Origin of the sequence: Streptomyces sp. HP-A2021 (assembly GCF_022807935.1) — a bacterium.
In the GTDB taxonomy this organism is placed as follows: Bacteria; Actinomycetota; Actinomycetes; order Streptomycetales; family Streptomycetaceae; genus Streptomyces; species Streptomyces afghaniensis.
In genome coordinates, this window is the sequence record NZ_CP094344.1 from 4668462 (window position 1) to 4723418 (window position 54957).

59 protein-coding genes and 3 pseudogenes (1 of these 62 cut by a window edge) are annotated in these 54957 nt (G+C 70.5%); 34 read left to right on the forward strand and 28 right to left on the reverse strand.

From position 1 onward, the window contains the following. Positions 1-314: 314 nt before the first annotated feature. Positions 315-668 carry a cupin domain-containing protein gene (locus MQE23_RS20980; protein WP_243379866.1) on the reverse strand — a complete coding sequence of 118 codons (354 nt, stop codon included), beginning with the start codon at positions 666-668 and terminating at the stop codon, positions 315-317. A gap of 415 nt (positions 669-1083) precedes the next feature. On the opposite strand from MQE23_RS20980, the gene MQE23_RS20985 reads away from it, so the two are divergent. The 7 genes and pseudogenes from MQE23_RS20985 to MQE23_RS21015 all read left to right on the forward strand — a co-directional run. Beyond that, a complete protein-coding gene (locus tag MQE23_RS20985) occupies positions 1084-3030 on the forward strand; it encodes an amino acid transporter (protein ID WP_243379867.1) in 1947 nt (648 codons plus the stop codon). A gap of 347 nt (positions 3031-3377) precedes the next feature. Then, on the forward strand, positions 3378-3467 hold the full coding sequence (gene kdpF, locus MQE23_RS20990; RefSeq protein ID WP_037672136.1) for a K(+)-transporting ATPase subunit F: 90 nt from the start codon (positions 3378-3380) through the stop codon (positions 3465-3467). A 5-nt stretch (positions 3468-3472) separates the two neighbouring features. Further along, entirely contained in the window at positions 3473-5137 is a 1665-nt protein-coding gene (gene kdpA / locus MQE23_RS20995; protein ID WP_020275746.1) for a potassium-transporting ATPase subunit KdpA, read from the forward strand. Further along, complete coding sequence (gene kdpB / locus MQE23_RS21000) at positions 5134-7263, forward strand: potassium-transporting ATPase subunit KdpB (RefSeq protein WP_243379868.1); 2130 nt, start codon at positions 5134-5136, stop codon at positions 7261-7263. The genes kdpA and kdpB overlap by 4 nt, the downstream gene beginning before the upstream one ends. A gap of 5 nt (positions 7264-7268) precedes the next feature. Beyond that, a complete protein-coding gene (locus MQE23_RS21005; RefSeq protein WP_243379869.1) occupies positions 7269-7907 on the forward strand; it encodes a potassium-transporting ATPase subunit C in 639 nt (212 codons plus the stop codon). Then, a complete protein-coding gene (locus MQE23_RS21010) occupies positions 7904-8587 on the forward strand; it encodes a response regulator (protein WP_020275749.1) in 684 nt (227 codons plus the stop codon). Before MQE23_RS21005 ends, MQE23_RS21010 begins: the two co-directional genes overlap by 4 nt. Before the next feature lies 1 nt (position 8588). After that, positions 8589-8758, forward strand: a pseudogene (locus MQE23_RS21015) (hypothetical protein); the annotation flags it as partial. Positions 8759-8762: 4 nt separating this feature from the next. On the opposite strand, the gene MQE23_RS21020 reads toward MQE23_RS21015, so the two are convergent. Beyond that, positions 8763-9437, reverse strand: a complete 675-nt coding sequence (locus tag MQE23_RS21020) for a helix-turn-helix domain-containing protein (RefSeq protein ID WP_037672141.1) — start codon at positions 9435-9437, stop codon at positions 8763-8765. Between the two features lie 183 nt (positions 9438-9620). Between MQE23_RS21020 and MQE23_RS21025 the strand changes: the two genes are divergently transcribed. After that, complete coding sequence (locus MQE23_RS21025) at positions 9621-10811, forward strand: cytochrome P450 (protein WP_243379870.1); 1191 nt, start codon at positions 9621-9623, stop codon at positions 10809-10811. Positions 10812-10889: 78 nt separating this feature from the next. On the opposite strand, the gene MQE23_RS21030 is transcribed toward MQE23_RS21025, so the two are convergent. Further along, the gene (locus tag MQE23_RS21030) at positions 10890-12545 is read right to left on the reverse strand and encodes an NAD-dependent malic enzyme (protein ID WP_020275752.1); all 1656 of its coding nucleotides are present in this window, start codon (positions 12543-12545) and stop codon (positions 10890-10892) included. A gap of 210 nt (positions 12546-12755) precedes the next feature. On the opposite strand from MQE23_RS21030, the gene MQE23_RS21035 reads away from it, so the two are divergent. Together MQE23_RS21035 and MQE23_RS21040 are read left to right on the forward strand one after the other, a co-directional pair. After that, a complete protein-coding gene (locus tag MQE23_RS21035) occupies positions 12756-13592 on the forward strand; it encodes an alpha/beta hydrolase (protein WP_243379871.1) in 837 nt (278 codons plus the stop codon). Then, complete coding sequence (locus MQE23_RS21040) at positions 13589-14461, forward strand: sugar phosphate isomerase/epimerase family protein (protein WP_243379872.1); 873 nt, start codon at positions 13589-13591, stop codon at positions 14459-14461. The genes MQE23_RS21035 and MQE23_RS21040 overlap by 4 nt, the downstream gene beginning before the upstream one ends. A gap of 6 nt (positions 14462-14467) precedes the next feature. On the opposite strand, the gene MQE23_RS21045 is transcribed toward MQE23_RS21040, so the two are convergent. From MQE23_RS21045 to MQE23_RS21070, 6 genes are all read right to left on the reverse strand, one after another. Next, positions 14468-15763: a phosphatase PAP2 family protein gene (locus MQE23_RS21045; protein WP_020275755.1), complete on the reverse strand. Its 1296-nt coding sequence runs from the start codon at positions 15761-15763 to the stop codon at positions 14468-14470. A 205-nt stretch (positions 15764-15968) separates the two neighbouring features. After that, positions 15969-16391: a nuclear transport factor 2 family protein gene (locus tag MQE23_RS21050; RefSeq protein ID WP_020275756.1), complete on the reverse strand. Its 423-nt coding sequence runs from the start codon at positions 16389-16391 to the stop codon at positions 15969-15971. A gap of 5 nt (positions 16392-16396) precedes the next feature. Further along, entirely contained in the window at positions 16397-17203 is an 807-nt protein-coding gene (locus MQE23_RS21055; protein ID WP_243379873.1) for an MBL fold metallo-hydrolase, read from the reverse strand. Between the two features lie 23 nt (positions 17204-17226). Then, positions 17227-17853, reverse strand: a complete 627-nt coding sequence (locus tag MQE23_RS21060; protein WP_243379874.1) for a DsbA family protein — start codon at positions 17851-17853, stop codon at positions 17227-17229. Positions 17854-17992: 139 nt separating this feature from the next. Beyond that, on the reverse strand, positions 17993-18487 hold the full coding sequence (locus MQE23_RS21065; RefSeq protein WP_020275759.1) for a MarR family transcriptional regulator: 495 nt from the start codon (positions 18485-18487) through the stop codon (positions 17993-17995). A gap of 96 nt (positions 18488-18583) precedes the next feature. Then, the gene (locus MQE23_RS21070) at positions 18584-18958 is read right to left on the reverse strand and encodes a hypothetical protein (protein WP_020275760.1); all 375 of its coding nucleotides are present in this window, start codon (positions 18956-18958) and stop codon (positions 18584-18586) included. 272 nt (positions 18959-19230) lie between these two features. Between MQE23_RS21070 and MQE23_RS21075 the strand changes: the two genes are divergently transcribed. The 9 genes from MQE23_RS21075 (at position 19231) to MQE23_RS21115 (ending at position 26197) form a co-directional block, all read left to right on the forward strand. Further along, positions 19231-20055: a hypothetical protein gene (locus MQE23_RS21075; protein ID WP_243379876.1), complete on the forward strand. Its 825-nt coding sequence runs from the start codon at positions 19231-19233 to the stop codon at positions 20053-20055. A gap of 64 nt (positions 20056-20119) precedes the next feature. After that, positions 20120-20569: a DUF5990 family protein gene (locus MQE23_RS21080; RefSeq protein ID WP_243379877.1), complete on the forward strand. Its 450-nt coding sequence runs from the start codon at positions 20120-20122 to the stop codon at positions 20567-20569. Between the two features lie 174 nt (positions 20570-20743). Beyond that, on the forward strand, positions 20744-21046 hold the full coding sequence (locus MQE23_RS21085; protein WP_020275763.1) for a hypothetical protein: 303 nt from the start codon (positions 20744-20746) through the stop codon (positions 21044-21046). 30 nt (positions 21047-21076) lie between these two features. Then, on the forward strand, positions 21077-22321 hold the full coding sequence (locus MQE23_RS21090; protein ID WP_020275764.1) for a PP2C family protein-serine/threonine phosphatase: 1245 nt from the start codon (positions 21077-21079) through the stop codon (positions 22319-22321). A gap of 416 nt (positions 22322-22737) precedes the next feature. Continuing rightward, positions 22738-22941: a cold-shock protein gene (locus MQE23_RS21095; protein WP_004986771.1), complete on the forward strand. Its 204-nt coding sequence runs from the start codon at positions 22738-22740 to the stop codon at positions 22939-22941. Between the two features lie 198 nt (positions 22942-23139). After that, positions 23140-24627 (forward strand): DEAD/DEAH box helicase, encoded by a 1488-nt coding sequence (locus MQE23_RS21100; protein ID WP_243379879.1) that lies wholly within the window; start codon positions 23140-23142, stop codon positions 24625-24627. A gap of 116 nt (positions 24628-24743) precedes the next feature. Then, positions 24744-25028 (forward strand): CBS domain-containing protein, encoded by a 285-nt coding sequence (locus MQE23_RS21105; RefSeq protein ID WP_051185718.1) that lies wholly within the window; start codon positions 24744-24746, stop codon positions 25026-25028. 46 nt (positions 25029-25074) lie between these two features. Beyond that, the gene (locus tag MQE23_RS21110) at positions 25075-25386 is read left to right on the forward strand and encodes an SCO5918 family protein (protein WP_020276465.1); all 312 of its coding nucleotides are present in this window, start codon (positions 25075-25077) and stop codon (positions 25384-25386) included. Positions 25387-25843: 457 nt separating this feature from the next. Continuing rightward, positions 25844-26197, forward strand: a complete 354-nt coding sequence (locus MQE23_RS21115) for a MerR family transcriptional regulator (protein ID WP_020276466.1) — start codon at positions 25844-25846, stop codon at positions 26195-26197. Between the two features lie 241 nt (positions 26198-26438). On the opposite strand, the gene MQE23_RS21120 is transcribed toward MQE23_RS21115, so the two are convergent. Next, the gene (locus tag MQE23_RS21120) at positions 26439-27278 is read right to left on the reverse strand and encodes an NAD(P)H-binding protein (protein ID WP_243379880.1); all 840 of its coding nucleotides are present in this window, start codon (positions 27276-27278) and stop codon (positions 26439-26441) included. 82 nt (positions 27279-27360) lie between these two features. On the opposite strand from MQE23_RS21120, the gene MQE23_RS21125 reads away from it, so the two are divergent. Beyond that, positions 27361-28344 carry an AraC family transcriptional regulator gene (locus MQE23_RS21125; protein WP_243379882.1) on the forward strand — a complete coding sequence of 328 codons (984 nt, stop codon included), beginning with the start codon at positions 27361-27363 and terminating at the stop codon, positions 28342-28344. A 6-nt stretch (positions 28345-28350) separates the two neighbouring features. Here MQE23_RS21125 and MQE23_RS21130 read toward each other — a convergent pair whose 3' ends face one another. The 3 genes from MQE23_RS21130 to MQE23_RS21140 form a co-directional block, all read right to left on the reverse strand. Further along, positions 28351-28557 (reverse strand): hypothetical protein, encoded by a 207-nt coding sequence (locus MQE23_RS21130; protein WP_020276469.1) that lies wholly within the window; start codon positions 28555-28557, stop codon positions 28351-28353. Between the two features lie 40 nt (positions 28558-28597). Beyond that, entirely contained in the window at positions 28598-29176 is a 579-nt protein-coding gene (locus MQE23_RS21135; RefSeq protein ID WP_243379883.1) for a DUF5994 family protein, read from the reverse strand. A gap of 114 nt (positions 29177-29290) precedes the next feature. Beyond that, entirely contained in the window at positions 29291-29767 is a 477-nt protein-coding gene (locus tag MQE23_RS21140) for a DUF5994 family protein (RefSeq protein ID WP_037672963.1), read from the reverse strand. A gap of 191 nt (positions 29768-29958) precedes the next feature. On the opposite strand from MQE23_RS21140, the gene MQE23_RS21145 reads away from it, so the two are divergent. Then, on the forward strand, positions 29959-30210 hold the full coding sequence (locus MQE23_RS21145) for a hypothetical protein (protein WP_243379885.1): 252 nt from the start codon (positions 29959-29961) through the stop codon (positions 30208-30210). Positions 30211-30247: 37 nt separating this feature from the next. On the opposite strand, the gene MQE23_RS21150 is transcribed toward MQE23_RS21145, so the two are convergent. Together MQE23_RS21150 and MQE23_RS21155 are read right to left on the reverse strand one after the other, a co-directional pair. Beyond that, positions 30248-30646, reverse strand: a complete 399-nt coding sequence (locus MQE23_RS21150; protein ID WP_037672966.1) for a DUF5994 family protein — start codon at positions 30644-30646, stop codon at positions 30248-30250. A gap of 42 nt (positions 30647-30688) precedes the next feature. Continuing rightward, a complete protein-coding gene (locus MQE23_RS21155) occupies positions 30689-31696 on the reverse strand; it encodes an acyl-CoA desaturase (RefSeq protein WP_020276474.1) in 1008 nt (335 codons plus the stop codon). 184 nt (positions 31697-31880) lie between these two features. On the opposite strand from MQE23_RS21155, the gene MQE23_RS21160 reads away from it, so the two are divergent. From MQE23_RS21160 to MQE23_RS21175, 4 genes are all read left to right on the forward strand, one after another. After that, complete coding sequence (locus MQE23_RS21160; protein WP_020276475.1) at positions 31881-32237, forward strand: PRC-barrel domain-containing protein; 357 nt, start codon at positions 31881-31883, stop codon at positions 32235-32237. A 38-nt stretch (positions 32238-32275) separates the two neighbouring features. Continuing rightward, positions 32276-32446 carry a hypothetical protein gene (locus tag MQE23_RS21165; protein WP_167338048.1) on the forward strand — a complete coding sequence of 57 codons (171 nt, stop codon included), beginning with the start codon at positions 32276-32278 and terminating at the stop codon, positions 32444-32446. Positions 32447-32527: 81 nt separating this feature from the next. After that, the gene (locus MQE23_RS21170) at positions 32528-33154 is read left to right on the forward strand and encodes a VOC family protein (protein WP_243379886.1); all 627 of its coding nucleotides are present in this window, start codon (positions 32528-32530) and stop codon (positions 33152-33154) included. A gap of 90 nt (positions 33155-33244) precedes the next feature. Beyond that, positions 33245-34246, forward strand: coding sequence for an NAD-dependent epimerase/dehydratase family protein (locus MQE23_RS21175; RefSeq protein ID WP_243379888.1), 1002 nt, complete (start codon positions 33245-33247; stop codon positions 34244-34246). 58 nt (positions 34247-34304) lie between these two features. Here MQE23_RS21175 and MQE23_RS21180 read toward each other — a convergent pair whose 3' ends face one another. Together MQE23_RS21180 and MQE23_RS21185 are read right to left on the reverse strand one after the other, a co-directional pair. Continuing rightward, positions 34305-35417: a HAMP domain-containing sensor histidine kinase gene (locus MQE23_RS21180; protein ID WP_243379889.1), complete on the reverse strand. Its 1113-nt coding sequence runs from the start codon at positions 35415-35417 to the stop codon at positions 34305-34307. Next, the gene (locus MQE23_RS21185) at positions 35414-36154 is read right to left on the reverse strand and encodes a response regulator transcription factor (protein WP_020276480.1); all 741 of its coding nucleotides are present in this window, start codon (positions 36152-36154) and stop codon (positions 35414-35416) included. Before MQE23_RS21185 ends, MQE23_RS21180 begins: the two co-directional genes overlap by 4 nt. A gap of 123 nt (positions 36155-36277) precedes the next feature. Here MQE23_RS21185 and MQE23_RS21190 point away from each other — a divergent pair, with 123 nt between their 5' ends. Genes MQE23_RS21190 through MQE23_RS21200 form a run of 3 tightly spaced genes read left to right on the forward strand, consistent with a single transcriptional unit; the run spans position 36278 to position 38558 of the window. Beyond that, a complete protein-coding gene (locus MQE23_RS21190; protein ID WP_020276481.1) occupies positions 36278-36982 on the forward strand; it encodes a glycosyltransferase family 2 protein in 705 nt (234 codons plus the stop codon). Continuing rightward, a complete protein-coding gene (locus MQE23_RS21195) occupies positions 36979-37797 on the forward strand; it encodes a TIGR04282 family arsenosugar biosynthesis glycosyltransferase (RefSeq protein WP_243379891.1) in 819 nt (272 codons plus the stop codon). The genes MQE23_RS21190 and MQE23_RS21195 overlap by 4 nt, the downstream gene beginning before the upstream one ends. Beyond that, positions 37794-38558 (forward strand): methyltransferase domain-containing protein, encoded by a 765-nt coding sequence (locus tag MQE23_RS21200; protein WP_243379892.1) that lies wholly within the window; start codon positions 37794-37796, stop codon positions 38556-38558. The genes MQE23_RS21195 and MQE23_RS21200 overlap by 4 nt, the downstream gene beginning before the upstream one ends. A gap of 391 nt (positions 38559-38949) precedes the next feature. On the opposite strand, the gene MQE23_RS21205 is transcribed toward MQE23_RS21200, so the two are convergent. Beyond that, on the reverse strand, positions 38950-40200 hold the full coding sequence (locus tag MQE23_RS21205) for a molybdopterin-dependent oxidoreductase (RefSeq protein WP_243379894.1): 1251 nt from the start codon (positions 40198-40200) through the stop codon (positions 38950-38952). Between the two features lie 113 nt (positions 40201-40313). Between MQE23_RS21205 and MQE23_RS21210 the strand changes: the two genes are divergently transcribed. Together MQE23_RS21210 and MQE23_RS21215 are read left to right on the forward strand one after the other, a co-directional pair. Continuing rightward, positions 40314-41669: a hypothetical protein gene (locus tag MQE23_RS21210; RefSeq protein ID WP_243379895.1), complete on the forward strand. Its 1356-nt coding sequence runs from the start codon at positions 40314-40316 to the stop codon at positions 41667-41669. A 397-nt stretch (positions 41670-42066) separates the two neighbouring features. Further along, a pseudogene (locus tag MQE23_RS21215) lies at positions 42067-42556 on the forward strand (HD domain-containing protein). A 121-nt stretch (positions 42557-42677) separates the two neighbouring features. Here MQE23_RS21215 and MQE23_RS21220 read toward each other — a convergent pair. After that, positions 42678-43769: an amidohydrolase family protein gene (locus tag MQE23_RS21220; protein ID WP_243379897.1), complete on the reverse strand. Its 1092-nt coding sequence runs from the start codon at positions 43767-43769 to the stop codon at positions 42678-42680. A gap of 206 nt (positions 43770-43975) precedes the next feature. On the opposite strand from MQE23_RS21220, the gene MQE23_RS21225 reads away from it, so the two are divergent. The 3 genes from MQE23_RS21225 (at position 43976) to MQE23_RS21235 (ending at position 45859) form a co-directional block, all read left to right on the forward strand. Beyond that, on the forward strand, positions 43976-44452 hold the full coding sequence (locus MQE23_RS21225; protein WP_020273258.1) for a MarR family winged helix-turn-helix transcriptional regulator: 477 nt from the start codon (positions 43976-43978) through the stop codon (positions 44450-44452). 651 nt (positions 44453-45103) lie between these two features. Further along, positions 45104-45442, forward strand: a complete 339-nt coding sequence (locus MQE23_RS21230; RefSeq protein ID WP_243379898.1) for a hypothetical protein — start codon at positions 45104-45106, stop codon at positions 45440-45442. A gap of 87 nt (positions 45443-45529) precedes the next feature. After that, the gene (locus MQE23_RS21235) at positions 45530-45859 is read left to right on the forward strand and encodes a hypothetical protein (protein ID WP_128092579.1); all 330 of its coding nucleotides are present in this window, start codon (positions 45530-45532) and stop codon (positions 45857-45859) included. Between the two features lie 46 nt (positions 45860-45905). Here the strand turns inward: MQE23_RS21235 and MQE23_RS21240 are convergent. Beyond that, positions 45906-46028: pseudogene (locus MQE23_RS21240) on the reverse strand (phosphatase); the annotation flags it as partial. Positions 46029-46243: 215 nt separating this feature from the next. Between MQE23_RS21240 and MQE23_RS21245 the strand changes: the two are divergent. After that, positions 46244-48214, forward strand: coding sequence for a protein-arginine deiminase domain-containing protein (locus MQE23_RS21245; protein WP_243379900.1), 1971 nt, complete (start codon positions 46244-46246; stop codon positions 48212-48214). 68 nt (positions 48215-48282) lie between these two features. Here the strand turns inward: MQE23_RS21245 and MQE23_RS21250 are convergent, their stop codons facing one another. The 8 genes from MQE23_RS21250 to MQE23_RS21285 form a co-directional block, all read right to left on the reverse strand. After that, positions 48283-48726: a hypothetical protein gene (locus MQE23_RS21250; protein WP_020273254.1), complete on the reverse strand. Its 444-nt coding sequence runs from the start codon at positions 48724-48726 to the stop codon at positions 48283-48285. A 154-nt stretch (positions 48727-48880) separates the two neighbouring features. Continuing rightward, positions 48881-50083, reverse strand: coding sequence for an acyl-CoA dehydrogenase family protein (locus tag MQE23_RS21255; protein WP_243379902.1), 1203 nt, complete (start codon positions 50081-50083; stop codon positions 48881-48883). A 1-nt stretch (position 50084) separates the two neighbouring features. Continuing rightward, positions 50085-51035: a 3-hydroxyacyl-CoA dehydrogenase NAD-binding domain-containing protein gene (locus MQE23_RS21260; protein WP_020273252.1), complete on the reverse strand. Its 951-nt coding sequence runs from the start codon at positions 51033-51035 to the stop codon at positions 50085-50087. Continuing rightward, positions 51032-51778, reverse strand: a complete 747-nt coding sequence (locus MQE23_RS21265) for an acetoacetate decarboxylase (protein WP_243379903.1) — start codon at positions 51776-51778, stop codon at positions 51032-51034. Before MQE23_RS21265 ends, MQE23_RS21260 begins: the two co-directional genes overlap by 4 nt. A 6-nt stretch (positions 51779-51784) precedes the next feature. After that, positions 51785-52561, reverse strand: coding sequence for a crotonase/enoyl-CoA hydratase family protein (locus tag MQE23_RS21270; protein WP_020273250.1), 777 nt, complete (start codon positions 52559-52561; stop codon positions 51785-51787). A 19-nt stretch (positions 52562-52580) separates the two neighbouring features. After that, positions 52581-53750 (reverse strand): CoA transferase, encoded by a 1170-nt coding sequence (locus tag MQE23_RS21275; protein ID WP_243379904.1) that lies wholly within the window; start codon positions 53748-53750, stop codon positions 52581-52583. A 167-nt stretch (positions 53751-53917) separates the two neighbouring features. After that, a complete protein-coding gene (locus tag MQE23_RS21280) occupies positions 53918-54829 on the reverse strand; it encodes a LysR family transcriptional regulator (protein ID WP_037669803.1) in 912 nt (303 codons plus the stop codon). A gap of 10 nt (positions 54830-54839) precedes the next feature. Then, on the reverse strand, positions 54840-54957 hold the 3' portion of the coding sequence (locus MQE23_RS21285; RefSeq protein ID WP_243379906.1) for a GNAT family N-acetyltransferase. Its footprint extends 446 nt past the window's final position; 118 of the gene's 564 nt are visible here — the last part of the coding sequence; its start codon lies beyond the right edge, outside the window; the stop codon is at positions 54840-54842.

A 54957-nucleotide genomic window follows, 5' to 3' on the forward strand; every position in this document is an offset into this window, starting at 1 on the left:
AGCGCATTGGCGAGCGCACTTCCTATCTCGGCCCTTGGGCACGGATTCCACTCTCAAGCCGGGGTAGCGGCTTCGGCCGTGCCAGGCGCGTACCAGATCAGGTGGGGAACCACGGGGTACAGCAGCGAACGAGCCGGCCGCGGAGCGAGCCCAGGCGCCGCCGTCGCCGCAGGTCAGGCGGATCGACAATCGCGGGGCACCCGAGCTTCCCAAGCGCCCGCTGCTTTCTGCGCGGTGACGTCGAGCAGTACGGATGGGACCGGACGGCAGCCGCCGGTCCCATCCCCGCATGCCCCATCCCGGGGGCATCGGCGTCACAACACGGTCAGGTAAATCTTGCGCACGGTTTCGATGGTCTTCCAGACACCGACGAAGCCCGGCTTCATGACAAAGCTGTCGCCTGCCTTGTAGACCACCGGTTCGCCACCCTCCGGCGTGATTTCGACGATGCCGGAGAGGATGTGGCAGAACTCGAAGATCTCGCCCTTGATCGAGCGCGTCTCGCCGGGCGTGGCTTCCCAGACGCCCGTCTTGATCGTTTCCCCGCGGGCGGCGTCCTGGGCCCAGGTCTTGTACGTCGGGTCGCCGGAAATCAGGCGTTCCGGTAGCGGGCCGGACTCGCGGGGTGCGAAGGACGGGTCGGCATCGATGGTCTTCAGGAGCGACATGCTTTTCCTCTGCTGGTTTCGGGAACGACACAGATCGGAAGCGGACATACCAGGGAATACCAGGCTGTTGCGGTCCATCGAGTCTCTCCGACGTCCCGCACGGAGCCCACGCGTGATCTGTCCGTCGCGGGCACGATGTTCGGACGTTGTGTCAAGCGTGGGACTGGGAGGCGGCACTCACGCCTCCGTGCGCTTCGAGCGGTGGAGACTTGGCCGGCGCGCCACTGGCAGCACGCAAGTCGCACCGCCGGCTGGGCATACGTGCCTCGGTGCCGGGTGGCGGAGCCGTGAGGCGCATACTCGGTGATCGTTGTGGTGCCGTCAGGGCGGTGGCTGCTGCGATCGATTCGGTGGTCAGACGAGGAAGGGCATGGGGGACATGCGTGGTGGCAACCGGCCGATAATGCCGGAGTCGGTGGACAGTCCGGCTCTGCGGACGCCGCCGACGGGCAAGGCGGCGCGGTGGCTGCTGCGTCACCAGGTGCAGCCGGTGGGGCCGGCGGCCGGTGAGAGTCGTGCCGAGCAGCATGCCTGGTGGAAGGTGATGTGCCTGACCGGGGTCGACTACTTCTCCAGCCTGGCCTACGTGCCGGCGATCGCAGCGTTGGCTGCGGGGGCCGTTTCGCCTCTGGCGACGCTGCTGATCGTGGCGTTGACGTTGCTGGGGATGCTGCCGATGTACCGGAAGGTGGCCAGGGAGAGCCCGAACGGCGCGGGGTCGGTGGCCATGCTGGAGGATCTGCTGCCGTTCTGGTGGGGCAAGCTCTTCGTGCTGGTCCTGCTCGGGTTCGTGGCCACCTCGTGGATCATCACCATCACGCTGTCCACGGCGGACGCCTCCGTACACGTGATGGAGAATCCCTTCTTCCCCTCTGTACTTCATGGCCACGAGGTCGCCCTGACCGTGGCGCTGCTGCTGGTGCTGGGAGGTGTTTTCCTGCTCGGGTTCAGTGAGGCGGTCAGTGTCGCCATCCCGCTGGTCGCCGTCTTCCTGGCGCTCAACGCGGTGGTCATCGGTGTGGGACTGGTCCATGTGTTCACGACGGACGGCGCGCTGTCGGCCTGGACCGACGCGCTCGTCGAAGGTGGAGGCGGCTTCGGTGACCTCGCCGGTCCGGCACTGCTGGCCTTCCCGCTGCTGGTGCTGGGCCTGTCGGGCTTCGAGACCGGTGTGAGCATGATGCCGCTCGTGGCGGCCGAGGGTGCCGACGCCGAGCAGCGGCTGCGCGCCAGGATCCGCAACGCCCGCAGGCTCCTGACCACGGCCGCTGTGATCATGAGCGTCTACCTGCTGGCCGCCAGCTTCGTGACCACCGTCCTCATTCCGGAGAAGGAGTTCGAGCCCGGCGGTGCGGCCAACGGCCGGGCGCTGGCCTGGCTGGCGCACGAGCATGTCAGTGAGGCGTTCGGCACCGCCTACGACATCAGCACCATCCTCATCCTGTGGTTCGCCGGCGCGTCCGCCATGGCAGGGTTGATCAACATCGTTCCCCGCTACCTGCCCGACTACGGCATGGCACCCGAGTGGGGGCGCGCGGTGCGTCCGGTCGTCATCGTCTACACGGCTCTGTGCATCCTGATCACCATTGCCTTCGACGCCGACGTCGATGCCCAGGCCGGTGCCTACGCCACCGGGATCCTGGCGATGATGGTCTCCGGTGCCTTCGCCGTGACCGTCTTCGTCGCACGCAATCGTCGGCGCGTGGCCACCGCCGGCTTCGCCCTGCTCACAGCGGTCCTGTTCTACGCGCTGGTGGCCAACATCGTCGACAAGCCCGACGGCATCGCCATCTCCGGCTTCTTCATCCTGGGCATCATCGTCGTGTCGCTGATCTCCCGCGTCTCGCGCACCACCGAACTGCGCGCCGACCGCATCGTCTTCGACGAGGCCGCCCGCCGGTTCATCGACGACACCCTCGCCCACGACGAGTCCATCAACATCATCGCCAACCGCCGCCAGGCCGGCGACTTCGCCGAGTACAGCGCCAAGGAACGCGAACAACGCGGCACCAACCCGGTGCCGGGCCCCGCTGACGTGCTCTTCCTGGAGATCGACGTGGTCGACCCGTCCGACTTCAGTGAAACCCTCACCGTCCACGGCGTCGAAGTCGACGGCTACCGCATCCTGCGCGCCGAGGCACCGGCCGCCCCCAACGCCATCGCCGCCATCCTTCTCGCCCTGCGCGACGCCACGGGCGCGCGGCCGCACTGCTACTTCGCCTGGGCCGAAGGCAGCCCCCTGGTGCACATGGTCCGTTACTTCCTCCTCGGCCGCGGTGACACCGCCCCGGTCACCCGCGAGATCATCCGCAGCAACGAACCCGAGCCCGACCGCCGCCCCGGTATCCACGTCGGCGGCTGAGACGGGCACCTCCGCCTGGGTGACGCGGCGGACCGCCGACCGCAAAGGAACAGGTGCGATGACGCACTCTGACGACTCCGACCGCGGTACTCGGCGCACCCGGTACGGCCTTCTGCTGCTGCGGCTCCCCTGAGCCGGGTGGCGTCAGAGTCCCGTTAAAGCAGTGGGTCTCGCCGTCAGAGAGCCGTCAAGGACCGGGTCGGTCCGGACGAAGAGGCGCTTTCCTCGAATCGTCCGTTTCACCGAACCTCACTCCAGGAGTTCGCGATGGCCGATCCGGCCTTCGTCGTCACCGTGCTCGCGGCGTTCGCGCTGGTGGCTCTCGTCGCCAAGGGGGTGACGAAGCTGTGACCGCCGAGAACGTCGTCGGCCTGGTCGTGGCCGTGTCCCTGCTGGGCTATCTCGTCCTCGCCCTGATCTTCCCGGAGAGGTTCTGAGCCCGATGGGTCCCGTCCTCGCCGGCGTGCTCCAGCTGCTCGCACTCATAGCCGCGCTGGCTCTCGCCTGTATCCCGCTCGGCAACTACATGGCCAAGGTCTACTCCTCCGACAAGCACTGGCGCGTCGAGAAGTGGGTCTACAAGGGCATCGGTGCCAACCCCGACACCGAAATGACCTGGTCCGCGTACCTGCGCGGCGTGCTCGCCTTCTCGGCCGTCGGCGTCCTCTTCCTCTACCTGCTGATGCGGCTCCAGGGCGTTCTGCCCGGCTCGCTGGGGTTCTCCTCGGTCGATCCGGCGCAGTCGTTCAACACGGCCGTGTCGTTCGTGACCAACACCAACTGGCAGTCGTACTACGGCGAGCAGACCATGGGGCACGTCGTGCAGACCGCCGGTCTCGCCGTGCAGAACTTCGTCTCCGCGGCCGTCGGCATGGCCGTCGCCGTGGCGCTGGTGCGCGGCTTCGCACGCTCGCGCACCGGTGCGCTCGGCAACTTCTGGTCCGACCTGGTGCGCGGCACCCTGCGGATCCTGGTGCCGGCGGCGGCGATCGCCGCGATCGTGCTGGTGGCGTGCGGCGTGATCCAGAACTTCTCCGGCATCCACGAGGTCGGACAGTTCATGGGCGGCTCGCAGCAGTGGAACGGCGGCGCGGTCGCCTCGCAGGAGGCCATCAAGGAGGTGGGCACGAACGGCGGCGGGTACTTCAACGCCAACTCCGCCCACCCCTTCGAGAACCCGACGCCCTTCACCAACCTCTTCGAGATCTTCCTGATCCTGGTGATCCCGTTCTCGCTGACCCGCACCTTCGGTGTCATGGTCGGCTCGGTCAGGCAGGGCTACGCCATCCTCGCCACCATGTTCACCATCTGGCTGAGCTTCGTGGCCCTGATGATGTGGACCGAGTTCGCCCACCACGGCCCGGCGTTCCAGGCCGCGGGCGGGGCGTACGAGGGCAAGGAGGTCCGCTTCGGCGTCGGCGCGTCCTCGATCTTCGCGGTGTCGACCACGCTCACCTCGACCGGCGCGGTGGACTCCTTCCACTCCTCCTTCACCGGCCTCGGCGGCGGCATCACGATGCTCGGCATGATGCTCGGCGAGATCGCGCCCGGCGGTGTCGGCTCCGGCCTCTACGGCATGTTGATCATGGCGGTCATCGCGGTGTTCATCGCCGGCCTGATGGTCGGCCGTACGCCCGAGTACCTGGGCAAGAAGATCGGCACCCGCGAGATCAAGCTGGCCGCCTGCTACCTCCTCATCACGCCGGCGCTGGTGCTCGTCTTCACCGCCGTGTCCATGGCCCTGCCGACCCCGCCGCACTCGATGCTGAACTCCGGCGCGCACGGCTTCTCCGAGGTGCTCTACGCCTTCACTTCCGCGTCGAACAACAACGGCTCGGCCTTCGCCGGGCTGAACGCGAACACCGACTGGTTCAACACCATGACCGGCCTCGCGATGCTGCTGGGCCGCTTCCTGCCGATGGTGTTCGTCCTGGCGCTGGCCGGCTCGCTCGCCGAGCAGAAGCCGGTGCCCGTGACCGCGGGCACCCTGCGCACCGAAAAGCCGTTGTTCACCGGCCTGCTGGTGGGCGCGATCGTGGTCATCACCGGTCTCACGTACTTCCCCGCCCTCGCGCTGGGCCCGCTCGCCGAGGGGCTGGCGTCATGACCACCCGTACAGAGAAGCAAGAGGACTCCATGTCCACCGCCACCACTCCCACCCGGGCGCCGCACAGCGATGTACCCACCGGGCACAAGGAGGACCGGGTCGGCGCCGGCCTGTTCGACCCCAGGCAGCTGGTGAAGTCGCTGCCGGACGCCTTCCGCAAGCTCGACCCGCGGGTGATGATCAAGTCGCCCGTGATGTTCGTCGTGCTGGTCGGCTCTGTGCTGACCACGGTGTTCTCCTTCAAGGACCCGGGCGACTGGTTCGGCTGGACCATCAGCGCCTGGCTCTGGCTGACCGTGGTCTTCGCCAACCTGGCCGAGGCGGTCGCCGAGGGCCGCGGCAAGGCGCAGGCCGACACCCTGCGCAAAGCCAAGACCGACACCGTCGCCCGCCGTCTCGTGGGGGACACCGAAGAGCGGGTGCCGGGTACGGAGCTGCGCGTCGGCGACCTGGTGGTGTGCGAGGCCGGGGATGTCATCCCCGGTGACGGGGACGTCGTCGAGGGTGTCGCGTCGGTCGACGAGTCGGCGATCACCGGTGAGTCGGCCCCGGTCATCCGCGAGTCGGGCGGCGACCGCAGCGCCGTCACCGGCGGCACGAAGGTGCTGTCCGACCGCATCGTCATCAAGATCACGACGAAGCCGGGCGAGACCTTCATCGACCGGATGATCAATCTCGTGGAGGGCGCCGCGCGGCAGAAGACGCCCAACGAGATCGCGCTGAACATCCTGCTCGCCTCGCTGACCATCGTCTTCCTCCTCGCCTGCGCCACCCTCCCGCCGTTCGCGGACTACGCCGGTACGCAGCTGACGATGGTCGTGCTGATCGCCCTGCTGGTCTGCCTGATACCGACCACCATCGGCGCACTGCTGTCCGCGATCGGCATCGCCGGCATGGACCGGCTGGTGCAGCGCAACGTGCTGGCCATGTCGGGCCGGGCGGTCGAGGCCGCCGGCGACGTCTCCACCCTGCTCCTCGACAAGACCGGCACCATCACCCTCGGCAACCGGCAGGCAGCCGAGTTCGTCCCGGTGGGCGACACGACGGAGGCGGATGTCGCGGATGCGGCCCAGCTGTCGTCACTGGCCGACGAGACGCCCGAGGGCCGTTCCATCGTCGTCCTGGCCAAGGAGAAGTACGGGCTGCGCGAGCGCCACCAGGACGAACTCTTCGGCGCCGAGTGGATCGAGTTCACCGCTCAGACCCGGATGTCGGGCGTCGACGTGGACGGTCGCAAAATCCGCAAGGGCGCCACGGCCTCGGTCATCTCCTGGGTCGAGGAGCAGGGCGGCACGGTCGCGGAGGACGCGGACGAGATCGCCGACCGCATCTCCGAGGCGGGCGGGACCCCGCTGCTGGTCGCGGTGGACGACGAGCAGGGCGCGCGCGTCCTGGGCGTCATCCACCTCAAGGACGTCGTCAAGGACGGCATGCGCGAGCGGTTCGAGGAACTGCGCCGCATGGGCATCAGGACCGTCATGATCACGGGCGACAACCCGCTGACCGCGAAGGCGATCGCCGAGGAGGCCGGTGTCGACGACTTCCTCGCCGAGGCCACTCCCGAGGACAAGATGGCCCTCATCAAGCGCGAGCAGGCGGGCGGCAAGCTGGTCGCGATGACCGGCGACGGCACCAACGACGCCCCGGCCCTCGCCCAGGCCGACGTCGGCGTGGCGATGAACACGGGCACGTCGGCCGCGAAGGAGGCCGGCAACATGGTCGACCTCGACTCGAACCCGACCAAGCTCATCGAGATCGTCGAGATCGGCAAGCAACTCCTCATCACCAGGGGCGCGTTGACGACGTTCTCGATCGCCAACGACGTCGCCAAGTACTTCGCGATCATCCCCGCGCTGTTCGCGGCGGTCTACCCGGGCCTGAACAAGCTCAACATCATGGGTCTGGCATCGCCGGACTCCGCCATCCTGTCGGCCGTGATCTTCAACGCGCTGATCATCATCGCGTTGGTGCCGCTGTCCCTGAAGGGCGTGCGGTACCGGCCGGTCAGCGCGGACCGCATGCTGCGACGGAACCTCACGATCTACGGGCTGGGCGGCCTGATCGCCCCGTTCATCGGCATCAAGCTCATCGACCTGCTCATCTCCCTCATCCCCGGGATCGGCTGACCGCCATGAACAACTCCGTTGTGAACACCGCCCGGTTGCTCGGAGCGGGCCTGCGCGCCCTCCTCGTACTGACCCTGGTCACCGGCGTCATCTACCCGCTCGTCGTCACCGGCATCGCCCAGGGGCTGTTCCCCGGCAAGGCCAACGGCTCCGAGATCAGGGCGGACGGCAAGGTCGTGGGCTCCTCACTGATCGGGCAACAGGGCTACAGCCTGGACTACTTCCAACCGCGCCCGGCGAACGGGCTCGGCGAGAACTCGCTCAACACCCAGTACAGACTGCTTCTTTCGGGCGCCACCAACCTGTCCGCCGACAACGACAAGCTCGTCAAGTCGGTGGAGGCGGCCAAGGCGAAGGTGGTCAAGGACAACTCCACTGCCGACCACAAGGTCGAGCCGTCCCAGGTCCCGGCAGACGCCGTGACGTCATCGGGCTCCGGCCTCGACCCGGACATCTCCCCGGCCTACGCCGACCTCCAGGTCCACCGTGTCGCCGAGCGCAACGGCCTGACCGACGCCCGGGTCCGAAAGCTCGTCGACGAGCACACCGAGGGCCGCACGCTCGGCTTCGTCGGCGAGCCCCGGGTCAACGTGCTCGAACTCAACATCGCGCTCAAGGACCTCGTGGCCAAGGCCCGCCCATGACCCGGGTGCTCGTGGTGGAGGACGACCCGCAGCTCGTACGGGCCCTCGTCATCAACTTGCAGGCACGTCACTACGGCGTCGATGCCGCCCCCGACGGCGCCACGGCCCTGCGTCTCGCCACCGCGCGGCAGCCCGACGCGGTGCTGCTCGACCTCGGTCTGCCCGACATGGACGGCGTCGACGTCATCAAGGCCCTGCGGGGCTGGAGCCGGGTCCCCGTCCTGGTTCTGTCCGCCCGGCAGGCGTCGGACGAGAAGGTGGCCGCGCTCGACGCCGGCGCCGACGACTACATCACCAAGCCGTTCAGCATCGACGAGCTGCTGGCCCGGCTGCGCGCCGCGGTCCGCCGTACCGACGACACCCCGCACGCGGCCGGGACGGTGCTCGTCGAGACGGCGGACTTCACCGTCGACCTGATCGCCAAGAGGGTCGTCAGGGACGGGCAGGACGTGCGGCTGACCCCGACCGAGTGGCACCTGCTGGAGGTCCTGGTGACCAGTCCGGGCCGGCTGATCACGCAGAAGCACCTCCTCCAGGAGGTCTGGGGTGTTCCGCAGCGCAGCAAGACCAACTACCTGCGGGTGTACATGGCCCAGCTGCGCCGCAAACTGGAGACGGATCCCTCCCATCCCCGTCATCTGATAACCGAGCCCGGCATGGGCTACCGCTTCGAGGGATGACAACGTCCCAGGCTCCCGCAACACCGAGCGCCGGCAGGACGTCGAGGAACTGCCGGCGGCCGGCATCGACGTGATGTCGACCGTCAGCATCCGGCACCTGGAGACAAGGTCGACGCCGCCCTCTCCAACTACTCCGGGCCCGGCAACCTGACCGCCCTGCGCGAGCGGGCGCCTGTTACGCCAGGAGGCCGCGCCAGCGGTCGGCCGACTCCGTCAGGTCCCCGGTGACCCGCTCCAGGAACGTCCCCACCTTGGCCAGCCGCTGCCCCACGGGCGTGTCCGGCCCGAGCGTCTCGGCCGCCGCCAGCGCGGCCTGCGCCGACTCCAGCGTCTGCCGTGAGCTGATCACGACCGAGCGGTACCAGGCGTCGTCGTCGACGACATAGATGTCGCGACGCCGCTGCGGATCGCGCTCGCGCCGGACATACCCCTGCTCGACCAGGAAGTTCACGGCCACGGAGACGGAGGCCGGGCTGACCTTCAGCCGGTGGGTCAGCTCGGCGGCGGTGCGCCTGCCGTCCTCGGACAGCAACAGGTCGACGTGCACGCGCGCTGTCATCCGCGGCATCCCCGACCTGACCGCCAGCTCGATGATCTCCTCCTCCATCGTGCCGCTCGGCACTCCGCCCCCGCGCGGGGGTGCGGGTGTGCCGCGCTGCGCCCGCTGGACCGTCGCCCGGTGCGCCTGCTGGGGCCGGTAGCCGGCGGGGCCGCCGTTGCGTGCGACCTCCCGGCTGATCGTCGAGGTCGGCCGGTCGAGGCGCCTGGCGATCTCGGCATAGGAGAGCCCGTCGGCGAGTCCGGCCGCGATGCGCTGGCGCTCCTGCTGGGTCAACCGTCCTCCTGGCATGCCGCCAGTATTGCCTTCGCCGCTACCCATTGCAACGAACCATTGCATTCACTCTCAGCGTCATTGCATCAAATTACCGCCCTCCGCCTGCTCGAACGCTATTCGATTGATTGACGTCTCCCTGAACGCAACGTAGCTTTCGCTACACACAAAACACGTGATGTCGCGAGATGAGGAATGGCCATGAGCGAATCCCTCCACACCGTCACGACCCTGCCGACGGAGCGTCAGCCCGGCTGTCCCTTCGACCCGCCGACGGAGCTGATCGATGCCCGCCGGCACGGCCCCATCAGCCGCTACACCCACCCCGACGGAAAACCCGGCTGGATGATCACCGGATACGACCTCGTCAGATCGGTCCTGGCCGACCCGCGGTTCAGCTCGCGCAAAGAGCTCATGAACGTGGTCGACTTCGAGCTCCCACCGGCGCCTCCCGGAGAGTTCCTCCTCATGGACGAGCCGCAGCACGGGCGTTACCGGAAACCGCTCGCGGGAAGGTTCACCGCACGGCGGATGCGACTGCTGACCGAACGCATCGGGCAGATCACCACCGACTGCCTGGACGCCATGGAGAAGGCCGGTCCGCCGGCGGACCTGGTGACGGCGTTCGGCAAGCCGATCCCCACCATCGTGATCTGCGAGCTGCTGGGAGTGCCGTACGAGGACCGCGGCTCCTTCCAGGAGCAGATCGACACGTTCATGGGCGGGGCCACCAGCGACGAGGAGCTGATAGCGGCCTACACCGCGACCCAGGAGTACCTCGCGGAGCTGGTGGCCGCCAAGCGCGCGAACCCCACCGACGACGTGCTCAGCGAACTCACCGACAGCGATCTGACCGATGAGGAGCTGAAGGGGATCAGCCTGATCCTGCTGGCGGCCGGGTTCGACACCACCGCGAACATGCTGTCCCTCGGCACCTTCGCGCTGCTGCAGAACCCGGCGCAACTGGCCGCGCTGCGCGCCGATCCCGCGCTCGTCGACGGGGCCGTGGAGGAGCTGCTGCGGTATCTGAGCGTCGCCAAGTCATTCATGAGGACGGCGCTGGAGGATGTCGAGGTGGGCGGCCAGACCATCGAGGCCGGCACGACGGTCGTCCTGTCGTACAACACCGCCAACCGCGACCCCGAGCGCTTCACCGATCCCCACGTGCTCGACCTGCACCGGCAGGACGGCGGGCACCTGGCCTTCGGCCACGGCATCCATCTGTGCCTGGGCCACCAGCTGGCCCGCATCGAGATGCGGGTCGCCTTCTCCGCGCTGCTCGACCGCTTCCCCACGCTGCGCCTGGCCGTACCCGCCGAGGACGTTCCCCTGCGCCCGGAGAGCGCGGACATCTACGGGGTGAAGAGCCTCCCGGTGACCTGGGACGCGTGACCGCGACGCGGTGACGGGTGAGGTCGCGTACGGTTGCGTCGCACACGCCGCACGCGCCGCACACGCTGCCTCGTCCGATCAGCCGTACTCGGGCTGCCACATGGCGTCCTGGATCTGCTGGACCACGTCGTCCAGGCGGGCCCGGGCGACGCCCTCCTCGGTGGCGCGGCGGGCGACGGCCGTGGCGACCACGGCCGAGGAGGTGCGCAGGTTCTGCACCTCCGGCAGGAGGGCGGCGCCGGGTTCCGAGAGGTCGGCGAGGCCGGCGACGGCTTCCGCCGCGGCCTGGAGCATGCCGTCGGTGATCCGCTCGGCGCGGGCCACCACGGCGCCCAGCCCCAACCCCGGGTAGACGAGGGCGTTGTTGGCCTGGCCGATCACGTACGTGGTGTCGCCCAGCTCCACCGGAGGTACCGGGATGCCGGTGGCGACCAGGGCCTTGCCCTCGGTCCACCGCAGCACGTCCGCGGGCATGGCCTCGATCTTCTCCGTGGGGTTGGACAACGGCAGGACGACCGGCCGGTCCACGTGGCGGACCATGGCACGCACCACGTCCCGGGTGAAGGCCCCGTGCTGGGTGGAGGTTCCCACCAGCACGGTCGGGTGCACGTGGTCCACCACGCCGTGCAGGTCGGCCGGCCCGTCGTCGGGCCACTCGTCGTCGGGCCGCGCGTACGGCCGCTGGTAGTCGCGGAGTCCCTCGGTGGACTGCCGCAGCAGGCCCTGGCGGTCCACGCACCAGATGCGGCGGGTGGCCTCCTCCCGGTCCAGTCCGTCGCGGACCATGGCGTCGCGCAGCTGGTCGGCGATCCCCACGCCCGCGGTCCCGGCGCCGAAGACCACGATCCGCTGATCCCGCATGGGCGTGCCCGTGACTCGTACCGCGTTCATGACGCAGGCCAGCGTGATCGCGCCGGTGCCCTGCATGTCGTCGTTGAACGTGCAGATCTTCTCGCCGTACCGCTGGAGGATCCGGCGGCCGTTGCCGGGGCCGAAGTCCTCCCAGTGCAGCAGCGCCTGCGGGAACAGCTCCGCCACCGCCTCCACGAAGGCGGCGACGAACTTGTCGTACGCCTCGCCGCGCACCCTGTTGTGCTGGTTGCCGACGTACAGCGGGTCGTTGAGCAGCGCCTGGTTTCCGGTGCCGACGTCGAGCATCACCGGGACGGCCCGCCCCGGGTGGATGCCCGCGGCGGCCGTGTAGACCGCCAGCTTGCCGACCGAGAGCTGCATGCCGCCGACGCCCCAGTCGCCGATGCCGAGGAGTTGTTCCGCATCGGTGGCCACGAGCAGGTCGACGTCGTCGGGGCCCAGGCCCAGCGCCTGGAACGCCGGGCGGATGTCCTGGGGGCGGTCGACGGACAGGTAGACGCCGCGCGGCCGCCGGTATTCGTGGCTGTAGCGCTTGACCGCCTCGCCCACAGTCGGGTCGTAGACGATCGGCAGCAGCTGAGTGAGGTGGTCGCAGAGCAGCCGGAAATAGAGGACCTCATTGCGGTCGTGGAGCTGCTCCAGGTACACGTTCTTCGCCAAGTCGTCCGGCTGCGCCTGTAGTTGCTCCCAGGCGCGGCGCGCCTGGAGCTCCAGCGAAAGCACTGCGGGCGGCAGCATCCCGACCAGTCCGTGGCGTTCCCGCTCCTCCTGGGTGAAGGCGACGCCCTTGTTGCTCAGCGGGTCCGTGAGCAGCGCGCGACCGCTCGGTCCGTCCTGTGCGCGGTTCCGGGGCGGGGCCATCGGATCTCCTTACGTCGGGCGTGTGCCGTCAGGACTCGTTGTCCCGTGAGGGCTCGTTTGTCCCCACGCACCCGGGTAACCCGCTCGACGGGACAGGGCACTGCCGCCCCTCCCTTTTTTTCGGCTCCTCTGGCGTCGGTGCGTCGATCATCGCCGCGGGCAGCCCGTTCTCTGACATCCCATCAGCGACTTTACGGTCGAAGGAGAGCCATGGGCGACATCACCACCAGCGACGGTGTCACGATCCACTACGAGGAACAGGGCGCCGGCCCTCCTCTCGTCCTGATCCACGGCTGGGGCTTCAGCGGCCGCTTCTTCACCCGCAACCTGGACGCCCTCGCCGAACACGCTCGCGTCATCACCGTCGATCTGCGCGGTCACGGCGACTCCGGCAAACCCCGCCACGGCTACCGCGTGTCGCGGCTGGCCAAGGACCTGTCCGAACTCCTCGAAGCACTCGACCTGCGCGAGGTCACCGTCCTGGGCTGGTCATTGGGCTGCCCGGTCATCTGGAGCTATCTGGAACTGTTCGGCAGCCACCGCCTGGCCCGCGCGGTGCACGTCCAGCAGGCCCCCCGCCAGTACTACGCACCGGACTGGAAGCACGCACACGCCACCTGCTACGACGAACCCTCCCTGGCCGCCCTGCAGACCCAGCTCACCTGCGATCCCCCGGCCTTCGACGAGGACCAGATCGGCACCGTCTTCGCGGGCGAACCCACCTCGCAGGAGAGCAAGTTGCTCCTGGCCGAGATGGCCAAGTCACCCGCGTACGCACGCAACGCCCTGATGGCCGACCACACCCGCCACGACTGGCGCGACCTGCTGCCCACGATCCGGCTGCCCAGCCTGGTCCTGGTGGCCCGGCGGGACCAGGTGTTCCCCTGGCAGGGTCCCGCCTGGGTCGGCCAGGCGATCCCGGGCGCCCGGACCGTCTTCTTCGAGCACAGCGGCCACGCGCTGTTCTTCGACGAGCCGGAGAAGTTCCACCACACGGTCACCGGTTTCCTGACCGACAGCGGGAACGACACGGGAGGACGCGCATGAACATGAACAGGCCCACGCCGCCGTTCCCCTTCCCTTACGGCGTCAACCAGTTCACCACCATGCCCTGGTCCTTCGACGAGGACCTGGCGCACTACGCCGACCTCGGTGTCGGAGCGATCGAGCTGTGCGAGACCAAGCTCCACCACGACCATGAGCGCGCCAAGGCGCAACTCGCCTCCGTCGCCGAGACGGGACTGCCGATCAGCTCGGTCCAGCCCCTCGTACGGACCGTGTTCCCGAGCGAGACCCAGCCGGAGCCCGCCGGTCGGCGTGACCGGCTGGCCCGCTTCCGCCGCAGCGTGGAGCTGATCGCACCGTTCGCCCCGGGCGCGGTCTTCGTCACCAACACCGGGCCGGCGCCCGGCGGAAACCTGCACGAGGCGATCCGCCAGGTCGTCACCCATCACCGCGAACTGGCGGACATCGCGGCCGACCACGGTGTACGGATCGCGCTGGAGCCCCTCAATCCCGTCCTGCTCAACGCGGAGACCGCCATCTGGACCTACCGGCAGGCGCTCGGCATCGTCCAGGAGGTCGACCGCGAGAACGTGGGCGTCTGCCTCGACCTGTGGAACCTGTGGCAGGACCCGGACCTCGTCCCCCGCCTCGCCGACGCTCCCGACCGCCTGTTCCTGCTCCAGGTCAGCGACTGGCGCACACCCCGCTCGCGGATGGACCGGCGCAGCGTCGGCACGGGCGACATCCCGGTCGGCCGACTTCTGCACGCCGCCTACAGCGTCGGCTACCGCGGCCCCTGCGTCCTGGAGATCTTCTCCGACAACGTGCCGGACTCGCTCTACGAGACGGACCTGGACGATCTCCTGCGCGCCAACCGGACGGCCCTCGAGTCGGCTTGGCGGGCCGGCTGAGCGCGTTCAGACCGGTTCGGGTTGTGGTTCCGGTCGGCGCGCGACTGCAGCCGTCGGTTCCCACAGTCTGGCGGTCCGTACGTAGCCGTAGACCACCGAGGCCATCGCCAGGATGAGAAGTGGTCCGGACACCTCCTGATGCCTGGCCATCTCCAACGGGATAAAGCGGTACGACACCAGGAGCGCGGCGAAGACCGCAGTCCCGTAGGCCACGAGCTGGATCCCCTGCCGGTCCCAGCCACGGTCGAGCGCACGCAGCGCTGCCTCGACGGTGAGCGCGAACACCACGCCGGCGACGAGGTCCACGCCGTAGTGGTAGCCGAATCCCAGCGTCGCGGCGAGCGTGGCAACCAGCCAGAACGTGCCGGCGAATCGCAGGATTCGCGAACCCTTGCGGGTATGAATGAAGATCGCGACGGCCCACGCCGTGTGCAGGCTGGGCATGCAGTTCCGTGGGGTGATCCGGTCGTACGGCATCAGCTGCGGCGTGGTGATCGGCAGCGGCGTGTGCGGCCATAGATTGGCCGCCGCCCATTCCACGCCGCCGGTGCCGGAGGCGCCCGGGCCGTAGGCGAAGACCGGTCCGACCACCGGAAAGAGCATGTAGATGCCCGGCCCGAGGAGGCCGATCACCAGGAACGTGCGCACCAGATGATGGCTCGGGAAGCGGCGCTCGACACTTACGTGACGCAGCTGGTACAGCGCGACGACGATCGCGGCCACCGCGAGCTTCGCGTAGACCAGGTCGAGAACATGGATGCCGAACGGGCCGGTGGCCTGGAGGAGGCGGCCTGCCAGCCACGAAGGGTTGCCCAGCGCGTGGTCGGCGGTTGCCACGTACTGGTCGAGCACCAGCGGGCGGGTCTTCGACGTGATCAGGAGCCAGGAGTCGCCGGTCTTGCGGCCGGCCACCAGCAGCAGGCCCAACCCGACGCCCTGCAACAGGAGGAGACGTTCCGGGCCGGTGCGGCGCGTGACGGCGATGACCGCGTAACCCAGCATCACCAGCAACGCGCCATTGCCGAAGAAATGGCCGTCGGCCACCTTGACGTCGGCCGCCCACCGCACCAGCACGAGGACGGCGTCCAAGCCGATCGCGACGCCTGCCGCGATGATCCGTTGCGGCCAGGTGAGCACCACCGACATCAACGCCAAACCGCCGTACAGCGGCCCCGGTTTCGGGGCGAATATCGCCCCTGCCAGTTGGTCGGCGATCGGCCCCGGCTGACCGTAGCGGCGTGCGGCGATCTCCAGAGCGACGAAGAGCCCGAGAGCCGCCACACCCGCCGTGACCCACAGCATCACTCGCCACTGACGCCAAGCAGTCGACGCACTTCTGCTGTTTATTCGCGAAAACACATGCAACGCCCTGGATATGAATTTTTCGACCGATTTGCTTGATATGGGCTCATTGGGTGAACAGCGATGGGACAATCATCGCGAGTTTCCAAGATGCTATGAGCTCGTCACACAAGTCGGCTACGGGCGCTTCACAAAGGTAGGTGCTCTAGTCGCGCATGGCGTCGCGGACCAGGGCGGTGTCGACGAACTGCTCGAAGCGGACGATGAGGCCGCCGCGGACCACGAAGTGGTGGGCGACACGCACGTCGATCGGTTTGCCGGTGGCCTTGTTGGTCGCGGTGTAGCGGGCGAGGACGACGACGTTCTCCCCGTCGACGACATAGGTGTCGTCGTGCGCGGTCCAGCCGTCCCACTCCTTGCCCAGCTGCTCCATGACGTGGGAGGTGACCCCGTCGGGGGTGCGGTAGGTGCCGGCGAGAGGGAAGCCCGCCATCTCCTTCCACTCCACGTCCGGGGCGAGGGTGGCGCGCAGGGCCTCCAGGTCGCCGGCCGCGGAGGCCAGGTACTGGCGGCGGACCACGTCGGCCGGGGCCGTGGAGGTCGCGAAGTCGGTGTGCTCGTGGTCCATGACTCTCAGCCCCACTTCATCTCGCCCTTGGCGACCTTCGCCCCGATCTGGGCGGCGATCAGCATGCCGTTGCCGGGGTAGCGGGCCACGAGCGCCTCGGTCAGCGCGGCGCCGTCGGCCGCCTTGCCGAGCTCCTCCTCGAAGGCGACGAGATAGTCGCGGGTGGCGGTGATGGCGGAGGCGTCGGCCGCCGTGCCGGGCAGGCGGTGGCCCGGGACGACCAGCGCCGGCTGCAGGGCGGCCATCTCGTCGAGCAACTCGATCCAGGCGGAGCGATCGGCGGGGGTGGGGGTGTCGGCGACCCAGACATGCTCCTGCTGGAAGAGCAGGACGCCGCCGAGGAGGGCGCGGTGCTCGGCCTGCCACAGGTAGTGGCGGTCGGGCAGGCCGGCCGGGCCGCCCTTGAGCTCGAAGCGGTGGCCTTCGAGGGTGAGGTCACCGGTCAGCGGGGTGAGGCCGACCAGGCGGGTGGGCAGGTTCGGGCCGAGGGCCGCCCACGCCTTGAGCTTGCCCTCGTAGGAGTGCCGGATGTGCTCGATGACGATCGGGGTGGCGACGAAGGCGGCGTCGGGGAAGGCGTCGGCGAGTACCTCGGCGCCGAAGTAGAAGTCGGGGTCGCCGTGGCTGACGAAGACGGTCTTCAGCTTCTTGCCGGAGTCGAGGATCTCGGCGGCGAGGCGGTGGCCGTCGGCGCGGGTGAAGCCGGCGTCGACCAGCAGCGCCTCCTGCTCACCGGTGACGAGTGTGGCGGTCTTGTTCTTGCTGCCGGCCGGGAAGTCGAGGTCGAGGACCTTGAAGGAGAGGGTGCTCATGCGGGCCTCCGGGGGGATGGAGTTCAGTGGGTGGGGGCGGTGGTGAGGGCGGCCAGTCGCCGGTCGATCTCGTCGGCGGTGGCGTGGCCTTGGGCCAGGACGGTGACTCGGCCGCCGTCGACGGCGAGCAGCGTGGGGAAGCCGGTGACACCCAGTTCGGCGGAGCGGCGGAAGTCGTCCGCCGCCGCGTTGCGCGCCTCGGGCGCTTCGAAGGCGGCGACGACGGCGTCGGCGTCCAGACCGGCCTCCTCGGCGACCTTCCGGTAGGTGGCGGGGTCGGAGAGGCTGAGGCCGTGGACGTAGAAGGCCCGCTGGAGGGCGCCGGCCAGTTCCGCCGCACGGTCGGGGGCCGCCCGGCGCAGGGCGACGACGCCGCGGGCGGCGGCCTCGGAGTCCATCACGAACGAACCGTCGGCGATCAGCCGCTCGTAGCCCTCGCCGAACTCGGCGCCGGTCTGCTCGGCGATCCGGGCGTTGGCGCCTTGGACGTATCCGAACTCGCGGATCGGCACCCGGCGTGGCCCGGTGAACAGACCGCCGGAGACCACCTCGACCGGCAGCGCGGGATGACGGGAGACGACCTCGCGCAGAGTCCCGGAGAAACCGTGCGACCAGCCGCAGTAGGCGTCGAAGGCGTAGACGAGCTTCATGGAAGGTCCCAGCGAAGGTGTGGCGCCCGCCGGCCGCGAGCGGTTCGTCTGAGAAAACAGTAACTGACTCGTCAGATATTTCTGCGGTTGTGTGACGTCCGCCACGTGCGAGCCCTGGATGTCAGCCCAAAGGGGCCGTTCAGGGCAGGCGGGGCAGCTCGTCCCGTGCGGAGTGGCTCAGGATCCGCAGGTCCTCGGCGAACCGCTCCCGGTCCTCGGGCGGCAGCGGCGCCAGGAAGTAGCGCCGGATGTTCTCCACGTGCAACCGGGACGCCCGCACCGTGGTCTCCTCCCCCAGCCGGGTCAGCCGTACCAGCCGCCCGCGCCGGTCACCGGGATCCTCGGCGCGCTCCACCAGCCCGGCGGCCTCCATCCGGTCCACCAGGCGCGTCGCCCCGCCTGTGGTCAGCACCTGCTCCTGGGCGATGGACCGCATCGAGAGCCCGGGATCGCCCGCCCGCCCCAGGATGAGCAGCACCTCGAACATCAGATGGCTGATGCCGCACTCCAGCTCCAGTGACCGCCCGAGGATGTACTCCAGCCGGTTCGCCGCCCCCTGCAACCGCCCGAACGCCAGCACCAGCGCATTGTCCGCGGCCTCCTTCGGCGACGAGATCTCCGACGGCTCTTCCACGTTCCCACCGCCCGACTGGGCCTCCGCACCATGCATCCACCGATGATGCCTCGTGCGGCCTGGGGCGCCGGCACTCAACCGGGCGTGGGCAGTGACTCAGCGGTCGATGTAGCTGAAGTCACCCACGGTCCAAGCGCTGACGTCCTTGATCGCGACTCGGTACATGCCGCCCGTCTCGGGGATACCGAGGCTGCCCTGGAGGATCCGGGCGAGATGGAAGTGCAGGTGCGTGGGCGTCTCACCGCGGCCGGGCCGGTTCTCCCGGGAGCCGCGAGCGAAGACGTCGGCGAAGGGACCGAGCCGGTCCGAGTCCTTCAGGACGTCCGCCACCCGCTCCCGCCACACTGCCTCCGGAGCCAGTCGGCCGGTGATGACGGCACCGCCGACGACCACGGTCAGTGACATCTGATTGCTTCGCTCGGACTCAACCGCGGCGGAGATGGCGACGAGCAGCTCATCAGGGTTCGACATGAGCGCACATCTTATCCAGCTGCCTGCCCCGGAACCCACCGCGGGCGGGTGAAGCGGCGGCGACGCAAGGCGGCGCGTCGGGGAACCGCCGTCCACAGCCGATGTGTTGCCGTGTCACGGCCGTGCCACGGCGGTGTCCGGAAGGGAGGACGGGCGTGACCCGAGGGCTCCGGGGCTCCTCTTGGTCAGCACAGAGCGGGAAGCCGGCGGAAACGCCGCCGGGGCCCTGCTACTGACCGCCCTGCTACTCACCGCCTCGGAAGGGACCTCCCGTGAAGAACCGCCACCTGCGCAAGGCCGTCGTCGCCACCGCCGCGATCACCGCCGGGCTGCTGATGACGGCGTGCCAGAGCAGCACGGCCGACAGCTCGTCCGGCAAGAGCGGAACGGGCGCGGCGGCAGTCGCGGAGAAGGCCTCGGACTCCAAGGGCTCCAAGGGCTCCGTGGCCTCCAACGGCTCCGTGGACTCCGCGGGCTCCAAGGGCTCCAAGGGCTCCAAGGGCTCCAAGGGCTCCAAGAACTCGAACGGCGTCAGCGGCTCGTTCAAGAACGGCAAGGTCACCTATCTCGCCCCGGGCAAGTACATCGTGTCCGTGCCGGGCAAGGGCGACCAGCAGTTCCTGGTCGCCGACGACACCGAGGTCTACGGCGTCGGCACGATATGCGGCGACGCGGGGTCCGAGGTGGACGCGCCGTGCACCCTGGATCAGCTGGAGGCCGCCACGAAGAAGGCCGCCGTGAGCGCCGATGTCGAGATGCGGAACGGCATCGCGACCCTGGTGACCGAGCGGCGTGCCGCTCAGCAGGGCAACGGGGGCAAGGGTGTCAACGGGACCTGGTTCGGCAACGTCTCCTACCTCGCGCCCGGCAAGTACACGGTCTCCGACATGAAGGGCACCGAGCAGCAGTTCCTCGTCGCCGAGGACACCAGGATCTGGGGCTACGGCGACATCTGCGGTGACGCGAACACGGGCGAAGGCGGCCAGGGCGGCACCGAGTGCACCGAGGCGGAACTGGAGACGGCCGCCAAGAAGGGCTTCAGCGCCGAGGTCGTGATCAGCAACGGCATCGCGACCACCGTCCGCGACGACCACTGAGCCGCGGGACGGGCCGGGGACGCCGGCCGGGCGATGGCGAGATGATGGCGGGATGATGGCAGCCATGCGCATCCGCATCGACGCCGTCGACCTGCCCGGCCTCACCCGCCCCGCCTCCGCCGCCGGCGACCTCCACGTCGCCGTACAACGCCGCGACCGTCCCGCCGAACTCCTCGCACCACAGCCCGGCGACGCACCGTCGGCGACCTGGACCCTGGAGTGCACCACGAGCACCTCGCCCACCGGCACCGAGGTCAAGGGCCCCTACGTGCAGGACCGTCTGGGCCGGCGGTTCATCTACCTGTCGTGGGGCACGGTCGACGACTCGGGCACCTTCACGATGTTCCGCCGCGCCAAGCTCATGCTCGACGTCATCCCCGACGACGTACTCGCCGCCGCCGCACGCGACGGACTGCTGGTCGGACGCCTCGGCCTGACCGACGAGCAGGGCGGGCCCCGGTGCGGACGCGTCGAGCCCCCGCACATCACCTGGACCGCCGCACGCGCCGACTAGTCCAGCGCCCCGTCGTCGAGGCCGGCGTTCGCCGGAGGGCACAGAGCGCACGAATGGCTCCTCCCGGAGTGCCTCGCCCGCCCCGGCTGCTTAGCGTCGTCCTGCGAAGCCCACGCGGTCCGCGCCGCAACCGCGCCCGCTCCGAGGCGATCGAGGCGATTGAGAGGCACGTTCATGGCAGTCGTGATGACCTTCGTCTGGCCCGAGATCACGCCCGAGCTGTACGACACGGCGCGCAAGAGGGTGCGCTGGGAAGATGAGTCCCCGGACGGGTGCGTGTTGCACGCGGCGTGGTTCACGGCCGACGGCTTGAACGTGCTCGACATCTGGGAGTCGGAGGAGCACTTCGCCCGGTTCATCGCCGGCCGGATCGAGCCTGTGCTCAAGGGCGAGCTGGGGGTGAAGAGCGACCCGCAGCCGGAGTTCTTCCCTCTCCACAGGCGTTTCGTCGCCCCGGGCGTCAGCGGCGCTGCCTGACGTCCGCGTCAGCGGATCAAGCGGGCAGCGATGACGGACGACAGCGGGCGGAGGCCGGACCGGATCGGGGTCGACCGGTCGGAGGGGTTCGGCGAACGCCTGCTGGGTGTACTGCTGGACCGGGCCCACGAGATGCCTCCGGACCTGATCGCCCCACTCGTCGCGGAAGAGGTGGCCAGGGTCGGGGGGCGGGACGTCTCCATCCTGCTGCAGGACTACGAACAGGTGCTGTTGGTGCCGCTGCCGGGCCGGGGGCTGAAGGTCGGCGGCCCCGAGTCGGTCGAGGACTCCCCCGCCGGTGAGGCGTTCCTGACCCTCAGAACGGTGGAGGTGCCGCAGGACGGCAGTGTGCGGATGTACCTGCCGCTGCTGGACGGCAGCGACCAGATCGGGGTGATGGCCGTCACCCTGGACAGGGTCGACGAGGACGACCGGCGGCTGCTCCGCAGACTCGCCGGTCTGGTCGCGGACATGATCGTCACCAAGGACGCCTACACCGACCAGTTCTTCCAGGCCCGTCGCAGCGCCCCGATGAGCGTGGCCGCGGAGATCCAGTGGTCGTTGCTGCCCCCGCTGTCGATGACTGTTCCGCAGGTCGAGGTGGCCGGAATCCTGGAACCCGCCTACGACGTGGCCGGCGACAGCTTCGACTACGCACTCAACGGCGACATCCTCCACGTGGCCATGCTCGACGCGATGGGCCACGGGCTGGATGCGGCGACCATGGCGACGGTGGCCGTCGGTGCCTACCGCCACACGCGACGGGCCCATACCGATCTGTCCCAGGTGTACGCGTTCATGGACAGGGCCATCAACGAGCAGTTCGGCCAGGACCACTTCGTCACCGCGCAGATGATGGTGCTGAACATCGCCACCGGACGGCTGCAGTGGGTCAACGCCGGTCACCCGGCTCCGTTCCTGATCCGGGACCGCGCCGTGGTGGACCGGCTGGAGAGCCCGACCACGTTGCCGGTCGGCTTCGGCGGTGAGGAGCCGGTGGTCAGCGAGCGGATTCTGCGGCCCGGGGACCGGTTGCTGTGCTTCACCGACGGCCTGATCGAGGAGCACCAGGCCGGCGGAGCACTGTTCGGTGAGGCGCAGCTCATCGAGTGGACCAACCGGATCCTGCGCGAGCGCACCGAGGTACGGGCGGTGGTGCGGGCGCTCTCCCACGCCCTGAAACACCAACGCCGCGGCACGACGACCGACGACGCGACCATCTTCCTCGTCGAGTGGCGCGGCGGCGACGCCGATCACCTCGCCGCCCTCGACTGACTTCGACCGTGCGGGCACGCCCCGTCACCCGTATGCCGATGTGACCTTCCTCGCGATCGTGGGGTTCCGGCGCACTCGCCCTCGTCCCGTCCGCTGATGGCGACGGCCGCCGCGCATGGCTCATCGGGGGAGGTCATGGCGCTGCGGGCGGACGCGGCGGCAGGAACAGTGCAGCCTCGCGGAGCCAATATCTGTTTTTGCGAGATGAGAAATTGGCGCGGCCCCCGGCGAGTATTCCTCGATCGCCGGCCGGGGCGGATTTAGTGCTCCGTACATGGCCGGTCGCGCCATGCTACTGTCGATCTCAGTTGCAGGTGTGGTTGCCAAAAGGTTCATTTTCCTACGGGGTAATCAGCACGGCGACGCGGAATCCGCACAGGGCGAATTCCGAACATCGTCTCCGAAGGAGAATTAACATGGCTACTGGCACCGTGAAGTGGTTCAACGCGGAAAAGGGCTTCGGCTTCATCGAGCAGGACGGCGGCGGCGCCGACGTCTTCGCCCACTACTCGAACATCGCTGCCCAGGGCTTCCGTGAGCTGCTGGAAGGCCAGAAGGTGTCCTTCGACATCGCCCAGGGCCAGAAGGGCCCGACGGCCGAGAACATCGTTCCCGCCTGACATCGCGGCAGCAACGCATATTTCGCAGCTGGGGCCCGCACCTTGGGGTGCGGGCCCCAGCTCGCTGCTTTTCAGGGCGCGTGACAAGAACGCCGCGCCCAACATCTCAGGCTCGTTCTCGCGATTCTCTGCGCCGTTCGTTTTGCTGCGGAAATTCCTTGATACGTGCCTACCAGCTCACATCGAGGAAGGTTCCGCTTGAACCGCGCACGCACCACCCGCACGCCCCGCACCTACGACCGCTCCCGGGGTGGCGTCACCAAGGGCTCGGGGGCTCCGCGCCGCTCCAAGGGCTACGACCGCCGGCCGGCCGCTCCCCAGGGGGAGTTCGCGCTGCCGGTGACGACCACGCCGGCGCTGCCCGCCGTCGAGGCGTTCGCCGACCTCGCCCTGCCGGCGCCGCTGCTGGCCGCGCTGGGCCACGAGGGCGTGACGGTGCCGTTCCCCATCCAGGGGGCGACCCTGCCGAACTCGCTCGCCGGGCGTGACGTGCTCGGCCGCGGCCGTACCGGGTCGGGCAAGACCCTCGCCTTCGGCCTCGCGCTGCTGGCCCGTACCGCCGGCCGGCGTGCGGCCCCCCGGCAGCCGCTCGCCCTGGTCCTGGTCCCCACCCGCGAGCTCGCCCAGCAGGTGACCGACGCGCTCACCCCGTACGCCCGCTCGGTGCGGCTGAAGCTGGCCACCGTGGTCGGCGGCATGTCGATCGGCAGGCAGGCGGGTGCGCTGCGGGCCGGTGCGGAGGTCGTCGTCGCGACACCGGGGCGGCTGAAGGACCTCATCGACCGCGGCGACTGCCGGCTGGACGACGTCGCCATCACCGTCCTCGACGAGGCCGACCAGATGGCCGACATGGGCTTCATGCCCCAGGTCACGGCCCTGCTCGACCAGGTGCGCCCCGAAGGGCAGCGGATGCTCTTCTCGGCCACCCTGGACCGCAACGTCGACCGCCTGGTCCGCACCTACCTGTCGGACCCCGTGGTGCACTCCGTCGACCCGTCGGCGGGTGCGGTCACCACGATGGAGCACCATGTGCTGCACGTGCACGAAGCGGACAAGCACCGCACGACGACCGAGATCGCGGCGCGGGACGGCCGGGTGATCATGTTCCTGGACACCAAGCGCGCCGTGGACCGGCTGACCGAGCACCTGCTGAACAACGGCGTCCGCGCCGCGGCTCTGCACGGCGGCAAGTCCCAGCCCCAGCGCACGCGGACCCTCGCCCAGTTCAAGACGGGCCATGTGACGGTGCTGGTGGCGACCAACGTCGCGGCCCGCGGCATCCACGTCGACAACCTCGACCTGGTCGTCAACGTGGATCCGCCCACCGACCACAAGGACTACCTGCACCGCGGCGGCCGTACGGCCCGCGCCGGCGAGTCCGGCAGCGTCGTCACCCTCGTGACACCCGGCCAGCGCCGCGGCATGACCCGGCTGATGGCCTCGGCCGCCATCACCCCCCAGGTCACGCCGGTGCGTTCGGGTGAAGCCGAGCTGAGCCGGATCACGGGCGCCCAGACCCCGTCCGGTGTCCCGGTCGTCATCACCGCGCCGGCCCCGGCACATCCCCGCCGCGGCACATCCTCCGGGGCCCCCTCCTCCCGGGGCCGCCGCCCCTCCCGGGGACGCCCCACCGGACAGGCGGGGCGGCGCACGGCGCAGCGGCCCGCCTACGACCCGGCGGCCTAGTGGCGTCGATCGGCAGTCGGGCCAGTAGCTCACCCATCTCCGAGGAGGCAGCTTTGACACCGGTTCAGACGCAGCGCCGGCAGGGGGATCCCTGCCCCGTGACCGTGATCGACGGCATGGACGGATCCGGCCCCCGGGTCCGGGACGACATGACCGTCGAGGTCGCCCTGTCCGTCATGGCCGGTGCCCGGGTCGACCACCTCCTGCTGTGCGACGCGGACGACCAGTGCACGGGCTCGGTCACCAGGGCCGAACTCGCCGTGCACCGCGGCAGCGCCACGTACACGGACCGGACCCGGCTGCGGGACGTCCTCGGCGGACCGTTCGCCTCGCCCGTCCCCCGGCTCGCCGCTCTCCGGGAGCACGACCGGACCCCGGGCGTCCTCGCCCTCTCCAGCTGATCCGCCTCGCCCGGTCAGCCCGTTCTCCTTCTCCCTGAGGGGCATCATGCGCTGTGTCATCGCCCGGTACCCGTTCGACCTGACCAAGGACGGGGTGCTGGCCTCGATGAAGGGCATCACGCCCGAGCTCGTCACCGGTGAGTCCGTGACCATCGGCCGCCGCCGCTATCCCGTCAAGCAGGTGGGCCAGGTCATCACCCGGCAGGACCCGCGCGACTTCACCGCCGGCGAGGTCGTCCGGGCCATGACCCGCCTCGGCTTCACCTGCCACGCCCACCCCGAGGCCGCGCCCGTGCGCGCGGCCACCCCGCTCCAGACCGCGTCGGCACTGCTCGGCGCCGCATCCCTGGACGCATGAGGACGGGCGGACCACCGCCCACCCCGATCCCGATGAGGGCCCTGCCGACGCGCGTCGGCAGGGCCCTCGTCGTCGTCTCGCGGTCCTTGCGGGCCACAAGCAATGTGCGCCTCCAGCGAACGAAAATCTACTCTTGTCAGAGTAGACATTGGGCTCCGGTGCGGTTAGCCTTTTTCTCGTTGACACGGATCACTGATCGAAGAAGGACGGAGGAGCAGACGCCATCAGGATCGCCCGGCCCGAGCAGCGCTCGGCCGGGTACCGCAAGACCCCGGATTGGAAGGTGGTCCCCGGTCACGCAGCCGCGATCCCCGCATCCCCCCTCCTGCAGGGCCGGTAGCGGAAACAGAAGGTCGGCGCAGCATTAGGGCCGACAGATGGTGTTCAATTTCCTTCGGGGCCCTGGTGCCGTACGGCACCAGGGCCCCTCGACGCGTGCGTTGCACTACGAGGTGACATGACAGCAGATACCCCGCTCAGCGATCGTCTGGACGACGACGACTACCCCGCGTACACCATGGGGCGGGCCGCCGAGATGCTCGGCACCACCCCTGCCTTCCTCCGGGCCATCGGTGAGGCCCGTCTGATCACTCCGCTGCGCTCGGAGGGCGGACACCGCCGGTACTCCCGCTACCAACTGCGCGTCGCCGCGCGTGCCCGCGAGCTCGTCGACCGGGGCACCCCGATCGAGGCCGCCTGCCGCATCGTCATCCTCGAGGACCAGCTCGAGGAGGCTCAGCGCATCAACGCCGAGTACCGCCGCCGCGCCGGGCACGACGCGCCCGAAGGTTCCGTGGCCGAAACCGGCTGATCATCCGGGCGCGGTGACGCCGCCTGTGCACGGACAGCATGACCGTCCCGGCCTGCCGGGTCACGGGGCTCATCAGCGTGTAGGGCGTCCGGGTCACCTTGCCGGCCAGTTGCCTGATGTCGGCTGCGGTGGCCGTCCCGTTGTACGTGATGTCCCAGACCCTTTCGCCAGACACGTGTTGCCTCACTGCGGCTGCCTCGCGCTCACGTTCCTGGTAGGCGTGGTACGCCCACAGGGAAGGTCAGACGTTCCACAGACCCTGCCGGGCGGTGGTGTCGGCGTACTCGGAGAAGTCCCGGGGAGCCCGGCCCAGGGCCTTGTGGACGCCGTCGCCGAGCGAGGCCAGGCCGCCCGAGCCGACGTGGTCGTAGAGGCCGACCGTCAGCCGCACCCACTCCTCGGGCACACCCCGCGCCCGCTGCTCCTGCGCGTACGCCTCCGGCGTGAGCGGGACGTAGCGGAGGTCGCGGCCGGTGGCCCGGGCGATCTCGGCGACCGCGTCCCCGAAGGTCATCAGCCGGGGGCCGCTGAGCTCGTAGTGCCACCCGGCGTGCCCGGCCTCCGTCAGGGCGAGGGCCGCCACCTCGGCGATGTCCTCGGCGTCGACGAACGCCTCCTTGCCGTCCCCGGCCGGCAACCGCACCTCGCCGCTCAGCACCGGGTCGTACAGGAAGTCCTCGCTGAAGTTCTGGAAGAACCACCGCACCCGCAGCACGGTCCAGTCCAGGCCCGCGTGCTCCAGCGCCCGCTCCGCGGCCAGGACATGCTCCTGGGCAGGGCCCCAGGCGTCGGAGGGTGTGGACAGCAGCACCGCGTGCCGGGCTCCTGCAGCCGCGGCCTGCCGGGCGAACGCGGCGACATCGTCAGCGGCCTGCGGACCGCCCAAGTCGGGGTGCACGACGTACATCCCCGTCACCCCGCGCAGCGCCGGCTCCCAGGTCCCGCGGTCCGTCCAGTCGAAGGACGGCGTGGCGGACCGGGACGCCGCGCGGACGGGCACGCCCCGCTCCCGAAGCAGCCGCGCCACGCGGCGGCCGGTCTTGCCCGTGGCCCCTGTCACCAGGATCATCTCGTCGCTCATGGGCTCCAGCGAACCAGTCGCCGTCCGCCCGGGACATGCCGTGCGGACTCACGTCCATATCCGTTCGTCTACGCTGACCGGCATGGATCCCATGGGGCTGACCAGCACGGATCCGCTGACTGACCTTCTGAACGGGGTCCGGACCAGTGGCGCCGTCTTCCACCAGTCCTCCCTCACCGGCTCCTGGGCGGCACGCTTCGAGGACGGCTCGCCGCTGGGCCTCGCGGTGCTCGTGCGCGGCTCCGCCTGGATCACCCCCCAGGGGGGCGACCCCGTCCGGATCCGCGCCGGAGACGTCGCGGTGCTGTGCGGCGGCGCGCCGTACGTGGTCGCGGACGACCCCGGCACCGAACCGGACGTGGTGATCCGTCCCGCCGGCCGCTGCACGACCCCGCAGGGCGAGGAACTGGCCCGCCCCCAGATTCCGGACGCCGGCACGTGGGACGAAGCAGGGGCGGACGGCACACTCCTGCTCAGCGGGCTCTACACCGTGGACAGCGGCGCCCCTGGCCGGCTGCTCGCCGCGCTGCCGCCGCTGGCGGTCATCGAGTCGGACGTGGGCACCTGCCCGGTCAGCCGGACGACCTTCGAGGAGATCACCCGCGAGGAGCCCGGGCAGCAGCTCCTCCTGGACCGGACGCTGGACCTGATGCTCATCACCGCACTGCGCGCCTGGTTCACCCGCCCAGGCGCCGAGGCCCCCGCCTGGTACCGGGCCCACAGCGACCCCGTGGTCGGCCCCGCCCTGCGCATGCTGCACAGCGATCCGGCCCGTCCCTGGACCCTGCCGGGCCTGGCGGCGCGGACCGGGGTGTCCCGGGCCGGCCTCGCGCGCCGCTTCACCGCCCTGGTCGGCCGGCCGCCCATGACGTACCTGCGGGAACAGCGCCTCGCCCTGGCCGCCGACCTGCTGCGCGAACCCGACGCGACGCTCGCCGTGGTGGCGGCCCGCGTCGGTTTCGCCAACGCCTTCGCCTTCAGCGCCGCGTTCAAGCGGGAACACGGCATCAGTCCGAGCGAGTACCGCATGCGCGAAGGAGTGCCATCCCGCCCGGGTCACGCATAGGGGGTGTCAGACGGGCCGCCGGGTGCGGCGCCGGGAGAACCGGCCGCGGGCCTTGCGCCGGCCCGCCGGCGCCGGTCCCGCGACAGGCAGACCGGAGCGGCCGTAGTGGAAAGCGGCGATGCGGTCGCTGTGCTGGGAGTTCAGCTGGTGGATGAGGAACACGCCGAGGACGATCATCCCCAGGATCGCGGCCACGGTCACGAATGTCTCCACGGTTCTCACCTTCCCATCGGCTGCGGCGGCGCCGCGGCGGTCACGGCCGGGATCCGCGGACGGACGGCTCGCCGGCCTCGCCGATCGGGGTGCGGGCCTCGTGTCCTCCCTCGGAGTCCCAGACCGCCTCGACGGCCCGGTCGGCCTCGTACGCCGCCCGCGAGCGCGCCTCCTCCTCCATCAACCGGCTCGCGGTCGACGTGCCGAACGGGTCGCTCGCGGCGACCATCAGCCGGGCGGCCGAGTCGGGAGGCGTCTGCGGCGGGACCACCAGGAGGTTCCAGCGGCCGGCGCGGTACGAGAGCAACAGCAGTTCGTGCGGGTCCTGCTCGGCCAGGAACCAGCCCACCTTCACCACGTGCCCGGCGACGGGCACCCTGCGGGGAACGGCCGGCCAGTGCGTGGGATTCACCGTCACCCGGGTGATCCGCCCCCACAGCGGGTCCAGTACGGCGGCGAGGGAGGGGAGTTCCGCCCGGAGATCGCGGGAGCGGGGCCACCAGGCGCCGTCCAGCAGCGGTGGTGCGGGACCGACGGGAGCGAGCGACAGACGCGGAGAGGACGAGGAGAACCGGTCATCGGCTTCGGCTGTCAGGGGGTGGGAAACGGTCGCAGTCATGGCGCGAACCCTGCCCCGGGCCGGCCACGACCGGCCCGGCATATTCGATCGCCGAAAACGACACGAGCCTGGAAGCCGGTGTGCGAAATGTCCTCGGTGACTCCACCGTACTCCTCAGTCCGCCCGCTCGGCGCCCGTGTCGACGAGGATCTGTTCGGCCTGTGCCACGCTGCCGGCGCGGACGGCCTCGGCCATGGCGGCGCGCGCGGCGTCGGGCGTCGCGTGCGGCGGGACCACGAGGAGGGAGAAGAGGTCCTGCCCGGCCCGGGTGATGAGGACGGTGTCGTCGCCGACGGGCGAGGAGTCGATGTGGACGACACGGTCGTCGACGGTCATCCGCGTCGGCAGCGCTTCCCAGGCACCGGCGTCCAGGCCGACACGGGTGATGGGCCCGAGGTGCTCGGTCAGCGCGGTGATCAGGCCGGGGAGCTCGGCGGCGATGTCGCGGGAGCGCGGCCACCACGCCCCGTCGAGCACGCCCTGCCGGTCGTGTGTCGTCTCCAGCCGTACGACGGCCGTGCCGGGCCGCACGGCCTGGTGGACGGCGTCCGGCAGGAGCCTGGTCACACGCGGGGAGTCGGAATCGGACATCGCTCTCGCCTGCCTGCCCTGAAACGGGGTCCTGCCGGGATCCGGAAACCGAGCGGCTTCCTCGTTTCACGGTACTCTCGGGCCGCCGGCGCCCGGAGATCCCGGAGTAGAGTGAGAGATCCGGCCCGTTTCATTCCGGACCGTTTCATTCCGGGACGTCTCATTCCGGGACATCGAACTCCGAGGTCGCCATGCAGTCCACGGAACCATCCTCGGACGGGCACGCCGAGGTCCGCATCGTCGCCGCCTCGCCCGAGGTCGCCCGTCGGGTCGCGGAGATCCTCCGCCATTGCTTCGCCGCCACCGAGCAGCGCAGCTACCCCGCGGGCCCCGACGGAGGAACCCGCCTCGACCTCACCGTGGACACCACCCGCCCGGCGGAAGCCGCACGGTCGTGGCTGGAGACCAGCCGGGCCATGGAGGACAGCCACCGCCGGAGGTGAGACACCGCCGGAGGTGGGACGCGCCCGGCGGGTGCGGTCACACCTGGCCGCTCGCGGCGGCCGCCATCAGCGGTCCCGCGGCCTCCTCGGTCGTCTCCGGCGGCACGACCAGCAGGTCCCAACGGCCCCGGCCGGGGGCGAGCAGGACGACGGTGTGCGGGGCGGACGCCGCGAGGGCTCTGTGCAGTCCCACGACCTGGTTGAAGACGAGCATCCTGCCGGGTGCCGCGGACCACGTCGCCCCGTTGACGGTGACGCTGGTGATGTGGCCCCAGGCCCGCGGCAACCCGGCGAGCAGCGACGGGAGTTCCGCGAGCAGGTCGTACGAGCGGGGCCACCACGCCCCGTCGATGGGCCGGGGCATGGTGCTGCGGGGTGCGAGACGCAGCCGGAGAACCGGGTGGGAGGGAAGCGGGGGCTGTAGGGCGGTGCTCATGAGGGCTCCTGCCGACGGTCACGAGGGGTCGGGTGGGCGGTGTCAGACGCGACGGGCCGCGACCCGTTCCGCGGTCGGCCAGCGCACGTCGTGCACCCAGCCGAGGCGTTCGAGGAGGCGGATGACGGCGGCCGAGGGGTCGACCTGGCCGCGGTCGACGCCGTGGCGGGCGCTGGTGGGGTCGGCGTGGTGGAGGTTGTGCCAGCTCTCGCCGAACGAGAGCAGGGCGAGGGGCCACAGGTTGGTGGCGCGGTCGTGGCGGCGGGTGCGGAACGGGCGCTCACCGATCAGGTGGCACAGGGAGTTCACGCTCCAGGTGACGTGGTGGAGCAGCGCGATGCGCACGAGTCCCGCCCACAGCAGGGCTGTCACGCCGTACAGCCACGTGCCGCCGATGGCCCAGCCCAGCCCGAACGGCAGGGCGAGCGTGAGGACGGACAGGGCCGGGAAGGCGCGGGAGACGGCACGGATGTCGGGGTCGGCGAGGAGGTCGGGGGCGTACCGGTCGGCGGGTGTGCGGTCGTTGCGGAACAGCCAGCCGACGTGCGCGTGCAGCAGCCCGCGCAACTGACCCCGCAGATGCGTGCCGTAGCGGTAGGGGGAGTGCGGGTCCCCCGGCCGGTCGGTGAAGGCGTGGTGGCGGCGGTGGGTGGCGACCCAGCCGATGACGTCGCCCTGGAAACTCATCGAGCCCGCCACCGCGAGTGCGATGCGCACGGGGCGGGCGGCCCGGTAGCCGCCGTGGGTGAGGCCGCGGTGGAAGCCGACGGTGACGCCGAGACCCGTGATCGTGTACAGGACGAGGGCGAGCACGATGTCGACGGGATGGATGAGACTCCCCCACAGCAGCCAGCCGGCGAGACCGATCGCCACGAACGGCAGGATGACGATCACCGCCGTCACCGCGACGTACAGCCGCTCACCGCCATCGCGGGCGGGCGCCGGGCCGTCCGACGGGAAGGGGGACGACCCGTCGTAGCCCTGGGGCGACGGGGCGGGATCCGGCGGGGGGACGGTCGTGGACGTGTTGGAACTGTGCGGCGATGGCATACGTGGCTCCTCGGCCTGGATGCGGATGCGCGGCCGGGGTCACGGGCTGCCCATGCGAGGACGGTGGCGTGCGATGTCCGGAACCGGTCAGAATTCCGGCATACGGAAAGTCCTCGTCCTCCCCACCGTACTCCGGCCCGGGCGGGAGTAGGGTGAATTGGGCGAACCAGACAGGGGGCGCGGCATGATCCGTTCGGCCGACATCCGCGAATGGCGCGACCATGACGTGGTCGACCCGAAGCAGCACAAGATCGGCATGCTCGAAGCGGTCTACGTGGACACCGCCACCGACGAACCGGCCATGGCCACCGTTCGGACCGGGCTGCCCAGCCGTCGGCGCCTGGTCTTCGTCCCCCTCGACGACGCCGTTCTCGGGCCGGGCTACGTCAAGGTGCCCTACGCCAGGGGACAGGTGCGCAAAGCCCCCTCGATCGGGACGGACGACGTCCTGCCGGCCGAGCGGGAGGAGGAAATCTTCCAGCACTACGGCATGACGTACCAGGCGGGGGCAGGTGGCGAACGCCGGCTCGCCCGCGGGTGACCGGCAGGCACGTGGCACAGGGGAGGTGGTCCGTGGTGATGGCGCTCTTCCTTCTGGTCGTCCTCGTGGCCGTCGTCCTGGGAATCATCGGTGTGGCAGCGGACGGTCTGGGCTATCTCCTGGCCATCGCCATCGTGCTCTTCGCCGTCGACGTGATCTTCTTCGCGGTCCGCGTGTCCCGGCGCGCGGGGCGGCGGCCCGTGCGCTGACGAGGGGTCTCCCTGTCGGGCTCCCTGTTCCGGTCAGGAATCGAGAAGCGCGGGTCCCGTGCCGCGCCTAGCGTCGGTGTCATGACTTCCATCGAATCCGTCACCCTCGAGGTGGACGACCCCGCAGCCGCCCGCCGTTTCTACAGCACCGCGTTCGGACTGGACAGACAGGTGCGCGTGCGGGCCGCGGACGCTCCGACGACCGGCTTCCGCGGGTTCACGCTGTCGCTCGTGGTGTCCCAGCCGGCCGATGTCAACGCCCTCGTCGACGCCGCCGTGGAGGCCGGTGCCACGACGCTGAAGCCCGCAGCCAAGTCGCTGTGGGGTTACGGCGGTGTCGTGCAGGCGCCGGACGGGACGATCTGGCAGGTCGCGTCGTCGTCGAAGAAGGACACCGGGCCGGCCACCCGGCGGATCGACGAGATCGTGCTCCTGCTGGGGGTCGCGGACATGGCCGGGAGCAAGCGGTTCTACGTCGAGCACGGCGTCCCCGTGGCGAAGAGCTTCGGCAGCAAGTACGTCGAGTTCGACACCGGGTCGGGCGCCGTCAAGCTGGCGCTGTACAAGCGCCGGGGCCTGGCCAAGCTCGTCGGTGTCGCTCCCGACGGGACCGGATCGCACCGGCTCACGGTCAACGGCGACACCGGGCCCTTCACCGATCCGGACGGGTTCGCGTGGGCGACCGCTTCGGAGACCGCGTCGCTGTGACCGCGACCGCGACCGTGGGCGACCTTACGGAGTCGTGACGTGCGGGCGCGGTCCCGTCGTGCGGCGGGGTCGCGGGCCTAGCGTGGCCGTATGCGCGTACTGGTCACCGGCGGTGCCGGGTTCATCGGGTCCCATGTGGTCGCCGCCCTCCGGGAGCGCGGGCACGAGGCGGTCGTGTTCGACGTGCGGGAGGACACCGCCGACGACGTGCGGGATCCGGCCGCCGTCGGCCGTGCCCTGGCGGGCGTGGACGCCGTGTGTCACCAGGCCGCGAGGGTCGGGCTCGGCAACGGGGTCGAAGACGCGGCGGAGTACGCCTCCCACAACGACCTCGGGACCGCCGTGCTGCTCGCCGCCATGGCGGAGGCAGGGGTACGGCGTCTCGTGCTGGCCGGATCGATGGTGGTCTACGGGGAGGGGCGGTACGAGTGCCCCCGGCACGGGGTCGTACGGCCCGGGCCGCGTGCCGTCACCGACCTCGACGCCGGCCGGTTCGAGCCGCCGTGCCCGGTGTGCGGGGCGGACCTCGCCCCCGGGCTGGTCGGCGAGGACGCCCCGGCCGACCCGAGGAACGTGTACGCGACGACCAAGCTGGCCCAGGAGCACCTGGCCGCCGCCTGGGCCCGCTGCACCGGCGGGTCGGCGGTGTCGCTGCGCTACCACAACGTGTACGGGCCCGGCATGCCCCGGGACACCCCGTACTCCGGTGTCGCCTCCTTCTTCCGCTCGGCGCTCGCCCGGGGCGAGGCCCCGCGGGTGTTCGAGGACGGGCGGCAGCGGCGGGACTTCGTTCACGTCCGGGACGTGGCGGCCGCCAATGCGGCGGCTCTGGCGGCGGAGTCCGCCCCGGGCGCGCTCACGGCGTACAACACCGGCAGCGGCGACCCGCACACCGTCGGCGAGATGGCCCGGGCGCTGGCCGCCGCGTACGGCGGGCCCGAGCCCGTGGTCACCGGCGAGTACCGGCTCGGGGACGTACGGCACATCACCGCCGACTCCGCGCGGCTGCGGGACGCGCTGGGCTGGAAGCCGGAGGTCGGATTCGAGGAGGGCATGGCGGAGTTCGCGCGGGCCGGGATGCGGGACGCGTAGGAGCCGCCGCCCCCCGGGGTCCGGCTCGGCTCGTGAAAGACCGGTGGTGCTGCCCGTGTTACGAAGCGGCGGCGGGCAGCACCACCTCGAAACGGCAGCCGCCGGGGATGTTCCGTACGGTGGCCCGGCCCTGGTGCGCCTCCACGATCCCCCGGACGATGGCGAGGCCGAGGCCCGCGCCGGCCGGGGGCGTCCGGGCGTGCGTGCCGCGCCAGCCGGTGTCGAAGACGCGCGGCAGGTCCTCGTCGGGGATGCCGCCGCAGCCGTCCGTCACGGACAGCACCACACCCTCGGTGGAGCGTTCCGCGGTGACGGCGACCGTGCCGTCGGCCGGGGTCCGGCGGATGGCGTTGACCAGCAGATTGCCCAGCACCCGGCTCATCTCCTTGCCGTCCACCTCCACCGGCACCGGCTCGATACGGCCGCCCACCAGCCGCACCCCGTGCTCCCGGGCGAGCGGGTCGGCTCCCGCCAGAGCGTCGCCCACCAAGTCGTACAGGGAGATCCGGCTGGGGGCCAGGGCGAGCGCGCCGGCGTGGATGCGGGAGAGTTCGAAGAGGTCGCCGACCATGTCGTTGAGGCGTTCGACCTCGGTGCGGATCTGCTTCAGATAGCGGCCGGGGTCGGCGGCGACGCCGTCCTCCAGGGCCTCCGACATGGCGCGCAGACCGGCCAGCGGGGTGCGCAGGTCGTGCGAGATCCAGGCGACGAGCTCCCGTCGGGACGCCTCCAGCGCGCGTTCCCGCTCCCGGGACTCGGCGAGCCGGGCGCTGGTGGCGGCCAGTTCACGGCTCAGGTGGTCCAGTTCGGCGGTCGTCGGGCCGTCGGGGGCGGCGAAGGCCCCGCCGTCGCCGAAGGAGCGGGCGGCCACGGCCAGTTCGCGGCTGCGGGCGACGACCCAGCGGCCCAGCAGCAGCGCGGTGGCCAGGGAGACGACGGCCGCCATGGCGACGACGGTCGTGACGACGGACAGGTCGTGCGGGGAGAGGAACATCGCCCAGGCGACGGCGAGCGTGCCCGCGAGCATCGCGACGACCCCGACCGCCGCGACCACCGCGAGCGAGGCGGTCAGCGACCGGCGCCGGATCAGGCGCAGCGCCCCGGCCCCGGCCAGGCCGGTGGTCGCGGCACCGGCGAAGGCGTAGACGGCGATGAGGAGGGTGTCGTTCACGATCCGGCCTCCTCTCCGGTGGTTCCCGTGGCGTCGAAGCGGTAGCCCACGCCCCACACGGTCTGGATCAGCCGGGGCCGGGCCGGGTCGTCCTCGACCTTGCCGCGCAGGCGGCGGACGTGGACCGTGACGGTCGACAGGTCACCGAAGTCCCACCCCCACACCTCGCGCATCAGATCCTCGCGGCCGAAGGCCCGCCCCGGGTGCCGCAGGAAGAAGGAGAGCAGGTCGAACTCGCGGAGGGTGAGGGCGAGTTCGGTGCCGTTCTTGGTGGCCCGGCGGGCCGCCGGGTCGACGGTCAGACCGGCCGCCCCCAGCCGGTGCCCGGGGGCGGCCGGCCGGCTGCGGCGCAGCACCGACTCCACCCGCAGCACCAGTTCGCGGGGGCTGAAGGGCTTGGTGACGTAGTCGTCGGCGCCGACCTCCAGGCCCAGGACGCGGTCGTCCTCGTCGCCGCGGGCGGTGAGCATGATGACCGGGACCGGCCCCTGTCCGCGCATCCGCCGGCACACCTCCAGGCCGTCCATCCCGGGCAGCATCAGGTCGAGGACGACCAGGTCCGGCCAGTGCGCGGCGGCGCGGGTGAGGGCGGTCGGGCCGTCGTCGGCGCGGTCCACGACGTAACCGGCACGGTCCAGATACCCGGCGACGACCTCGGCGACGGTCGGATCGTCGTCGACGACCAGGACCCGCGGGGACCCGCCGGGGGTCGGCTCCTGCTGATGGGGCTGCTGCATGGCTCCAGCGTCGCACCGGGCCGCCGCCGATGACCCGTCCGGACGCCTCCCCGGCCGCCGACGTCCGCGTTTCGTAAGGAGCCGTAGTCCGGTATGCCCGTTTCGCGTTCGTAGGGTGAGACCGTGACGACGACATCTTCCGACGTCGACGTGGTGCTGCCCTGCCTGAACGAGGCCGAGGCCCTGCCCTGGGTGCTCGAACGGATCCCGCCGGGCTGGCGCGCACTCGTCGTCGACAACGGCTCCACCGACGGCTCCGCCCGGGTCGCCCGCGCGCTCGGCGCGACGGTCGTGCCCGAGCCGCGCAGGGGCTTCGGCGCGGCCTGCCACGCCGGGCTGACGGCCGCCACCGCCGACGTGGTGTGCTTCTGCGACTGCGACGCCTCCCTCGACCCGTCGCTCCTCGTCCCCTTCGTGCGCGAGGTGCGCGACGGCGAGGCCGACCTCGTGCTCGGCCGGCGGCGTCCGCAGGGCCGGGGCGCCTGGCCCGCGCACGCCCGCGCCGGAAACCTCGCGCTCGCGCGGATGCTGCGCCGCCGCACCGGGCTGCGGCTGCACGACCTCGGTCCCCTGCGCGCCGCCCGCCGCGAACCGCTGCTCGCCCTCGGTCTCACCGACCGGCGCAGCGGCTATCCGCTCCAGATGGTGGTGCGCGCGGCCGACGCCGGCTGGCGGATCACCGAGCACGACGTGCCGTATCTCCCGCGCACCGGGGCCTCGAAGGTGACGGGCACGTGGCGCGGCACCTGGCAGGCCGTACGGGACATGAGCCGCGTGCTGGGCGAGGCGCCCGGCGGGACTCCGGCCGTGGAAAGGAGCGTTCGGTGACCACCCTGCCCGTGACCACCCTGCCCGCGACCACCCTGCTCGTCATCGCGAAGGAGCCGCGCCCCGGCCGGGTCAAGACCCGGCTCACCCCGCCGTTCACGCCCCGTCAGGCCGCGTCCCTCGCCGAGGCGTCCCTCGCCGACACCCTGGACACGGTCGCGGCGGTTCCGGCCTGCCGCAGGGTCCTCGTCCTCGACGGGGAGCCCGGCCCCTGGCTGCCGCCCGGCTTCGACGTCGTACCGCAGTGCGCGGGCGGTCTCGACGAGCGGCTGGCGGACGCGTTCGCGCGCTGCGCCGGCCCGGCCCTGCTCATCGGCATGGACACGCCGCAGGTGACGCCGGAGCTGCTCACCGTGGACTTCGCCGGCTGCGACGCCTGGTTCGGCCCGGCCGAGGACGGCGGCTTCTGGGCCCTCGGCCTGGCCCGCCCCGACCCCGCCCTGCTGCGTGGCGTGCCCATGTCGACCGCCGCGACGGGAGCCGTCCAACGGGACCGGCTCGTCGCGGCGGGCCTGCGGGTCCGCGACCTGCCCCGCCTGCGCGACGTCGACACGGCGGCCGACGCCCACGCCGTCGCCGCGCTGGCCCCGGACGGGCGGTTCGCGGCGCGGCTGGCTCGGTGTGCGGCGCCGGCCTCCCGTACGGACGGGCCGTTCGCGGCGCGGCCGGCTGGGTCTGCGGCGCCGGACTCGCGCCCGGACGGCTTCACGGGGCGGCCGGGCGAGTCTGCGGCGCCGACCGCCCGCCCGGACGGATTCGCGGCGCGGCTTTCTCGGTCTGCGGCGCCGGACTCCCGCCCGGCCGGGCCCCGATGAGCGCCCCGCCCGCCACCACCGTCGCCTGGGCGGCCGCCGACCCCTACGCCGACGCCCTGCGTGCCGGTCAGGGGCCGCTGTTCCTGCGGCGGGCCGACGGCTGGCTGCTGCCGCTGGAGGTGGAGCGCTGGTGTGCGCGGGCCGACGCGGTGGACCGGGGCGTGCTGGACCGGTGCGAGGGAGCCGTGCTGGACGTGGGATGCGGGCCCGGGCGGCTGGTGGCGGAACTCGCCGCGCGAGGCCGGGCCGTACTCGGCATCGACGTCAGCGCCGCCGCCGTCGACCACACCGTACGCATGGGAGGCCAGGCGCTGCGGCGCTCGGTGTTCGAGCCGCTGCCCGGCGAGGGCCGCTGGGACACCGTCCTGCTCATGGACGGCAACATCGGCATCGGCGGTGACCCGCGCGCCCTGCTGGACCGGGTGGCCGGTCTCCTGCGCCCCGGCGGCCTGTTGATCGCCGAGACCGCGCCGGTGGACATCGACGAACGCGCCCACGTGCGGGTCGTCGGCCGCATGGACACCCGCGGCACCGGCGACCCCTTCCCCTGGGCGCGGCTCGGCACGCCCGCCCTGCTCCGGTACGCCCGGGGCTGGACGCGGGCCGGTCAGTGGACGGCCGACGGGCGCCGCTTCGCCGCCCTGCGCACCCGAAGCAGCCGCACCGCCAGCAGCAGCGCCGAGCCGCCGAAGAGGACGGCGGTGATCAGCAGCCAGCGGGCCGGGAACACGTCCGCGGGCAGGCCGGTTCCGGACCGGTAACGCCGCTCCACCATGCCGCTGATCAGCGGGAACCACACGAGGAGCAGCAGCCCGGAGAGGGCCGCCGGTACGCGCACGTAGGCCACCCACTCCCGGCGCCGGACCGCACCGAGCCCTCGCACGACCGCCCGGTCCAGGGCCGCGTACAACGGCAGCAGCACGAGGTCGTGCAGCAGCGCCGCGCCGACGAACCACAGCGCCACGCCGAACCAGTCACCGGCGAGCAGCCGTACGCCCGCGTAGGCGGCGAGCGCGAACGAGCAGGCGAGCAGGAAGAGTTGGAAGGGGCTTCCGACGGGGAGCCGTGGTCGATGCAGCACAGGTCGACGCATCACAGGTCGACGCATCACAGGTCGACGCATCACAGGTCGACGCATCACAGGTCGACGCATCACAGGTCTCCGAACGTCATCCGGGCCACCCACTTGGTGTTCAGCACACCGGGTGCCGCGGGCACGATGATCCGCGCCGGGTGGCCGTGGTCGGGGGACAGCTCCTCGCCGTTGACGTACAGGGCGAGCAGGGAACGCGGGTCGGCTACCTGGTTGGCGCGCAGGGCGGCCCTGCGGAAGGCGCCGCGGCGCTGGAGGGACTCGACGAACACGTCCGGCCGGTCGTCGGCGTCGTAGCCGACGAGCGCCGCCAGGTCGCGCAGCCGCACCCCGCGCCACCACTGGTCCGATGTGGACCAGCCCTCCACACAGGCGATGGGCAACGCCGAGCTGTGCAAGGGGAGTTCGGCGAGCTGGGCGCGGCTGAGGCGGACCGTGCCCGTGCGCCCGGTGACGACGAGCCGCCAGGCGTCCTCGCCCCTCTCGGCCGCGCTGATCCCGGCGTAGGCGGCGGTCTTGTTGATCTGGAAGCCGTTCGGGCCGCTGCCGGGTTCGCCGCCGCCGTGCGGTGCGAGGAGGGCGGTGCGCCGCAGCGCACCGTCGAAGTTCTGCCCGGCCGTCGTCACGAAGAGCAGCAGCGAGCCGCCCCCGACGAACCACAGGGCGCCCCGGCGGGAGACGGTCGGCTCGGCGGGGCGGGGAGTCACGAGGTCGTTTTGCTCCTCCCCCGGATGCCGCAGCTGCCGCAGGTTGCGCAGCGCCGTGGGCGACTTCAGCAGCACATGGGCGACGAAGGCGGCGAAGAACACCCACGCTCCGTAGAAGTGCAGCGGGTAGAAGGAGCCGGGGAAGACGTAGTCGAGCTGGACGTTGAGCACACCGGTCACGAACTCGAACAGCGCGCCGCCCACCAGGAGCAGCAGCGAGATCCGCTCCAGGGCGTGCGTGAGGGAGCGGGCCGGCGGCAGCGCGAACAGCCTCGGGATCACGGACCACAGCTTGGCGAGCAGGACGGGGATCAGGGTGATGCCGAGGGTGACGTGGACGCCCTGGTTGAGCCGGTACAGCCAGTGCGGATGCGTCGGCCAGGCGAAGAGGTAGAAGCCGAGGATCCCCTTGTCCGGGGTCTTGTCGTTCACCGGCGACAGGTCCGGGTTGTAGGCGGCGTACGAGACCAGGCCCGTCACGAACAGCACGGTGATGCCGGCGAGCAGGACGAGGCCCAGCACGGAGGTGAACCAGGGGCCGCGCAGGGGGCTGCGCCAGAAGCCGGGCGAGGAGGGGAGCCGGGGGGCGTCGGGGTCGCGCATGTCCTGACCGTAGGCCCGGATCACCCCGGGAATGGGTGCGCAACCCATGACGAAACGCTGACGTCCGGCCCGGACGGCGGCCCGCGCCCGCCCTGTCGGCCTAGCGTTCCGCTGTGACCCGCTCCCTCCCCCCTGACCTGCGCCGTGACCTGTACGCCGCCGGGGCAGCCGTGCTGCTCGTGACGGCGGCCGTACTGATCGGCCGCCACATCCAGGGCACCAGTCGCACCCTGTTCGTCGACTGGCCCCCGCTGCTGGCGTCCTGGGGCCCCCACCTGGGCCCCGGCACCCCGGCGGCCGTACTCCTGGCGATCGCCACCGTGGCGTACGGCCCCGCCCTCGCGGCCCGGCTCCCCTGGCGCGCTCTGCTCCCCCTGACCTGGGCCACGGCGACGGCGTGGATCTGCTCCCTGGCCCTGATCGACGGCTGGGACCGGGGCATCGCGCGCCGCCTCACCACCCGCTACGAGTACCTCCAGGTCATCGACCGCTTCGACGACATCCCGGCAGCACTACGCGACTTCACCCAGCACATCCTGCTCGACTCCCCCGACAACTGGCCCGCCCACATCGCCGGCCACCCGCCCGCGGCCACACTCACCTTCGTCCTCCTCGACCGGATCGGGCTGCGGGGCGGCGGCTGGGCGGGCTTGTGGTGCATCACCGTCGGGGCGACGGCCTGCGTCGCCGTACTGCTCACGATCCGCACCCTGGCCGACGAGACCCTCGCGCGCAGGGCGGCCCCCTTCCTAGTCCTGGCCCCGGCGGCGGTGTGGATGGGCACGTCGGCCGACGCGTACTTCGCGGCGGTGGCGGCGTGGGCGGTTGCGCTGCTGGCCCTGGCGGTCACGAGACGCTCGCTGTGGCGGGCGGGGGCATCCGGCCTCCTCTTCGGCCTGACCTGCTACCTCTCCTACGGCCTCACACTCGTCGCCCTGATCGCGGCGGCGGTCCTGGTGCTCGGCCGGCACGGGGTCCGGGAGCACCCTGCCGTGCTGGTGCCGCTGCTGGCGGGCTTTGTCGTGGTCCCGGCGTCGTTCACGCTCGCCGGGTTCGACTGGTGGGAGGCGTACCGCCTGCTGGTCACGCGCTACCACCAGGGCGCGGGCGGCATCCGCCCCTACGGCTACTGGGTGTGGGCCAACCTGGCCTGCACGGTGCTCATCACGGGCCTGGCGACGGTGGCGGGCCTACGCCGGACGGGCGCGGTGCTGCTCCACCGCCGCACCGAGGCCACCCCCGACCGGGCGGCCGAGCCCCGCCTCGCGCTCCTCGTCTCCGCCGCCCTCCTCGCCCTGCTGGTCGCCGACCTGTCCGGCATGAGCAAGGCGGAGACGGAACGCATCTGGCTGCCCTTCGCGGTGTGGCTTCTCCCGTCCTGCACGTTGCTTCCCTACCCGCGTGCATGGCTCACCGGGCAGGTGGTGCTGGCGTTGCTGCTCAACCATGTGCTGTTGACGGGGTGGTGACGCGGACAGCCGCAGCACGAGGAAACGGCCCGGTCAATGGAGGGAACCAGTGGCCCGTACCGAGTACTACGACGGGCATGTCGCAGCGCACGCAGATCACTGGTCAACTCCTTGGGGACGTCGCAGGGCGGTGCACGGCTGGCAGGCGTACACCTCGACGTCGAGGTCGTAGGCGCCTACGCCTCCGCGGGAGACGCCCACGCTGATTCCGCCGTCTCGCAGTGAGGCGTTGCACCAGACGCAGTTCCAGCCTGCGTACTGCCCGCGCCCAAGAGAGGTGGGATGCGCGCTCCCGGAGCGGCCACCGACCTGCGCAGGTTCTTCGCACGGATGCGGAACACGGCAGAACAGGCGGCCGCGACCCGACCCCTGCGCGACCGGCTGCCAGTGATGTTGGATGGCCAGGAGTTGCCGGCTCGCGCTCGCCGTGAAAGAGCTGACCCAGGTGGCACGGTTCCTGTACGAAGCCGGGACGCTCAAGCAGTCGAGGCGCACCGGGTGGTGGATGGCCGGGGTGCGCGACCCGGAGAGTGTTGCCGAGCACTCCTGGCGTACCTCGCTGATCGCGTCGATCATCGCCAAACTGGAGGGTGCGGACCCTGCCCGTGCCGCATTCCTGGCGGTGTGGCACGACTCGCAGGAGACCAGGACCGGAGACGTCAACCACCTGGCCAAGAAATACGGCGCCGGCGAAGCCGACCCCGCGGTGGTCACCGTGCATGCTGCAGGGCATCGAGTACAAAGCCCTGGGCTACGAGGACGCACAGCGGTGGATCGACAACAGCCGCGGCCGCCTCGTCACGAAGACGGCGAACGAGCCGGCCGACCAGCTGCTGGCGACCGACCCGTTGGACTGGCTGCGCAGCACGATGGGCGAGTTGGACTGACTCTTCCTGCCATTCACCCACCGGCGATAGAACACTGAGCTGCACAGTCGCGGTCGTCTGGGCAGTCCGGCCTGAGCGGGCCCTGCTCACCAGCCACACTCCTCACCTGCTGCTGTCTTGATCAGAGGTTCAGCAGGTGTGCCGCGTTGCGGTGTGCGATGCGTTCGAGGGCGGCGCGGGAGAACGGCGCTGTGCGGAGGAACTCGACTGCCTCTGCCGTTGATTCGTAGGGGTAGTCGACGGCGAACAGCAGCCGGTCGGCGCCGATGGCCTGGACGGCTCCGAGGAGGGCCGCGTGGGAGAAGACGCCGCTGGTGGTCGCGTAGAGGTTGTGCCGCAGGTAGTGGGAGGGCAGGTGTCGTGGCCTGCTCTTGGGGTCGGCCTGGTGGTAGCGGCTGTCGAGTCGGGCCAGTTGGAAAGGCAGTAGTTCTCCCATGTGCCCCAGCGTCACCGAGGCCCCGGGGAACTCGTCGAACACTCCCCCGTAGATCAGGCGAAGTGCGTGGGCGCCGACCTGCGCTGTCCATCCCCACGACGGCCCGCTCAGCACGGGATGCCCCTGGAACACGCGCCACTGGTCGGCGGGGAAGAGCGCGGGATGGAGGTAGAGCGTCACGCCGAGCCGTTCGAGCTCGGCCCACACCGGCCGGAACTGCGACTCGTCGAGGTAGTGGCCCTGAACGTGGTCGTTGTGCAGGACTCCCTTGAGGCCGAGTTGCTCCACCGCCCGGCGCAGTTCGACCACGGCGGCCTTCGGGTCCTGAAACGGCAGGGTGGCGAAGCCGGCGAACCGTGTCGGGTGGGCGGCGACCACTTCGGCCAGGCGGTCGTTGACCCGCCGGGCCGTGGTCACGGCCTCGGAGGGGTCCTCGATGGCCTCCACGCCGGGTGAGGTGAGCGACAGGACCTGTATGTCCACGCCATGCTCGTCCATGTCCGCCAGCCGCAACTCCGTGAGGTCGGCGAGCCGGCGCCCCCATTCCTGTCCCCAGTCGGCAGGCATACGGGCCTCGCCCGGCCACGGGAGCAGCTCCGGAACGGAGAACGCCTCTTCGACCGCGATCACCTTCATGCCGTGCCCCGGGCGGCCGGCGGCGGTCCCGGGCGACGTGGAGGTGGCGGCCTGGGCGGCGGCGGGCGGGACCGCGGGGGATGCCGTGCCGGCGGTGGCGCCGGCCGCGGCGAGGGGGGATGCAGACGATCCTGTCGTCATCGTCCTGCCTTTCCATCGATTTCAGGCGAATTGGGGCATGGGGTCGGGGCTGGGGATCGATCGAGCTCAGCATTAGGTAACCTAATCGTAGGCTACCTAATGAATGGTGATCCAGGAAGCTCCGGTGATGTTGGGCGCCAGTTCTGACCGGCTTACGATCGGCAGACCGCGCCGAACCGACCGCCCCAGCGTGAAAGCAGAACCACATGGCCTCCTCCCCGTCTGAACCCGAGCCGCTCATCCGGCTGCTGTGGCGCGCACACAACTGGTTCCGAACCGCCCTGACCACTGCGTTCGAAGCCCAGGAAGACGGGTCGGCCATCAGTGCGGCACACGTGACTCTGCTGAGTCAGCTCCCGTCGGAGGGGGCGAGCATCGCCGAGCTGGCTCGGCGTCTGGGCGTCAGCGCCCCGACAGCGCACCAGTGGGTCCACGAACTTGTCGCCGCGGGCGTGGTGACCGTGGAGAGCGATCCGCGGTCCGCCCGGTCGAAGCTCGTACTCCTCTCGGCGGCCGGCGCCCGGCGCCGCGCGGAGACGATGCAGGTCCTGGCCGGGCTCGAAGCCGCGCTCGCCGGGCGCGTCGGTGCGGATACCGTCACTGCCCTTCGGGCCGCACTGGAAGGACCGTGGGGATCTCCGGAATCGGCGGCAGCGGATCTCCCCGGCCCTCCCACCCCTTAACTCTGTTGACTCCCGGGCGCAGTGGCCAGCCCCTCCCCGGGCAGCAGACGCAGGACCACCGCGCGGCATCACCTGCAAGGGCATGGGGTCCTCGAACCGCCTGGGCCCGCCACCGCTGGACGATCGAACGCACCGCCTCCTGGCTGGCCGGATGCCGCCGCCTGCACCCTCGCCTCCTTCCGCTGGCTCACCAAATGAGATGACTTCCAGGACAACGCTCAACGCCAAGCCCTTTCGGAACTGCCTGCGCAAGATTAGGCTTTCATAGGCAGCTCAGCATGCTCTTGCCTTTCTTAACGATCACCGGTCCCATCGTCGGTGCCGTCGTCGTCGCAATCGTTACGTACCTCACCTCGCGGCCTCGAATGCGGGCAGAAGTTCGGAAGTTGGAAGCCGAGTCAGAACGCACCATCGCCGAGACCAGCAGGATCCTCGCAGAGTTCCAGACGCGACCCTCGAATGCCGTCGGCGATAACGCTTTGCCAACAGGCTGGTACGTGACCGGAGCACGTCCTGAAGACTACGAATTTGGCGTCGACACGCAGGTATTCCGTAGCGGGCGAGTCAGCGCCTTCATTGAAGCCCGGCCTGGCGCAAAGGAGTTTGCATCCCTCGCCCAGGTGTTCAAGGCGGACGCTTCGAGGCAAGCGAATGCGCCTGTCCGCGATGCTCAAGACCAGAGACGTCGCCAACTGGGCAGGACTATGGCTACGAGTGGACGACGCCTTGCACAACGTGCTGGCGTTCGACAACACAGCAGACTCTCGAAGCTCATCGGGCACCCAAAGCTGGGCTCATCGCGATGTCGTACTTGATGTCCCCAGGGAGGGTGCGACGATCCGGATCGGCTTCATCCTCACGGGTGAGGGGCGGGTATGGTGTGACGATGTGAAATTCGAGGAAGTCGGACTCGATATACCCGTTACCCGCAACATCGAGGAGTTGCGAGAACACCCGGAGAATCTGAACTTTGAGGATGGAACTGGCTGACATGGAGGCCTCCTCCGGTCCAGTACACAACCGCGGCAGTAGCTGCGGCTTCAGCGACCACAGGGGCAAAGTGCTGAAAGGACCCATATGGCCACCCCGGAGCATGTAAGAGAAGCACTCACCCAAAAACTTTCAGGACTGCAGAGCGAGGGAGGAGGAACCTCTCTTGAAGTCCTTGAGGTGCAGGTGCCGGCTGTCTTCCCTGCATTGCTTCTGAAAGTCCAGATCGGCGTCGCAGGGCAGCTCTGGGAAGTCTCACTCGACTACCAGGGGCATGAAGCGAGTCTGGTGAGCGGAGACCTCTCCGAGGACTCCCTGAACTACCTCGGGTTCCTTGTGCGCACCCACTTGTTCGAGTGGTGGCACACGAAGGACAAAGAGAAGTTTTCAGCGCGTATGGGGAAGAGACTGGCCTGAGAGAGTGGGTAGGAGTGCGAGGCGATGGGCCCAAGCGGTCGTAGCACTAGCCTCGGCTGCGCATCATCATCGACATCAGCAGCCCATGGGTCTCGTCGTCGGCGGCGGCCACAAGACCACGACCCGTCTTACCGATCGGGGCACCGTCGATCCCGGTGACAACGCAGCCGGTGCCCGGGGCCGGCGTCGTCACCCTGCCCGGCGCCTCCCACCATTCCGTCCCCACCGAGCGACCTGCCGAACTCAACCGGCTGCTGGCGGAATTCCTGGCCTGAGAACGCCCGACCGCGTCATACCCAGGTAGGACCTCTCGCTCCACAGGGAACGCACAGGCACTCTTCCTCCTCTTGCACGGCGTCACCCCCCAACTGAAGGGAATGCGCCGTGCGTTCACGTACACGTACACGTATACGCCTGTATCCGGCCGGGTCGGTGGTCCTGGCTCTCGCCGCCGCCGGGTCCGTGCTGGCCGGGCCGGTCGGCTCCGCTTCCGCTGCCGACGCGGCCGGACGTGCCGATCTGCGCGCGGATGTGAACCGCGACGGACGGGTCGATGTCACCGGTGGCAGCGACACGAGAGGGGAGGACAGCTGGTCGGTCGGGCGCGGAGCCGTCTACCTGCCCAACATCGACGACGACAGCAAGCGGTGCCCGGTGACCGGGCCGGGCGGCAAGCCGCTGTCCGACGCCAAGCTGGCCGCGTGCAACGACGGCACGGACACGAAGGTCAACGGCAGCGCGGACGCCGCCGACCTCGCCCGGGTCCGTTCCGTCCCCATGCCGGGCCTGGGCAAGGACGCCCAGGGCAAGCTGAAGGTCACCACGGGAGGCGAGCACGCCCGCCTCTTCCTCAAGCGGTCCGGCAAGTGGACAGCGGTGACGTCCAAGACCCGGCTGACCGCCGCCGAGCTGCGTGCCGGTGTCGAGTTCGGTGTCGAGGGCACCGATGTCGTCCGGGACAGCGCCAAGTGGGACGGCCGTGCCGTGGTCCGGCTGACGGTGACGTCCGGGCAGAAGTCCACCTCCGACGCCGTGACCCTGCGCGTCGCGCCGCTGCTGACCCACCATCACCTGCAGAACACCCAGCAGGTGATGGTGACCGAGGTCCAGGGCCAGGGCACGTACAGCCGTCTCCAGCAGAAGTTCGTCGCTGAGCTCGGCAAGGAAGTCAAGAAGGCCGGAATCACCGCACCGCTGGTCAAATTCAAGAAGTACGCCGACCCCTGGGCCCAGGACTTCGTCGAACCGGCCTACGTCAGCATGACCGGGCCGGGCGGTCAGCGGCACGTGATGCGCGTGATGCTGCGGTCCGCCCAGCCGGACCGGGACGCGGGCCGGGAGCTGTTCGAGAAGGTGCGCGGCCGGGACACCGGTGTCGTGCAGGTGACCGACCGGGCCGAGCCCGACGACTGGTCGCTCAACTCCATGGGGAACCTGGAGACCATCCCGCCCTACGCGCACGGCGGGCGCTCCTTCCCGGCCGGGCGGATCATCATGGGCGAGCGCAAGGACAGCGGGGCGCGCCCGTCCAAGGTGATGCGGACGATGCTCAAGTCGCAGGGGTTGCAGGATCCGCTGCTGCTGGACACCTCCTGGCTGGGGGTCGGGCATGTCGACGAGTTCGTGCAGTTCCTGCCCGCCGACACTCCGCGCGGCTGGCGCATGGGTGTCGCCGACCCGGAGGCGGGACTGGAACTGCTGCGCGACGCAAAGCGCGACGGCCACGGCAAGACCAAGATGTTCTCCGTCCCGGGCCGGAGTGACAGCCCGGCGCCCAAGGAGACCATCGACCAGGCACTCGCCTCCAAGCATCTGGTGGCCGACAACGAGATGGCCGCACGGCGCATCGCGGCCAACCTGGAGATCCTGAAGCGGGAGACGGGGGTCACCGACGCGGAGATCGTGCGGGTGCCCGCGCTGTACACCCGCGAGTCGGAGGTCATGACCGCCGAAGGCGACGAGATTCCCGTGCCGCGCCTGACGCGCATGGGCGCCGGTTCCGACCTCGTGGACAGCCTCGGGGACCGCGGCCAGCAGAAGTGGCTCGCCGAGAACCCGGCGGGCTCACGTGCGAAGGCCGCGGCGACGGTGATGACCAGCGCGTACGTTCCCGGAGCGGTCAACGGTGTGCTGCTCGGGCGCGACCGCTACCTCGCCCCGCGCCAGTGGGGGCCCGTCATCGGCGGCAAGGACATCTTCACGCAGGCCGTCAACGCCGCTTACCAGCGGGTCGGCCTGAAGGTGTCGTACATCGACGACTGGTACACGTACCACCTCGGCATGGGCGAGGTGCACTGCGGCACCAACACCCTGCGCGACGCTACGGCCGCGTGGTGGCAGCGCCCGGCACGCTGATCCGTAACGAGGAGTGGGCGGCGGGTGGTGCGGGCCGCCCGTCGGCCCGGGGCGGCGGATCCGGACGGTCAGGAGCCGTACGGTCCGTCGCCGCGCCCGCCGTCCTGCCGGGCACGCCCAGGCGCGAGGCGGCGGTAGGCCGCGCGGGCGTGGGCGAGGCGCGCCAGAGACGTGCCGACGAGCGTGGCGGTGAGCAGGCAGGCGAGCCATGTGGTGTCGCGGGGGCCGGCCCAGGTGAGGGTGCCCGCGGGCGGGATGGCGAAGCCGTTGAGGAACAGCCAGCACAGGACGGCCGTGCCGGGGGCCGCCGTGAAGCGGGCGCACAGGCCGAGCACGGCGGCCAGCAGCGACAGCGCGAGCAGAGCCAGTCCCGGACGGCCGGTCCCCACCACGGCGTTGAGGACTGCCACCAGCACCAGCGCGCCGCCGAACGCCCCGGCCCACACCAGCGGTGTCGCCACGGGCCGCGGAACGGGCCTGGCTCCGGTGCCCAGCGGCCTCCACTCGATCATGCCGGCGCTTCCTTCCCCGAGGGTGCTCGTCAGGGTCCCACTCACAGCTGTTCAGTGAAACACCCGAACCGGACAGTCGGGCGACGCCGCCGAGCATGACGAAACCCCAGGTCCAAGACCTGGGGTTGCTTCGTCCTGACCTGGTTGGTCCGCGTCACACGAACGCGCTCTGGCCCGTGATCGCCTTGCCGACGATCAGGGTGTTCATCTCGCGCGTGCCCTCGAAGGAGTAGATCGCCTCCGCATCGGCGAAGAAGCGCGCGATGTCGTGATCCAGGAGGATTCCGTTGCCGCCGAAGATCTCCCGGCTCCAGGCCACGACCTCCCGCATCCGCGCGGTGACGAACGCCTTGGCCAGGGAGGAGTGTTCGTCGCGGAAGACGCCGGCGTCCTGCAGCCGGGCGAGCTGCACGAGCATGCCCCACGAGGCGGTGATGTTGCCCAGGCTCTTGACCAGCAGGTCCTGCACGAGCTGGAAACCGCCGATCGGACGGCCGAACTGCCGCCGCTCACGCGCGTAGTCGAGGGCCAGTTCGTAGGCGCCGGTCATGACGCCCAGCGCCTGCCAGGCCACCCCGCTGCGCGTGGCGCGCAGGATCTCGGCGACGTCGCGGAAGGAGTTGATGTTCTGGAGGCGGTTCGCCTCCGGCACCCGGACGTCGGTGAGAGTGATCTCGGCGTTCTCGACGATCCGGAAGGCGATCTTGCCCTCGATCTTCGCCGGTTCGAAGCCGGGCGTGCCCTTCTCGACGACGAAGCCCTTGACGTGGTTGTCGTCGGCATCCCGCGCCCACACCACGACGTAGTCGGCGAAGGTCGCGTTGCCGATCCACTTCTTGGCGCCGTTCAGGATCCAGGTGTCGCCCTCGCGCTTGGCGGTGGTGCGCATGCCGCCCGCGACGTCGGAGCCGCCGAGCGGCTCGGTCATGGCGAACGCGCCGATCTTGTCCATCGCGGCCATCTCCGGGAGCCAGCGGTCGCGCTGCTCCTGGTCGCCGCCGGACTGGACGGAGTACATCGCGAGGCCGTTGTGGACGCCGAAGAAGGTGGCCACCGAGGCGTCGGTGCGGCTCAGTTCCATCGCCAGCATGCCGCTGAGCAGGTTGGAGACGGCGGGCCGGTGCTCGCCGTAGCCCTCGTAGGGCAGGCCCGCGAGGCCGCTGTCGCGGAAGATGCCGACGAGTTCCCGGGGGAATTCGCCCTTGGCCCAGTTGGCGTTGACCAGCGGCTTGATCTCGTCGCGCATGAGGGCGCGGGCCCTGAGGAGTATCTTGCGCTCCTCGTCCGGCAGCAGCGCCTCGTAGGCGTAGAAGTCCGCGGTGAGCTGGTCTTCGAGCGGTTCCATGGCGGTGGTCATCTCAGTTCTCCTCCTTGTCGGCGCTGTCCAGGGCGGACAGGACGGCGAGTTGCCTGCGGTCGCGGGTCTCGGTGAGTTCCGGGTACGCGGCGGAGCCGTAGGCCTGTTCCACGGCTGCGATGAGCCGTTCCTGCTGGGCCTGGTTCTGTGACGGGGTGCCGAGGCTCGCCCACATCCGCTTCATCGAGGGGCCGATGTGCTCGGCCAGGTGCCGGTAGCCGCCGGGTCCGCCGCCCAGGTGCGAGCCGAGGAACGGCCCGACCGTGGCCCAGCGCAGGCCCAGCGAGTTGGTCATCACCGTGTCGAGTTCCTCGGGCGTCACCACGCCCTGCTCGACGAGGTACACCGCCTCGCGGCTGAGGGCGTTCTGCAGCCGGTTCCCGACGAAGCCGGGGATCTCCTTGCGTTCGACGACCGGGGTGCGGCCGACGGAGGTGTAGAAGTCGACGGCGGCCCGTACGGCGTCCTCGCCGGTGCGTTCGCCGGGCACGACCTCGACGAGCGGGACGAGGTGCGGCGGGTTGAAGGGGTGGCCGATCAGGACGCGGGCGGCGTCTTCGTCGGCCAGCTCCTTGGTGAACTCGGTCGACGGGATGGCCGACGAGGAGCTGAGCAGCAGCGCGTGGCCGGGTGCCTCCCGGGCCAGGCCGGCGAACAGGTCCTGCTTGAACTCGACGCGCTCGGGGCCGTTCTCCTGGACGACGTCCGCGTCCCGGACCGCCTCGGTGACACCGGCGGCGATGTGCACCCGGCCGGCGAGGTCCGTCACGTCCAGGCCGCGGGCGGCCAGGTGCGGGGCGGACTGCGCGAGGGCCTCGTCCACGGCCTCGGCGAGGTCCGGTCGCGGGTCGCTCACCCGGACGGTCAGGCCGTGGGCGGCGAACAGTGCCGTCCAGGACAGGCCGATGGTCCCGGCGCCGATCACCGCGGCCGTACGGAAGGTGCGGGTCATGACGCGGCTCCCTTCAGGTAGTCGTGGACCGGCTCGGCGCCGGACAGCGTCAGGTCGGTGAGGATGTGGCTCGCGGAGACGACCTCCAGCACCGGCAGGTCGGCCAGCGGGGCGAGCACGTGCGCGAAGAGCTGGAGTCGGGCGGGCCCGGTCCAGGCCTCCTTGACGGTGACGTCGGTGATGCGCGTGCGGACGAGTTCCTGCACCCGGGGCAGCCCGTCGTAGCCGGGAATGGTCTTGAGCATGAAGGTCGGCACGGTGATCTGTGCCTCGGCCTCGCGCCGGTCCAGCTCGTGGTGCTTGTAGCCCATGGTCGCGGTGGCGACCCGCAGGCTGCCGTGGTCGAGGGTGCCGACGAGCGCGCCGGAGTCGACGGTGAGCGACGGGGAGCCGAGCACCTTCGGGTAGGCGGAGACCTCGCGGCCGGAGGCGGTCGCCGGGAAGTTGTCGAGGTACATGGCGTGCAGGTACTCGCCCTGCTCGCCCTCGAAGGAGACGGGGATCGCCTGGCCGGCCTCCGTGTAGGGGCCGTAGCCGCTGACGTCGCCCATCTTCATGACCTCGAACCGGGCCAGGGGTTCACCGATCCGCAGCGGTTCGGGGACGACGGCCCGCAGCGCGTCGGGGTCGGTGCGGTAGACGACGTTGAGGTACTCCCGGTCGGTGAACCGGGGGACCGCCGGCGCGTACGCCGGGCTGGTGAGCGGGGTGGTGAGGTGCTGTCGTACGTCCTCGGCCTGCATGGCGGCTCACCGTCCCGTCCACCGCGCGGGGCGGCGCTCGGCGAAGGCGGTCATGCCCTCGCGTACGTCCGCCGAGGCCATCAGCGTCTTCATCTCCCCGCGCTGGAAGGCGAAGGCGTCGGCGTCGGGCGTTCCGTCGGCGGCGCGGACGACGCGCTTGACGGCCGCGAGCGCGAGCGGGGCGTTCTCCGCGAGCCGTTCGGCCAGCCGGAGCGCCTCGGCGACGGCCTGGCCGGAGGCCGTGACCCGGTTGGCCAGGCCCAGTTCACCGGCGCGGCGGCCGTCGACGGGATCACCGGTCAGCAGGAGTTCCATGGCCAGGTGGTGCGGGATGCGCTTGGGCAGCCGGATCACGCCGCCGCCCGCGGCGATCAGCCCGCGCTTGACCTCGGGCAGCCCGAACCGGGCGTCCTCGGCCGCGACGATCAGGTCGCAGGCCAGGGCCAGTTCGAAGCCGCCGCCCATGGCATAGCCCTCCACGGCGGCGATCAGGGGCTTGGCCGGTCCGGCCTCGGTCAGTCCGCCGAAGCCACGGCCTTCGACCTCGGGCGACTCGCCGCGCAGCGCGGCCTTGAGGTCCATGCCGGCGCTGAACGTGCCGCCCTCGCCGGTCAGGACGCCGGCCCGCAGCTCGGGGTCGGCCTCCAGTTCGTCCAGTGCGGCGGTCAGGCCGGTGGCGACCGCGGCGTTCACGGCGTTGCGGGCCTCGGGGCGGTCGAGGGTGATCAGCAGGGTGGAGCCGATCCGTTCGGTGCGTACGACGGGGGTGGTGGGGGTGCTCATGGCTGTCCTCCTGTGACGGTCAGCGGGCGGCGGTGTCGAGCTCGGCGAGGACGTCCTCGGTGTCCTGACCGGCGACCGGCGCCAGGCGGCGGATCGAGCCGGGCGTGGCGGAGAAGCGCAGCGGGATGCCGATGGTGCGGACGGTGCCCTCGGTCGGGTGCTCGACGGTGTCGAGCAGGTGGCCGCCCTGGACGTAGGGGTCCTCGTGGGCGCGGTCCAGTTCCAGCACCGGGGCCATCGGGATGCTGTGCTTGGCGCACACCTCCGCCCACTCCTCGGTGGTCAGCGCCGGGGCGCAGGCGTCGACCAGGGCTGCGAGGTCCTCGTGGTCGGCGCTGTCGACGGCGTCCCCGTTGACGCGCGGGTCCTCGGCGAGGTCCGGGCGTCCGGCGGCGGTGAAGAAGTCCCGGTAGTTCTGCGGGTTGTACGGGATGACGCAGGCCAGGCCGTCCTTGGTGCGCACCGCCTTGTGGCCCTTCAGCATCGACAGGGGGAAGCCGGTGGAACCGGTCTCGGGCACGTGGGTGTGCCCCGCCAGGTGCTCGACCAGGTTGAACGCGATCAGGGTGTCGGTCATCGGGATCTCGACGAGCTGGCCCTGTCCGGTCCTGTTCCGGTGCAGCAGGGCGGCGAGCACGCTGTAGGCGATGGTCAGGGAGGAGACCTTGTCGCCGATGATGGTCGGCAGGTAGACGGGCTCGCCCAGCGCCCGGTCGGCGATGTCGACCAGGCCGGACGCGGCCTGCACGGTCTCGTCGTAGGCGGCGTTGCCCGCCCGGTCCGAGTCGCTGCGGAAGCCCTGGGCGTGCGCGTAGACGAGGCCCGGGTTGCGGACGGCGATGTCGTCGTGGGACAGGCCGAGGCGGTGCAGTGCGCCCGGCCGCATGTTGGTGATCAGCACGTCCGCGGTGTCGATCAGCTTCAGTGCTCGCTCGCGGTCGGTGTCGTCCTTGAGGTTGAGGGCGACGCTGCGCTTGTTGCGGTTGACGTTGAGGTTCAGCGGGGTCATGCCCGGCGTGGTGCGGTAGTGGCCCACGCGTACGGTGTCGGCGGGCGACTCGATCTTGATCACGTCGGCGCCCAGGTCGCCGAGGATCTGTGCCGCGTAGGGGCCCATCACCACGGTCGACAGGTCGATCACGCGGATGCCTTCCAGGGGGCCGGTGGCGGTGTCCGTGATGTCCGTCATCGCTTTTCCTTCAACTCCTCGCTTCGCTATGTATGTGTATCTGGAAACTAAGTTAGCAAGGAGGAGCTGGAGAACGGAAACAAATGGAGTGACCAATAAACGAAAGGCGGTATGACCGCAGTGGTCATACCGCCTTTGGTGAATATTTTTCGAATGCTTGGGATGGGTCAGGTGTGGAGCGGCTCAGCGAAGATCTCGCGGGCGGCGGCGACGACTTCCTCCAGGTCACCGCCGTGCGCCCGATCCTTGCGCCAAAGCAGGCCGGTCTCCAGTCGGGGATGGAAATCCGAGAAGGGAAGGACGGTCACATTGTCGAGACGGTAATTCTGCACAGGGCTCCGCGGATCCAGCATGGAAATCGAGAAAGCCAGGCCGCTGGACACTATCTCGGAGACTCCCTCGAACGTCGCGCTGCCGATTTCGATCCGTTTCTTGATGCCGAGCTCGGCCAGCTGCTGGTCGAGACCGCGGAAATACGCGTTGGTCACGGCCGTGGGCGAGCCCGCGTAGGCGAGTCCGGACAGTTCCGCCAGGGCGACCGACTCCCGCCCCGCGAACCGGTCCCTGGGCACGACCGCGCCGAGCCGCTCCGACATCACCGGCAGCTGTTCCAGCGCCGGGTCGCCGCCGACCGGGAGCCGGGCGAGGGTCAGTGCCAGTCTGCCGTCGCACACCGCGTCGACCAGCCGCTCGGTGCCGCCCGGCCAGCGTTTGATCTCGAACCGGTCGCCGACCCGCTCGGCGAGGGCGGCCATCCGTGCGCGCAGGTCCGGATGGATGCCGCTGGGGACACCGAGCAGCAGGGTGGTCCGCCGCGGCCGGGTCGTCTCGTCCAGCCGCCACTGGATGGAGTCGACCTGCTCCAGGACCCCGCGGGCGATCGGCAGCAGCGCGCTGCCGGCCGGGGTGAGCCGCACGTGGTGGGTGTCGCGGTCGAACAGCCGGTGTCCGAGTTCGTTCTCGAGATCCTTGATCCGCCTGCTCAACGGGGAGGCGGCCATGTGCAGTTTGCGGGCCGCGGTGGAGAAGTTCAGTTCTTGGGCGACGGCGACGAAATAACGCAGGTGCAGGAGCTCCACGCGGTTCACCCTAACCGCTGGGGCTTTCGGTCCCCGGGGCCGTGGGACCGGAGAGTTCCTTCTCCATCAGCTCCTTCTCCATCAGCGTGAAGGACTTGGGCGCCCCGCCCGGCTGCGGTTTGCCCTCC

Excerpts from the sequence above, each read along its gene's own strand:
- MQE23_RS20980 (WP_243379866.1), bottom strand. The coding sequence starts at position 668 with ATGTCGCTCCTGAAGACCATCGATGCCGACCCGTCCTTCGCACCCCGC.
- kdpA (WP_020275746.1), top strand. The coding sequence starts at position 3,473 with ATGGGTCCCGTCCTCGCCGGCGTGCTCCAGCTGCTCGCACTCATAGCC.
- kdpB (WP_243379868.1), top strand. The coding sequence starts at position 5,134 with ATGACCACCCGTACAGAGAAGCAAGAGGACTCCATGTCCACCGCCACC.
- MQE23_RS21005 (WP_243379869.1), top strand. The coding sequence starts at position 7,269 with ATGAACAACTCCGTTGTGAACACCGCCCGGTTGCTCGGAGCGGGCCTG.
- MQE23_RS21010 (WP_020275749.1), top strand. The coding sequence starts at position 7,904 with ATGACCCGGGTGCTCGTGGTGGAGGACGACCCGCAGCTCGTACGGGCC.
- MQE23_RS21020 (WP_037672141.1), bottom strand. The coding sequence starts at position 9,437 with ATGCCAGGAGGACGGTTGACCCAGCAGGAGCGCCAGCGCATCGCGGCC.
- MQE23_RS21025 (WP_243379870.1), top strand. The coding sequence starts at position 9,621 with ATGAGCGAATCCCTCCACACCGTCACGACCCTGCCGACGGAGCGTCAG.
- MQE23_RS21030 (WP_020275752.1), bottom strand. The coding sequence starts at position 12,545 with ATGGCCCCGCCCCGGAACCGCGCACAGGACGGACCGAGCGGTCGCGCG.
- MQE23_RS21035 (WP_243379871.1), top strand. The coding sequence starts at position 12,756 with ATGGGCGACATCACCACCAGCGACGGTGTCACGATCCACTACGAGGAA.
- MQE23_RS21040 (WP_243379872.1), top strand. The coding sequence starts at position 13,589 with ATGAACATGAACAGGCCCACGCCGCCGTTCCCCTTCCCTTACGGCGTC.
- MQE23_RS21045 (WP_020275755.1), bottom strand. The coding sequence starts at position 15,763 with ATGCTGTGGGTCACGGCGGGTGTGGCGGCTCTCGGGCTCTTCGTCGCT.
- MQE23_RS21050 (WP_020275756.1), bottom strand. The coding sequence starts at position 16,391 with ATGGACCACGAGCACACCGACTTCGCGACCTCCACGGCCCCGGCCGAC.
- MQE23_RS21055 (WP_243379873.1), bottom strand. The coding sequence starts at position 17,203 with ATGAGCACCCTCTCCTTCAAGGTCCTCGACCTCGACTTCCCGGCCGGC.
- MQE23_RS21060 (WP_243379874.1), bottom strand. The coding sequence starts at position 17,853 with ATGAAGCTCGTCTACGCCTTCGACGCCTACTGCGGCTGGTCGCACGGT.
- MQE23_RS21070 (WP_020275760.1), bottom strand. The coding sequence starts at position 18,958 with ATGTCGAACCCTGATGAGCTGCTCGTCGCCATCTCCGCCGCGGTTGAG.
- MQE23_RS21080 (WP_243379877.1), top strand. The coding sequence starts at position 20,120 with ATGCGCATCCGCATCGACGCCGTCGACCTGCCCGGCCTCACCCGCCCC.
- MQE23_RS21085 (WP_020275763.1), top strand. The coding sequence starts at position 20,744 with ATGGCAGTCGTGATGACCTTCGTCTGGCCCGAGATCACGCCCGAGCTG.
- MQE23_RS21090 (WP_020275764.1), top strand. The coding sequence starts at position 21,077 with ATGACGGACGACAGCGGGCGGAGGCCGGACCGGATCGGGGTCGACCGG.
- MQE23_RS21095 (WP_004986771.1), top strand. The coding sequence starts at position 22,738 with ATGGCTACTGGCACCGTGAAGTGGTTCAACGCGGAAAAGGGCTTCGGC.
- MQE23_RS21105 (WP_051185718.1), top strand. The coding sequence starts at position 24,744 with ATGGACGGATCCGGCCCCCGGGTCCGGGACGACATGACCGTCGAGGTC.
- MQE23_RS21110 (WP_020276465.1), top strand. The coding sequence starts at position 25,075 with ATGCGCTGTGTCATCGCCCGGTACCCGTTCGACCTGACCAAGGACGGG.
- MQE23_RS21115 (WP_020276466.1), top strand. The coding sequence starts at position 25,844 with ATGACAGCAGATACCCCGCTCAGCGATCGTCTGGACGACGACGACTAC.
- MQE23_RS21120 (WP_243379880.1), bottom strand. The coding sequence starts at position 27,278 with ATGAGCGACGAGATGATCCTGGTGACAGGGGCCACGGGCAAGACCGGC.
- MQE23_RS21125 (WP_243379882.1), top strand. The coding sequence starts at position 27,361 with ATGGATCCCATGGGGCTGACCAGCACGGATCCGCTGACTGACCTTCTG.
- MQE23_RS21135 (WP_243379883.1), bottom strand. The coding sequence starts at position 29,176 with ATGACTGCGACCGTTTCCCACCCCCTGACAGCCGAAGCCGATGACCGG.
- MQE23_RS21140 (WP_037672963.1), bottom strand. The coding sequence starts at position 29,767 with ATGTCCGATTCCGACTCCCCGCGTGTGACCAGGCTCCTGCCGGACGCC.
- MQE23_RS21145 (WP_243379885.1), top strand. The coding sequence starts at position 29,959 with ATGCAGTCCACGGAACCATCCTCGGACGGGCACGCCGAGGTCCGCATC.
- MQE23_RS21150 (WP_037672966.1), bottom strand. The coding sequence starts at position 30,646 with ATGAGCACCGCCCTACAGCCCCCGCTTCCCTCCCACCCGGTTCTCCGG.
- MQE23_RS21155 (WP_020276474.1), bottom strand. The coding sequence starts at position 31,696 with ATGCCATCGCCGCACAGTTCCAACACGTCCACGACCGTCCCCCCGCCG.
- MQE23_RS21160 (WP_020276475.1), top strand. The coding sequence starts at position 31,881 with ATGATCCGTTCGGCCGACATCCGCGAATGGCGCGACCATGACGTGGTC.
- MQE23_RS21165 (WP_167338048.1), top strand. The coding sequence starts at position 32,276 with ATGGCGCTCTTCCTTCTGGTCGTCCTCGTGGCCGTCGTCCTGGGAATC.
- MQE23_RS21170 (WP_243379886.1), top strand. The coding sequence starts at position 32,528 with ATGACTTCCATCGAATCCGTCACCCTCGAGGTGGACGACCCCGCAGCC.
- MQE23_RS21175 (WP_243379888.1), top strand. The coding sequence starts at position 33,245 with ATGCGCGTACTGGTCACCGGCGGTGCCGGGTTCATCGGGTCCCATGTG.
- MQE23_RS21185 (WP_020276480.1), bottom strand. The coding sequence starts at position 36,154 with ATGCAGCAGCCCCATCAGCAGGAGCCGACCCCCGGCGGGTCCCCGCGG.
- MQE23_RS21200 (WP_243379892.1), top strand. The coding sequence starts at position 37,794 with ATGAGCGCCCCGCCCGCCACCACCGTCGCCTGGGCGGCCGCCGACCCC.
- MQE23_RS21205 (WP_243379894.1), bottom strand. The coding sequence starts at position 40,200 with ATGCGCGACCCCGACGCCCCCCGGCTCCCCTCCTCGCCCGGCTTCTGG.
- MQE23_RS21220 (WP_243379897.1), bottom strand. The coding sequence starts at position 43,769 with ATGACGACAGGATCGTCTGCATCCCCCCTCGCCGCGGCCGGCGCCACC.
- MQE23_RS21225 (WP_020273258.1), top strand. The coding sequence starts at position 43,976 with ATGGCCTCCTCCCCGTCTGAACCCGAGCCGCTCATCCGGCTGCTGTGG.
- MQE23_RS21230 (WP_243379898.1), top strand. The coding sequence starts at position 45,104 with ATGCGCCTGTCCGCGATGCTCAAGACCAGAGACGTCGCCAACTGGGCA.
- MQE23_RS21235 (WP_128092579.1), top strand. The coding sequence starts at position 45,530 with ATGGCCACCCCGGAGCATGTAAGAGAAGCACTCACCCAAAAACTTTCA.
- MQE23_RS21250 (WP_020273254.1), bottom strand. The coding sequence starts at position 48,726 with ATGATCGAGTGGAGGCCGCTGGGCACCGGAGCCAGGCCCGTTCCGCGG.
- MQE23_RS21255 (WP_243379902.1), bottom strand. The coding sequence starts at position 50,083 with ATGACCACCGCCATGGAACCGCTCGAAGACCAGCTCACCGCGGACTTC.
- MQE23_RS21260 (WP_020273252.1), bottom strand. The coding sequence starts at position 51,035 with ATGACCCGCACCTTCCGTACGGCCGCGGTGATCGGCGCCGGGACCATC.
- MQE23_RS21265 (WP_243379903.1), bottom strand. The coding sequence starts at position 51,778 with ATGCAGGCCGAGGACGTACGACAGCACCTCACCACCCCGCTCACCAGC.
- MQE23_RS21270 (WP_020273250.1), bottom strand. The coding sequence starts at position 52,561 with ATGAGCACCCCCACCACCCCCGTCGTACGCACCGAACGGATCGGCTCC.
- MQE23_RS21275 (WP_243379904.1), bottom strand. The coding sequence starts at position 53,750 with ATGACGGACATCACGGACACCGCCACCGGCCCCCTGGAAGGCATCCGC.